The sequence below is a fragment of the Agathobaculum faecis genome (genome assembly GCF_014287995.1).
Lineage (GTDB): Bacteria > Bacillota > Clostridia > Oscillospirales > Butyricicoccaceae > Agathobaculum > Agathobaculum ammoniilyticum.
On record NZ_JACOPL010000013.1, the window covers coordinates 1 to 56489 of the forward strand.

Below are 56489 nucleotides of genomic sequence, written 5' to 3' on the forward strand. Positions count from 1 at the left end.
GTTTCCATCGACGCTCGGTTCAGCGTCCCGTCCGGATTCACCGCTACCTTGCCGGAGGTATCCGGAACCTGCTTTACACATACGATTGCTTTCATAGTTCTGTTCTCCTCCTTTTCTTAGCGCAGTACCTGACCAGCGATGACCATTCTCTGAACCTGAGAAGTACCCTCGTAGATCTCGGTGATCTTGGCGTCGCGCATCATGCGCTCCATCGGGTACTCACGGATGTAGCCGTAACCGCCGTAAATCTGCACGCACTTGGTGGTAACGTCCATAGCGACCTCGGAAGCGTACAGCTTGGCCATAGCGGCTTCCTTGGTGAACGGCAGGCCAACATCGTGGTTGAACGCCGCGCGGCGGACGAGCAGGCGGGCAGCGTCGATCTGGGTGTACATGTCGGCTACCATCCACTGCAGGCCCTGGAACTTATCCAGCGTCTTGCCGAACTGTACGCGCTCTTTCATGTACTGGATCGCCTTGTCCAGCGCGCCCTGCGCGATGCCGAGCGCCTGAGAAGCGATACCGATACGGCCGCCGTCCAGCGTCATCATCGCGATCTTGAAGCCGCCGTTTTCCTTGCCCAGCAGACGGTCCGCCGGCAGGTGTACGTCTTCAAAGATCAGCTCTGCGGTCTGCGAGCCGCGAATGCCCATCTTGTGCTCGATCTTGCCGATCGAGAAGCCCGGGTCATCTTTATCTACGATAAAGGCGGAAATGCCCTTGTTGCCCTTTGCTTTGTCGGTCATGGCGAAAACGACATAAGTATCCGCGCGGCCGCCGCCGGTGATGAACACCTTGGTACCATTGAGGATGTAGGAACCGTCTTCCTGCTTCTCAGCGATGGTCTGCTGTGCTGCGGAATCGGTACCGGCATTAGGCTCGGTCAAACCGAACGCGCCAACCTTCGCGCCTTCCTTGGGCTCGATCAGCGGGCGGAGCCATTTCTCCTTCTGCTCCGGCGTGCCGAACGCGTAAATCGGCCAGGCGCCCAGCGTGCCGTGCGCAGAAATGATCGCGCCGGTCGTACCGCAGACGCGGCTGATCTCTTCGATCGCGATCGAATAGCAAACGTAGTTGCCGCCGGAACCGCCGACTTCCTTGGGGAACTGAATGCCCATCAGGCCGTACTTCATCAGCTTCTGGACAGTCTCTTCCGGATAGCGCTCCTGCTCGTCGATCTCCGCGGCGATCGGCTCAACTTCGTTAATCGCGAACTCGCGGCACATCTTCTGGAACAGTGCTTCTTCTTTTGTAAGCCTAAAATCCATGCCATATACCTCCCAAAAAAAATTCGCAGGTGAACAGAAAAACACAGCGCCGGACACCATAGGTATCAAGCGCCGCATCCACCGACACCCAACTTTGGAGCATGTCTACTTCTATTATACTGTTTGGCCGCAATATGTCAAGGATTTAACAGACTTTTGCCTGAGAATTTCGCCCCGCATTTTTGTGCAGATTGGATTTTTTACCCCTCGTTAATTTGCCGTTTCAGTCTCCGTTTTGTAATCATCTATCGTGCGTCTGGGCGCATATCCGGACGCATACCGGCATAAAAAGGATGGAAGACCAAAATTTTAAGGAGGAAAAGCCTATGTGTGGAATCGGAGGCTTTGTCGATTACGAACATGATACACGCGGCTATGGGCCGGTCGCGGAGCGCATGAAACGCACGCTCGCGCCGCGCGGGCCGGACGCGGAGGGGCAGTTCTGCGATCTGGACGCGATGCTCGTCCACCGCCGCCTGATCGTTATCGATCCGGACGGTGGCCAGCAGCCCATGACATCGTCCGACGGGAATACTGTCCTGATTTATAACGGAGAGTTATATAATACCGAGGATATCCGGCACGAGCTTATCCTGCGCGGCCATCGGTTTGCCGGGCATTCGGATACCGAGGTTGTGCTGCACGCCTTTCTGGAATGGGGTACGGATGCATTCCCGCGGCTCAACGGGATTTTTGCTTTCGCCATCTGGCAGAAAGCCGAGCGCCGCCTGACCCTTTGCCGCGACCGGCTGGGCGTCAAGCCCCTGTTTCTCGCGCATACGGGCGGCGGGCTGGTGTTCGGCTCGACCATCGGTACGGTGCTGTGCCATCCGGAGGTCGAACCTGTGATCGACGAGGACGGCCTGCGCTCCCTGCTGCTGCTCGGTCCGGCGCGGCCGCCCGCTTCCGGCGTGTTCCGGCAGATCGACTCCCTACTGCCCGGCCACTATGCCATCCTTACCCCCGAGCATTATACGGACGCCGCATACTGGAAGCTGGAGGCGCATGAGCATCCGGACGACTTGGAGGCCACAATCGAGCGCACGCGGGAGCTGATCTGCGACGCGGCGCAGCGCCAGCTCGTGTCCGACGTGCCGCTGGCCTGCTTCCTGTCCGGCGGGCTAGATTCCTCCATCCTGTCCATGCTGGCCGCCAGGGACTACGCCGCGCGCGGCGAAACCCTGCACACCTGGTCGGTCGATTACCGCGACAACGACAAGTATTTTACAAAAAGCAGCTTCCAACCAAACAGCGACAACGCGTATATTAAAATGATGGCGGATACGCTTCATACTGCGCACCATAACGTTGTCATTGAACCGGAGGCGCTGTGCGCCGCGCTTCTGCCCGCGACCGACGCCCGCGATCTGCCCGGCATGGCGGACGTGGATTCCTCGCTGCTGCTATTCTGTGCGGAGGTGAAAAAAGGCGGCACGACCGTATGCCTTTCCGGAGAGTGCGCCGACGAGCTGTTCGGCGGCTATCCCTGGTACCACCGCGAGGAGATCCTGTTCGAGGACACGTTCCCGTGGTCCCGATCGGTCGGGCTGCGGCTCGGCCTGCTCGCACCGGACGTGGTGCGGGACGGGTCGGCGTTCGTCCGCGAGCACTATCTTTCCACCTGCCGCCGCGCAGAAAAGCTGCCCTCGGACAGCAAAAAGGACGCGCGCATGCGCGAAATGTTCGTTCTCAATCTGGACTGGTTTATGGCGACCCTGCTGGAAGGCAGCGTTGCGGGAGGATACGGCCGGCGGTATCCGCGTTGCAGCCGCGCGAAAAGGAAAAGGGGGGCGTCCGCCCCTCTTTTTTGTATTCCCGTCAAGGCCTCACCGCAGTCCCGCCGTGATGATCGCCATATAATAGACTTCCTCCGCGTTGCAGCCGCGGGACAGGTCGTTGATCGGCGCGTTTAAGCCCAGCAGGATCGGCCCATAGGCCTCAAAGCCGCCCAGGCGCTGCGCGATCTTGTAGCCGATATTGCCGGCGTTGATATCCGGAAAGATAAAGGTGTTGGCATGTCCCGCCACCGGCAGGCCCTTGCACTTGGTCTGCGCGACCTCGGGCGATACCGCCGCATCAAACTGCAGCTCTCCCTCGATCATCAGGTCGGGACGCGCCTGCTTCGCCGTTTGGGCCGCGCGGCGCATCTTGTCTACATCCTCGCCTTTTCCCGACCCCTTGGTCGAATAGGACAGGAACGCCACCTGTGGGTCAATGCCGAACAGCTTCGCGCATTCGGCGGTTTCGACTGCGATCTCGGCCAGTTCATCCTCATCCGGCTTGATATTGATTGCACAGTCCCCCATCGCCAGCAGTTCCGCGCTGCTTCCGCTCCCGCGGGTCAGGATAAAGCACGAGCCGACGATCCGGTGTCCCGGCTTGGTACGGATCAGCTGCAGCGCCGGACGCACCGTATCCGCCGTGGAATAGGTCGCACCGCCGAGCAGGCAGTCTGCCACGCCGAGCTTTACCAGCATGGTGCCGAAATAATTTCCCTTTTGCAGCAGCCCGCGGCATTCCTCAGGCGACAGCTTGCCCTTCCGCAGCTCTACCATTTTATCCACCAGCTCGTCCATACGGCGGTAGTGCAGCGGATCGACGATGCGGATATCCGCAATGTCGAAGCCGCCTGCCCGCGCGGCCTGCCGCACCTCCTGTACGTCCCCGATCAGCAAGGGCTGCAGAATGTCCTCCCGCTTGAGGCGGGAGGCAGCCTCCAGGATACGCGGGTCCGCCCCCTCGGTGAACACCAGCGTGGTATAATTCTTTTTCAGTTTTTCGATCAGCTTAGTAAACATAACAGCGCCCCTGTCTCACCAATCCGCCGGAAATACTGTATAGGCAAATTTCGCATACTGCGGCGTTGTAAAGTGGATATGGCTACCGCGCGGGATATACAGCACATCCCCTGCGTCGCCGCCTACGGTGCGGCCGTCTATGCGGATCTCCAGCCGCCCCTCCAGTACAACGTCCCATTCGTCGTAAGTGAGCGTCCATTCAAAATCCGCGCCGTCGCGCAGCTCCATGATGCCGCAGCCGATGCGCGGCGCCTCCTCGAGCGTCGCCACGTCTTTCAGGCGCACGTCATCGCGCCCCTCAAACGGCTCAAGGCGCACGGTCGGCACGCGCACGCTGAGCACGCCGCTGGGATCTACCGTTTTCTCAAAGCCGCACCCGCCGCTTTCGCTCTGCGCCGGCTTTTGCCAGCTTGTCTCGGCCAGCACCTTTTCCACAAGGCTGCGAATCAGCTCCTCGTTTACTTTCATCGTCATCCTCCCCTTTCCGCTGCCAGGTCACATCAGAGCCTCAAACACCTTGGGCGATGGGCGCGGGATAATGCTTGTGCCGACCAGCAGCTCGGCCTGCTCCCTGGCGGCGGCCACTGCGGCGCGCACCGCGCCGACATCGCCGGTCAGCGTCACATAGCCCTTGCCGCCGATCGCATAGCCGATGCGCACCTCGATCAGCTGCACATCCGCCGCCTTGGCCGCGATATCCGCGCCAATGATGGCGGACGCTACCGAATAATACTCCAAAACGCCGACCGCGCCCGGCCTTTCAATCTGCGTGGTCATGCTGATGGCCTGAATCACATCCGCGTGGATGTTGGGGATGGTCAGCGTGTCCACCACGCACTCGCCGCCCCGCTTGATTCCCTCCGTCATGGAGGCTTTCACGTCCCCTGTTTCGCCCGCGATCAGGATCAGGTATTTGCCCGGACACACCGTGGAGGAGCGGAGCAGCTCCACGGTCGCCGCCTTTACCATATAGTCACAGGTTTCGATGCCCCGCGCAATGCTGTTCAGTTCCACCATGCCGATGGCCATCCTGCTGGAAATTCCCATAGTGCTCACTCCTTCCGTCCGCGGATGCGGGCGCCTCTTTCTGTAATTTCCGTCACCACGCCCGAAATACTGGCGTGAATCTGTGCGGACAGGCCTTCCGCCGCCTGCGCCAGCACTTCGCCCCGCTCGACTGTGTCGCCGGCCTGCTTGACCGGATGCGCCGGCTTGCCGATATGCTGGGAGAACGGCAGGAATACCTCATCCGGCGTAAGAGTCCGGCAGTCGTGCGCGTGCAGACCGTAATACGCCGACAGCCCCAGCCGGCTGACCAGGCGGTCGGTCGGCGTATGGCGCTGATCGACCTCGGCTCGCGCCTGCGGCGCGCTGTCCCGCGGCACCTGAAGTCCCTTTTCCCGCAGCCAGCGCTTGACGTATTGGTTGACCTTGCGCGGCGAAAGCTGCATCGGGCAGGCGAACATTTCGCATACGCCGCAGTCGCAGCAGTTGGCTGCCTCGCCGAAAATACGGACGTATGCCGCGTCGTCCGTTACCCCCTGCTCACGCCACAGGTTGCGCATAATCAGGTGCGGCCGAATGGCGTGGCCGATCAGGTATCGCGGACACAGGTCGGTACACATCCGGCACTGGATGCAGGCGCTGCGCGCCTGGTGACGGATTGTTTCCAGCGGCGTCGCGGCCCGCCGGAACAGATAGTGGTCACGCGGCAGCACAATGATGTTGCCCGTGGTCTTGGTTACGACCGCGCCGCGTATTTCGTCCGCGCCGGTCAACTGCCTGCCCATCATCGGCCCGCCGAGGATCAGCGCATAGTCCGCGAGCTGCGGCTCGGCCGCGCGCACGCAGTCGATGACCGGCGTCCCGATCGGTACATGCAGCATAACCGGCTCTTTCACCTCGCCCACGACCGACAGGTATTTATCCACCACCGGCCGTCCCTGCAGCGCGTCGTAAATATTGAGCATGGTGCCGACGTTGTCCACCACGCAGCCGACATCAAGCGGCAGGCCGCGCTCGGGGACCGAGCGTCCGGTCACCTGCTGCACCATGGTCTGTTCGTCGCCCGCCGGATAGAACGTACCCATCCGGAAGATCTCGACCGGCGCGGCCGTCGCGCGGATCGCCTCGGACAGCGCGCCGATCTCCTGTTCGTATTTGCCTTTCAGGGCGATGACCGCGCGGCCTGCGCCCAAATGCTCTTTGACCGCCAGCACCGCCTGGATGATCTGCGGCGCACAGGTGCGGCAAAGGTATTTATCCGTCTCGATCAGCGGCTCGCACTCGGCCGCGTTGACGATCAGGCACTCCGCCTTGGCGTCCAGCTTGACATGCGTCGGGAATCCGGCGCCGCCCGCGCCGACGATGCCGGCCGCCTTGATGGTTTCGGTCAGATTCATGGTTTCACCGCTTCCTTTTCCTCCAGAATACCGGGGTCGAACTCCTGATCGTCCACAATGCCGACCACGGTCGCGTCCACCGGCACCGACATATCGCCCGCCGCGCTGCGCGCCGAGCTTCCGCCGACGATGATGACCGTCTCCCCCATGCCCGCGCCGATCATATCGGCGGCCACGATGGGCGCGCGATCCGGCGAGCCGTCCAGGATGTTGACCGGCTGCACGATCAGCAGCTTATAGCCCGCCAGCCGTTCCTCCTTGCGGGTGGCCCAGATATTCCCGATCACTTTGGCAATTTTCATATGGTTCCCCTCCTGTCGGGCATACGTTGGCGCGCCGGCGGCTCAGCCCGCGCCACGGGTTTCAGTCCTGCCCCTTGATAATCGTGATGCCTCTGCCCGCCGCCAGGTCTTTGGCCAGCGCCGTGATGATACAGCCCGCGCCCACGCGGATGCAGGCAACGCCCTGCTTTTCCGCGTCGATCAGGTCGCGCTCGGTCAGCACCCGCTTGGCCAGCGTCTTTTCCTTTGCGTTGGACGCCTCCGCAGGCGGCACCTGTAATTTCGCCGCGGGCTGCTTTTCGGTCAGCAACTGCCCGACATCGGTCTGCGTGCAGAGAACCGCGCCGCTTGCCTGCAAAAAGTCCAGCTTTTGCTGCAGCATCTTATAGTACACCGCTGGTGCCGACTCCCGATACCGGTACAGCTCCACCCCCTCCGCGAGGATATAGACCTTTTTCCCCGCGAGGATGGCCTGCACCGCCAAACGGGTAAAGGCGCAGTCTCCCACGCCGGAAGCGATCCGGTCCAGCGCGCCGCAGCTCAGGTCGCCGAGCAGCACCGCATCGTAATCCGCCAGCTCCACGTCATACTCGCGCTGCAGGGCGCAGTCCACCCGCCATTTCCGGCGGACCGCCTCGCTCTCCAGCACGCTGTGACAGGCCGTGCCGTGCGCCTGTGTCAGGATCAGCAGGCCCTGCTTGCTCTCAGACGGGTCTGCCTGCTCCGCTCCCTCCAGCTCATGCAGTCTTGCCGTGACCCGCCGCACGATTTCCTCGACCAGCTCTGTTCGCTCCATGGCTCCCCTCCTTTCCGCTTATCACTTACAGTTCATGGCAATCCCTGCGGGCGTCACCAGAAACGGGTCGGCAGGCTTTACCGTCCGGATGCCCGTTTCCCGCGCAAAGACCTCTTCGATTCCGGTCAGGCAACAGGTGCCGCCGCACAGGTAGAGTGTTTCCGTTTCTGTTTTATCGACATAGCGTTTTACGATCGCCGCCATTTTTTCCACAACGGGTCTGACCACGGGAAAGATCTCCTTATGACGCGCGTAGTCCTGCTTGATGGACTCAGCCTCCGCGAAAGGGATATGATAGTTGCCCGCCAGCACCAGGGTCAGATGCGTGCCGCCGGTCGGCTCATCCTCGATGCGGACCACCTTTCCCTCCCGCAGGACGGCCAGGCCGGTCGTGCCGCCGCCGATATCCACCACCACGCCGTTGTCGATCTGGTAGACCGCGTTCGCAGCGGTCGGCTCATCCAGCACGGCGGTCACTTCAAACCCCGCGCCCTCGGCCACATACTGATGTGTCCGCGCGCTCGACTCCGTCCCCGCCGGCATGGCGATGGCGCACCGTTCCAGCTCCCTGCCAAGCCGCTGCTCCAGTCTGCGCTTCAGCTCGCACACGATCTGCAGCGCGCCGAGGTAATCGACCACCACGCCGTCCCGCAGCACCGAGGCCGCCTGCTTTTCGCACGCCACAGGATTATCCGCCCCGTCCAGCACGACCAGCACGATATAGGCCGTACCCAGGTCCAGCCCCACCTTCATTTCTCCGTCAGCCGGCGGAAAGGTGGTATGCTCCGACGCGCTCACGCGGGCCATATAGTCGTTAACGCGCTCCATATCCATCATTTGTTCCAGCGCTCCTTCCGTTTTCCGCTATGCCCCATATTGTCCGGCCAGATAACGGCACATCATAATGTGCAGCGCGCTGGACATACGGTTTAGTTCTTCGATCAGATCCTCTCTGGTGCATTTCGCGCCCTCGCGAAACGCCAGCGCCGCCGCGACCTCGGTCTCCCGCACCGCGGCGCGCAGGCTGTTGAGCAGGGCGAAATCGCGCCCCATGGTATACTCGGGCAGCGTCATCGCCTTGACGCCGAAAAAGCGCTGCGGGTCGTGCGACTGCTCCCGCAGGCCGGCGTGTGTCAGTCCGATCAGCGTTTCCATGGTGAACGGCTCATCGAGCACGTCGCAACGCATCACCTCGCGCAGCGCGTGCAGCAGGTCGTTCAGGTCCTCCAGCAGCTTTTCGCTGCCTCCGCGTCCGCTGATCTCGGTCTGCGCCAGCACGACAGACGCCTGCAGCGCGTCCAGCCTGCCCCGAAACAGGATGCGCGGATGGCTTTTCTGTACCAGCAGGTTGCCCGCGAGGTGCGTCATATGCTCGGGCTTTTCCGCGTAAAACGCGCCGGTCTCATAGTCAACGAACCTCGCCGCTGCCGTCGGCACAGCCGCGGGCGCCGCCAGCGCGTTTACCACCCCTGCCGAGCAGGGGCTGGCTTTCCCCTGCCGCTCCTCCGGCACAATCTTGATTTTGCGCGTCTGAAGATACTCGCGCGCTGCCGGCGTCAGCTTCTGTCCCCTGGGTACCACATAGCTCTCCGGCTCGATCGCGTGCAGCTCATGCCGCAGCGCTGTCTCCGTGATATATTTCAAACGCTTCACCTCCTCAAGGCGGATGGGCTTCTGCCGTACCGCCGCGCCTTATTTGTCCAGAGTCGGCAGGATGTACTCCACTTCCTCATGCGGCCGCGGGATCACATGTACCGAGATCAGATCGCCCACTCGCTCCGCTGCCGCCGCGCCCGCGTCGGTCGCAGCCTTGACCGCGCCCACATCCCCGCGCACCATCACGGTCACCAGGCCGCCGCCAACGTGTACCTTGCCGATCAGCGTTACGTTTGCCGCCTTTACCATTGCATCGGCCGCCTCCACGGATGCGACCAGTCCCTTTGTCTCGATCATGCCGAGTGCCTGCATATTTGCCATGTTACCTTACTCCTTTTCTGTCGTTTTCCGCTTTTTACTGCTTATCCAGCGAGGGCAGGATATACTCCACCTCTTCGTGCGGCCGCGGGATCACATGTACCGAGATCAGATCGCCCACTCGCTCCGCTGCCGCCGCGCCCGCGTCGGTCGCGGCCTTGACCGCGCCCACGTCCCCGCGCACCATCACGGTCACCAGGCCGCCGCCGACATGTACCTTGCCGATCAGCGTTACGTTTGCCGCCTTTACCATTGCGTCGGCCGCTTCCACGGATGCGACCAGTCCCTTTGTTTCGATCATGCCGAGTGCCTGTGTCGTCGTTGCCATAATCAATTCCTCCTAAGCTTTATTGAATGGTTGATGAACCTGTTTACGCCTTTTTCATCCGGCTGACGACCATGCGGACGATCGCCTCCAGATCGGTCTCACTGATCCCGCCGACCGTGCTCTGGCAGATGCCGTCGCTGCAGTCGGGCGCGCCCTGCCGGATATCGTCCAGCTCCCGAAGACCGTAGGCCACCTTGCGGGTATTGAGCAGCTGCATGGGGCCGACGTTTTCGCTCGTCGCCGAGCCGCCCACCGCGCCGCAGCCCAGCGTCAGCGCGGGCATGAGCGCCGTGGAGGCGCCGATACCGCCCAGCGCGGACGCGGTATTGACGATCACGCGGGAAACCGGCACGCGCTTTGCAAAATAATCGACCATCTGCTCGTCCTTGGTATGCATGGAGAACGTATGGCCCGCGCCCTCGTAGCGCAGGATCGTGCAAACCTTTTCACACACGTCCCGATAGTCCTTTCCGGTATAGAACGCAAGGATCGGCCCGAGCTTTTCATTGGAGTACGGATGGCCGCGGCCCACGCCGTCCTCACGGGCGACCAGCACGCGCGCCGACACCGGCACCCGATCCAGGCCGGCCAGCTTGGCAATGGTTTCCACGCTGCGGCCGACGATCTCCGGATTCATCGTGCCGTTGGCGCGGAGAATGAATTTGCCGAGCTTGGCGCGCTCCGCGTCGTCGAGGAAGTAGGCGCCCTGCTTTTCCATTTCGGCCTGCACCGCAGCCGCCATATCCTCGTCGCAGATAATGGACTGCTCGGAGGCGCAGATCGTACCCCAGTCAAAGGTCTTGGAATCCAGGATGCGCTTGACCGCGAGCGGCAGGTCGCAGGTCTTTTCCAGATAGGCCGGACCGTTGCCCGGCCCCACGCCGATCGCCGGCGTGCCGGAGGAATAGGCCGCGCGCACCATGGCCGAACCGCCGGTCGCCAAAATCAAAGCAACGTCGCGGTGGCGCATAAGGTTATCGGTGGCCTCCATGGTGGGAATCGTGATACAGGAGACCAGGTTCTCGTTCCCGCCCGCCTCGGAAATCGCCTGGCGGATGACCTTGACCGTCTCCATGATGCAGCGCAGTGCGGTCGGATGCGGGGAAAACACGATCGCGTTGCCCGCCTTGATCGCGATTTCGGACTTGTACAGCGCGGTGGACGTGGGATTGGTTGAGGGGATCAGACCCGCGATCACGCCCACCGGCACGGCGATGGTGCGCGTTTTATTGACCTCGTCGCGTTCAAGCTCGCCCACGGTTTTCATATCCTTGATGTATTCGTACACGCCGCGGCTGCCGAACACGTTTTTGATGACCTTGTCCTCGACCTTGCCGAAGCCGGTGTCCTCATTGGCCATTTCCGCCAGGCGCCGCGCGTTGCGCACGCCCGCGTCCGCAATGGCGCGGACAATGCGGTCCACCTGCTCCTGGGTCATGCCGGCCAGCTCCTGCTGGGCTTTTTTGGCCGCGCCGACCAGTTCACGGACCTCCTGCATGGACAGTAAATCCTTGTCATATAGCTGCATGATTCAACTCTCCTTTATCCGCGGATGCTTCCGCTTGAATTTCATTTGCCCTGATCGCGGAACGCCCGAATCGCCGCGATCAGCTGCTCCTTTTTGGCAAATCGGATATCGCGCCGCGTCATGCTGGTCAGCCCCAGCTCCCGCGCGGCGGTGCGCAGGCTGGCGACCGACATGCCCGCCAGCGTCTCGTCATCCGGCGCCCCTTCGCATACCCGTGTCGGGACGGGCTCCTGCACGCGCCGAGGCGAGGCGCGGACCGGCGCCGCGGGCGGCGGGGACAGGATCGTTTCCACTTCCTCATGCGGCCGCGGGATCACATGCACGGCGACCAGCTCCCCGACCCGCTCGGCCGCCGCCGCACCCGCATCCACCGCAGCCTTGACCGCGGCCACCTCGCCGCGCACCATGACCGTCACCAGACCGCCGCCGACATGCTCCTTGCAGGCCAGCGTGACCTCGGCGGCCTTTACCATTGCGTCAGCAGCCTCTACCGAAGCTACCAGGCCGCGCGTCTCGATCATTCCCAACGCTCTCACCGGCCGTCACCTCCGTTGCGCGCCGCGCCGTTCACAGGCTGTCCCCCGCAATGCATTCGGTGGGATGCTCCGCCACAAACTCGACCGCGTCGGCAAATGCTTCGCACGCTGCCTTGCAGGCGGCCTGGCTGCCTGTCAGCAGGCCGCCGCCGAAGTTCGTCTCGCTCGGCGGAGCGTACAGCACGCACATGTGTACGTCAGCCGCTTTGAGCGCGGCGTCCAGACCGTACACCGCCTCCAACGGCGGCGCGATCAGGTACGCCAGTGCCTCGCCCTCCGCAATGCCCGCGCCCTCGGACAAATACGAACCGGTGCGCGAAATACAATGCGCATAGTAGACGATATCGCCCTCGTCGTTTGCGGAAACAAAATGGCATACGTTCTCAATCATATCAACACAGGCGTCCAGACCGGCCTTGGCCTCCGCCGGATTGGGCGCGGCCAGGATGCCGATAATCTCGCCTGCCAGGCGCGTGCTCGCGTGGTCCGCGCCCGCATAGCAGCTTTTGGCGTATACCACGCGGCAGACCGCTTTTTTGGTCGCTTCATCCAGCGCGGTATAGGTCACGTCGTCGTTGTCCGCCGTGATCAGCGCGAGCGACCGCTCCTCCGGCCGCAGCGACAACTGTTCGGCGAGGTCGGGCGCAACGTTTGGGATCAGCTTTGTCGCCAGCACCCTCGCCTGAATGGGATCTCTTTTCATAGGTAAGCTCCTCCCTGCCTGTTACAGCTTCAAATCCGTACCGCTGGCCTTTTTCTCCAGCATCAGCTTGATAATATCGGCAATGTGCGCGCCTGCCTCGGCAGGGTTGGTGCCGCTTCTGTGGATATTGGAAAGTACGGTGCGCCGCGCCTCCGGCATGCCCACCGTCGCCCGATAGGCAATATAGGCGGACATGGATTCCGCGGTGATCAGGCCGGGCCGCTCGCCGATCAGCACGCAGGTGACCTCGGCGCCGAGCAATTCGGACACCTCATCCATCACGCCGACACGGCCGTATCGCACGAAAAACGGCGTACCCACGTCTATTTTATAGTTCTGCAGGCCTTGCAGCAGCGCGGGCAGCAGATCCGGAATATTGGCCGACACCGCCGCGGAGGAAAGCCCGTCGGAAACATATATCTGAACCGTGGGATGGGCCCTGCACCGCTCGCGGATGGTATCCGCTGCCGCCTTGCTGAGCCTGCGCCCCAGGTCGGGCCTCGTCAAATAGGTATCCTTGCTGTCGCACTGGCTCTGCACAAGGAACAATCCCTGCGAGGCAATAAACGCCTCGTCCACATCGCTAAAAACCGCGTCCTGCGCCGCTGAATGCGCCGCGCGGAATTCCAACTGCGGCAGCGTTTTATAGCGCGCGCCCGCTTTGCCGATGCCGAGACGGCAGGGCGCGTTCCGCTTGAGGTCCGCATACGCCTCGCCATGCTCCGGCTGTTCTACCAGATACTGCTCCCTTATGTCGATCTCCGTGATGTCGGGCAGGCAGCCCGCCTCCCCCGCCGTCTCCGGCATCCGGATATCGGGAGCCGCCGGCTCTGTCCGGGCGGCGGGCGTCGGAGCCGGCTTTTCCGGCGGCCGTTCGTCCTGCGCAAGCTCCGCGACCACCTGCTCGATGATGCGTGTCAATGTAGCTTCGTCCAACACTCTCACTTCCTCTCCTACTTCGCCAAAAAGACCGAGGCGTCGCCCGCCTTGGGCGTCAACTTTCCGTTCTCCGAAAAGCCCATTTTTTCCAGCCAGCGGTCAAATTCCGGAATGGGCCGCAGGCCGAAGACCTCGCGCAGCGCGGGGATCTCATGATAGCCCGTACACTGGTACATCAGCATGCAGTCGTCGCCCTCCGGAATAGACATCAGGTAAGTACAGCCGGCGGCCACCAGCAGCGTGGCCAGGTTCTCGATATCGTTCTGGTCGGTCTTCATGTGGTTGGTGTAGCAGGCGTCGCAGCCCATGGGTACGCCGGTCAGCTTGCCCATGAAGTGATCCTCCAGCCCCGCGCGCGTGACCTGCCTGGCATCATACAGGTATTCCGGCCCGATAAAGCCGACCACCGTATTGACCAGGAACGGCTGGTACCGCCTGGCAAAGCCGTAGCAGCGCGCCTCCATCGTCACCTGATCCCAGCCGTTGTGCGCCTCGGAGGATAGTTCCGAGCCCTGTCCGGTTTCGAAATACATAACGTTGGGGCCGGTGCAGGTGCCGCGGCTGAGCATGGTCGCGCGCCCCTCCTCCAGCATTGCCGCAGTCAGGCCGAACGCCTCGTTCCCCTTCTGGCTGCCCGCGATCGACTGGAACATCAGATCGAGCGGCGCGCCCAGTTTATCTGCCGCGGCGACCTGGGTGGTAACATGCGCCAGCACACAGATCTGCGTCGGTATCTCCCATTTATTCTTGAACTCGTCGAACATCTTGAGGATGCGGGCGACCGATTCCACCGAATCGTCCACCGGATTCAGCCCCAGCACCGCATCGCCGCAGCCGTAAGAGAAGCCCTCCATCGCGGAGGCCAGGATGCCTTTTGGGTCGTCGGTCGTATGGTTGGGCTGCAGGCGGGAGGAAAACGTCCCCGGCAGGCCGATCGTAGTGTTGCAATGCGCGGTCACTTGGATCTTTTTGGCCGCGTAAATCAGGTCCAGATTGCTCATCAGCTTGCATACGCCCGCGACGATCTCGGACGTGATGCCGCGCGACGCGCGGCGGACCATTTCGCTTGTGGTATTGCCGTCGAGCAGCCACTCGCGGAACTCCGCGACCGTCATATTCCGGAACTCGCGGAAAATTGTTTCGTTCACATCGTCCTGTATGATGCGGGTGACCTCGTCCTCCTCATAGGGGACGGCCGGCGCGTTGCGCAGATCGTTCAGCGTCAGGTTTGCCAGGACTACCTTGGCCGCCACCCGTTCCTCGGCCGTCTCGGCCGCGATGCCGGCCAGCCTGTCGCCCGATTTTTCCTCGTTGGCCCTGGCCATCACCTCGCAGATGCTCTTGAATTCATAGACATGCCCGAACAGCTTTGTTTTCAGGATCACATCGTTTCACCTCTCCCTGCTTGTTATGAATTGAAGATCAGCGTCTTGACCACGACAGGCACCACATGCCCGTCCGCGACCGGCGCGCCGATATCCACATAATCGCCGTCCTGCGTCCGTATCCCGTCGATGCAGATGACGTCCTTGCGGAAGTCCAGCCGCACGTTGAGCGCATTTCCCAACACCTTGCCAATATCGGCCTCCACCACCAGGATCAGCGGGTACCCGCCCGCGATGCTCTCCGCCGCCCCGTCCGTTACCGCTGCGGCCAGCTTTTGGATGGCGGCGAAGCTGGTATAGGACCTACCGCTGAACGCGATCGCGACCTGTTCGATCCGTCCCTCCGGCTGGTACATCGGCATTTGACGCCGGATGGCGTCGCGCAGCGTTTCCGGCGCGGCCTCGTCCTCCTCGGATACACGGAGCACAGGTACATTTTTGACCGGCAGGCGTCCCCGCGCATAATGGATGGTGCTGCCGCTGACCTCGGTCGTATGCGTCCCCGCGCCGACCACGGTGGCGCGGATGGTTTCCGCCGGCCGGAACAGCCGCAGCCCGCCGAGATCCGCGTTTCCCCGAATCGCCTGTCCGAGCAGCACGCCCACATCGCCGTACCGGAACACATCCCCCTCCGGCGGCGTATAAATGCAGTCCGCCACGCCGCCCGAGTAGGTGACCGCCCGCGCACGCGCTGCTTCGGGCAGCGGCTTCCCGCCGTTAGTATACAGTCCGGCGTGCTGCCCATCCGGCGGCCGGCGGGACAACGCCTGCGCGAGCTGGTCGGCCATCAGGCCGCATACCCGCCGCAGCATCTCCACATCTGCCGCATCTCCAGCCCGCAGCGCGATGCCGTGCGCACGGGCCAGCGCCTCAATCTTATGATAGACATAGGCGATCCGGCCATGCTCCACGCGGATCAGCCGCCCGCCGATATCCAGACAACAGACGCCGGCCAGCTTCCCTTTATCGAATACCGCAATGTTGGTCGTTCCGCCGCCGACATCCAGGTTGGCCACAGCCGTGCGCGCCTCCTCAGAAAGCCGGTCGGCGCCCGCTCCCCGCGCGGACAGCACGGATTCCAGATCCGGTCCGGCCGTGGCGACCACAAAATCGCCCGCAAGGCTTGCCAGCGCCTCCAGAACCTCGTTCGCGTTCTGCTTGCGCGCCGTCTCGCCGGTAATGATGACCGCGCCGGTCCTGACATCAGCCGGACGGATACCCGCTGCGGCGTATTCCTTCCGCACGATTTCCTTGACCGCCTCCGCGTCGATCTCCGTCCCCGACCGCAGCGGCGTAAAGTATATCCCGCTGCGGTGGACGACCTCTTTTTTCACGATCTGGATGCGCGGCGCGGTATAACTGCTCGCCCGGTTCTCGATCGTCAATCTGCTAAATATCAGTTGTGTGGTGGATGTCCCGATATCCACGCCCACGCTGCATATCTCCTCGTGCATGGCGCGCCTCCGATCTTGCAAAATATACTTTCATCAAAAAAGTCCGGATACACAGACTGATAGCCTGTATATCCGGACTGCGCCGCCCGTTTGCTTCGCCGCGGCATTCCATCATGCCGCAGCCTTATTCTTTTACTGGTTTCTGAAATCAAACATCACATGCGTGCCACCACTGCCCGATTCGGTCTTCAGGCTGCCGTGCAACCGATCCTCCACCATTGTACGCACGATGGAAAGGCCCAGGCTGTCCGGCCGGACAGCCACCGTATCATAGCCGCACCCGTCGTCAATGACCTCAATGCAGGAATACAGCTCCCCGCGGCTCACAACGATCCGGATGCCGCCCTGCTCTCGCCCCCGAAAGGCATATTGCAGGGAATTCTGAAGCAGCTCATTGATTACCAGCGCGGCCGATGTGGCAGTATCGGAATTGACCGGAAAGTCATCCCCTTCCTGCCGGATCTGCACATGGAAATCCGGCCGGCTGAACGCGCGGATGATATTGTTCCGGATATTGCGGATGACCTCCCCGATCATCACCTCGTCCACACCGGACCGCGAGAGCAGCTCATGCGTGGTAGCGATTGAGAGGATGCGGTTCATACTCTCCTCCAGCACGTCCTGCAGCGCCGCGTCATCCAGCCGCCGCATCTGCAGCCGCAGCAGGCTTGCCACGGTCTGCAGGCTGTTTTTCACCCGATGGTGCATCTCCTTGACCACCGCCGACTTCAGCACAAGCTGCTTCTCCTGTTCGCGCTTCCACGTCAGATCCTGCACGATCACGGCAAACGCCATATCCTCCCGCGCCAGCCGGATCTGCTTGACCAGCAGGCTGTGGCGACCCAACGTAACCTCCGCCGCCGCGTAACCAGCCTGCTCGCCCTCCTCCCGTACCTCGGCCAGCCGCACGTTTTCATACCGCTGCCCCATGGGGTCGTCGAGATATCCCAGCGTCTGATAAAGGCTGCGCGCCAGGCTGTTGCAGAACGCCACCCGCCCCGTCCGGTCGACGATCAGCAGGGCCTCGTCGATACACTCGGTCAGCCAATCGTTTCCCGCCATATGCGCGAGCGCGTTGGCGATCTTTGCAGGGTCACGGTCGGAAAAATGCAGCCGGCCACTTGCCTGCCGCCGTTCGTCCATCCGCTGTTCCCGCACCAGCGCGCCGATCACCTTGCCTGCGCTGTTTTTGATCGGTTCGACCGACTGGACCGTGCGCCGGTTTTCCTGGGTCAGCGCTTTCATCTGCTTGGTTCCCACGCCCAGGCGGAGCGTCCGCGCCACGGCCGGCTCATTCTCCCTGCGCGCCAGCAGCCCCACCACGCTTTTCCGGTAGGAGGACGGCGCGCCGTCCGGCTTTGCCTCCGCCACAACGATGGCGTCGCCGTCCCGACAGGGGCAGTCCACAAAAATGTCCGCCTCCTCCCAACTGGCCAAAGCCCTCAGAACGGTGCTCATTCCCTGTATCACGGCAATATCCGCCGGCGCCAGGCTGGTATATTTCCGGCAGAGTGCCTCGATCGTATCCATCATACTCAGCGTCCCCCGCTTCTCATCAGGATGATCTCCGCGACCCGCCGCATGGACAGCTTTTTGCTCTGGCTCAGCTTGCGTATGTAATCATATGCACTCTGTTCGGTCATTCCCTCCTGCGACATCAACAGGCCCTTTGCCTTTTCGATCACGGTACGGCTTTCCAGCCGGTCAGTAACCTGCCGGATGTCCTTTTTGAGCTGGCGCATCTCCTTGCTGCGCGCCACGGACAGCTCTATGCTTGGCACCAGCGAGCTTTCGCCCAGCGGCTTGACCAGATATCCCGCCACGCCCTGATCCCGCGCGGTTTTGACAAATTCCCATTCGCTGTACGCGGTGAGCATGATAATCGTTTCCGCGATATCCTCTTCGTAAATGATCCTGGCGGCCGAAAGGCCGTCCAGCAGCGGCATCTTCACGTCCAGCAGCACGAGGTCGGGCTGTGTCTGCCGGCACATCTCGATCGCGTCGAAACCGTCCGCCGCCTCGCCAACCACCTGGTAACCCTGCGCCGACAGCAGCTCCTTTAAATCCATGCGGGTGATCGGCTCGTCGTCCGCAATCACCACTCTGATTCGGCTCATATCCATTCTCCTTACCCTCAGGCGGCATCACTCCTCCGCCTGTTCATAGCCCAGATAGGCCATCAGTGCGTCCACCCCTTCGCCGGTGACGCTGCTGGTGACGAACACCGTTTTGGCGCCCGCCATATGCAGGTATTTTTTTGCCTTTTCTATCTGCTCCTGCGCAGCGATATCGCTTTTTGTCACTACGCCCAGTACCGGCTTGGCAAACTGGCTGTTATAGGAGGGCGGGAACATGGTACCCTCCTCTGTGGCGGACTGCACGAATACCACATAGTCCGCTTCCACCGAGGTGACCATCAGCGCCCCCCGAAAGCTGCGCCGCTCCAGGTATTCGCCGGGCGTATCGATCATCGTCTGGTTGATAACCTGCACGGTCTGTGTTTTGTGATACGCCAGATCGCGTCGGCTGATACGCTGGCACAGCGTTGTCTTGCCCGCCGTGGATCGCCCGACCAGCATGATCCGCTTCTTTTCCCTGTTTTCCATGTCCAATTCCCCTATGTCCTGGTCATCGGCGCCGGGCTGAAGCCCATCATGTCGCACAGCACCTGCATCACACCGGCAAGCGCTTCCTCCACCGCCGCCACCTCGCCGGTGATGACCAGCGAGCCGTTGAAACGGTCCACAAAGCCGATCTCGACCGAGGCCGCCTTGGCCGCCACGTCCGCGCCGATCATCGCGGCCTCGCTCGGCGTGATGGTCATAATGCCGATCGCCCCGTGCGCGTCGATCAGTCCCAGCTTGGCGTAAAGCGTATCCTCGGGACTGGCGATCACATGGCACAGGGTGACCTGCTTTCCTGGCACAAACTCCTGGATAATCCTTTTTTTCTCATCCAGCTCGATCAACTCCGCCGCCCCCTTTTCTAAAAATAAAAGCCCCCAAAGGACCCCGCCTGTCGGCCGGATTCTCGGGAGCTACGTCGCTCTTTTATTGGAAAATCGCTTTTTGCATTGGACACTAACGGCGCGTCCTCTGCCTGAAATAAACAAAACAGCTAATTTCAGCTTATTGCTTTATGGTTAGTTTAGCAGTATTTTGGCTGTCTGTCAATGACTTTTCCGGCGTATATAGCTCCTGAATTTAAGCGCGCGCCCCTGCCGGCCCGCCGGCCTGCGGGCGCCTGTCGCAAGGAGGGATTTCCCATTTCTTTCAATATATTTCCACATCCCAATTTCTTCCTATTTGGTATGTTTGACCATTACAGGAAGACCGTGCTATAATGTAAAAAACACGTTAAAAATATCGTGCGGTTTTCGCACTGCGAAAGCGAAACGACCCACCGCCCGCATCCAAAAAGAAAGGGAGATTTTTGTGTCTAACTCGGATCTACTGGACAAAAAGCTATGCGAAAAATTGGCGCAGTCGGCAAGTCTGACCATTGGACACGACGTGCTTATTACCGACTCCTTTGGCTATGTCGTCGCCTCCAACGATCCCGACCGCGTCGACTCGCTGCACGAGGCTTCGCTTGAAGTCATCCAGAGTGCGCGCAAAATCTACCATGACGCCGCAGCAGCCCGTAAATTCGCCGGCACCAAGCCCGGCATCACCATCCCCATCATCATCGATTCCATCGTCATCGGCACGATCGGCATTACCGGCGCCCCGCACGAGATTTCGCAATATGCCCTGCTGATCCAGCAGCTTGCGCAGATATTTCTCGATTTTGAAAAGCGCCAGCGCTCCACGACCCGCACCGATTACCGGAAGAAAAACCTCCTGCGCGAAATCATTACATATGATTCCCGCTCACACGATGAAGCCGCCATCTGCGAAAGCGCTTACGAATTCGGCATTGACCTGAACGCGGCGCGCATCGCCGTCAAACTGGAGGAAATCGAAGGCCGGCACGACGACGCTTCCGAGGAAACGCGCGTGCATCAGGCGAAAATCATGGAATGCCTGCTGCGCCATTTCGATCATCCGCAGGATTTTGTCTGCCCGCAGAACAATACCGGCTATGTCGTGTTTGCCTTTGGGCTGCGCAGCATCCAGCCGCAGCAATACCTGGAAATGCTGCAGCAAAAGTGCCTTTGCGTGAACAGCGAGTGCCTGACCGTCGGCATCCGCCTCCGCATCGGCATCGGCTTCTTCTCCCACTCGGTCGAGACGCTGCGCCAGTCCTATGAGAATGCCTGCTTCGCCTTAAAAAGCATCCATGCCGGCATACGGAACAGCACCTGCCTCTATATCGGCGATGTGGTTCTGGAGAAAATCGCTGCCAGCCTGCCGGACGGCATCTGTAGCGAGATCTCCGCGCAGATGTTCGGGCGGGTCATGCAGGCGAAAAACCGCAAGGAGGTCCTGTTAACGATTGAACACTGGTTCCAGCAGCGCTTTAACTTTGTGCAGACCGCGCAGGCGCTGCATATCCACAAAAGCACCCTGGTTTACCGCTTCCGCCGCATCCGCGAAACCTGCGGGCTGGATATGTACGATCTGGACAAGGTGCTTGCCATCTATCTTCTGGATATCCGGCACAAGTTGTGCGGCCAGTCCGACTCCCGCACCAGTTCCATCGTCATGTGAAAGAATTTCGATACGCTTTTTGCCGGAAGGGGCCGCGCTGTCAGGTTACAGCGCGGCCCCTTTCAGCGAAGAAACAGATAATCCTTTTCTATCGGCGGGTCAAACCGAACCCATAATCAAGCGCGGTAGCCAGAGCGAAAGCTCCGGTATGTAGGTGGTGAGGATCAGCGTAGGCACATAGCAGAAGGCGATGATCGTCAGCATCGGCTTCATCATGCTCTTGGTGTCCACCTTGCAGATACGCCCGCCCAGGTAGAGGAACGGCGCGGTCGGCGGGGTTACGTTGCCCATGCCGAGGTTTACGCCCAGAATAGCCGCCATTTGATAGGGGTTCACGCCAAGCTCCATGCCAATCGGCAACAGGATCGGCGCCACCAGCAGGGTGCCGCTGACGTCATCCATCAGCATGCCGATGATGACCATAAAAATGTTAATCATCAGCAGAACCAAGTACTTGTTGTTGCCGGTCACGGTGAGCAGTGCGTCCAGAATCATGGATGGAACGTTGTTCATGACCAGAATGCGGCTGACGACCATGATGGTGCCCAGCATAACCATGATAACGCCGGTGGTGACCGCGGATTCCTTGAAGGTGCGGCCCAGTTCCCTCATCTTGGTCCCTCGGTAAATCAGAATGCTGACAGGGATCGAGTAAACGATCGCCACGCCGGCCGCCTCAGACGGGGTCATAAAGCCACCGTAGATGCCGCCCAGCACGATGATCGGCATAAACAGCGCCGGAATGGCGTGTACGGTGGAGCGGTAGGTATTGGACATCCAATCTTTCCGCGACATCTTTTCCGTGACCATGACATCCGGATACTTTTTACACATGACAATGCCGCAGATACCGATAAGTATCGTCAGGATAATGCCTGGGATGACCGTTGCCATAAAGCAGGTCAAAACCGAGAGGTTGCCCGACCATGCAAACAGTATCTGAATCGAGCTTGGCGGGATAAGCATGCCGATCGGCGCGGCGCAGGCCAGGACGGCCGCCGCAACCCCCATCGGATAGTTGCGCTCGCGCATTTTCGGCGCCATGATCGAGCCGATGCAGGACAGAGTCGCCGCGCCGCTGCCGCAGATCGCGCCGAATACCGCGCAGGCTACCGAAGACACCGCGCACAGCGCGCCCTTGACACGACCGGTAAAGGCCTCTACAAAATTGACCAGCGCGCTGCCGACGCCGCCCTTTTCCATAATCGCACCCAGAATGATAAACAGCGGGATCGCGATCAGCACCGAGCTGTTCATCTTACTGTAAACTGTGGTGAACACGAAGGAGGCGTCGAAGCCGAGCGTCAGCACGAGCCAGATCGTCGCCGCACCGAACGAATACACGACCGGTACGCCCACGACAATACAGACCAGCAGGATTGCAAATGCAACACCCAATTCCATTACTCGCTTCCCCCTTCCTCCGCAGGCTCTTTCGCCTTGCCGAAATCCTTATCCAGTAACACACGGAAGAAGTTAAACACCGTGTACAGTTCCATCAGCAGAAAGCCGACCAGCAGCGGCATCTGCGAAAGGGACATGGGGATTTTCAGGCCGGTCGTCACGGCATTGAACCTGAGGTTGAACGCCATATACTCAAAGCCCCAAATGCAGAACACCAAAATCACCACAAAGCTGACCGCCTGGATGACCAGTTCCACAATCTTCTTGGAGCGCGGCGACTTGAACACCGACGACAGCATATCGCCCTTGATATGCGAGCCTTCGTAGCTTCCGTAGATGCCGCCAAACCAATAAAGCCACATTGCCACAACGCACAGGACCTCTTCCTGTCCGAAAAAGTTCATCTGCAGGATATACCGCATCACCACGCCGACAAACACAATGCCGGCCGCCAGGATGCTGGTGATAATCATTACGGCAGATTCCACTTTCAGCAACGCGCGGAATATGATATTATTTTGGATTTTATCCATGATCGCCACTGCACGATTCCTCCTTCCGGATATGCTATGCAGCCTCCCGCAGGCCGTTTGCTATCAGTGAATTGAATATTTCCGTATCCAGCGTGTTTTCGTACTTCGGCCATACGTTGGTGCGGAAATGCTCGCGCATCGTTTCATATTCTTCCTCTGTCGGCCGGTAAATCTCGATACCCATGGCTTCCATATCCTGCATCGCCTGCTCGTCCAGCCCCTCCATCTGGTCTGCAAAGCTCATTGTGGATTCTGCAAACGTATCGCTGATAATGGTTTGGTACTCAGCAGGCATACCGTCGTACAAATCCTTGGTCATAATACAGATGATACTTTCAAAACTGCAGCGCGCATCTCCGAAATATTTTAAAACATCGCGGAAGCTAAGATAATTGACATAAGCACCGCCGCCGAGCCAGCCGTCACATACGCCGGTCTGGAGGGAGGAATAAAGCTCGCTGTAGTTAATTGTTACGCTGTTAAAACCAAATCCTTCTGCGGTCCACAGATAACCGTCCGTCGAGGGGCAGCGAATCAAATACGGCTTTGCTGCATTTGGATCCATCAGATTATCGATGACCTTGGCAGCACCGACTCCCTGCGCGCCGGCAAGATAGATACCCAGGGTTTCAATATTCAAATTCCTCTGGTGTTCCAGGACCGTCTGGAAGAAATACGAATCGGGATTAACGATATACTCCTTTGCTTCCTCATATGAACTGGCCAGATATGGTATGTTCATAATTTCCAGATTGGAATCATATGTCGTAAGCACGCCGCTGACCATCAGGTCGATCGTGCCTTTCATGATCTCCTCATAAACCGAGGTATAATCGCCCAGCTGGTCGGAGGGGTAAATCTGGATCTTGACGTTCCCGCCGGTTTCCTCTTCGATTTTGTCGCACGCGGCCTGCACGGCAATGGTCATTTCATGGTCTGCCGGATACAGCGTGGCTAAACGCAGTTCATATGTCTGCTCGCCGTCCGCGTTGGTTGCGCCGCTGGAGTTGCCGCATCCGCCCAGCGCCAGCGTGGATGCGCCCATAGCGCCCAGCAGGGCCAGGCTGATAATTCTCTTTCCCAGATGTTTCATTGATGATCGCTCCCTTTCTCTCCAATTTCTTTGTTTCGGACTGTATACCCATCTCCCCGTGAAATCCTAAGCATCTGTGCCGCGCGCATTGCGGCGGCACAGATGCCTGCGTTCGGTCCGGCTTTCAAAGGAAGCCGTAATAAGGGGTCTGCGTTACCGTGGACTTAACGTATTTGATCAGCGTGATCGCATCGTATACCGGCAGGTTCAGCTCTGCCTGCAGGCGGTGCGCGTAAGGCGGCATATCCGTGCATTCCAGCAGGATCGCGCCGATATCCGGATTCTCCTCGATCATGCGGTGCGCGATGCCGGAAAGCTCATCCCCCACCTTGTCGTAATCCAGGCCGCCCTTTCCAGTTAGGATATTGGGGAACTCCTCCTCGTCCTGCGCGCCGTATACCACGCAGCGCTTCTGCAGCTCTTCGCTGATGCTGCACGCCTCGAACAGCGATTTGGTCAGCGTGTTTTTGTTTGCAGTCATAATGCCGACCTTCTGATCGGATTTCAGGCCGACCAGCACCCACGGCACCTGCACCATGGAGGACAGGTAGCAGGGTACGTCCAGCTGGTCTGCGACCAGCTTCTGATAATGGCCGAAGAAGCCGCAGTTCGCGCAGATCGCGCGGCACCCATCCATTTCCAGCTGCTTGGCGGCAGCCACGATATTATCCACCAACGACATATCGCCCGCCAGGATATTATCGATGCCCGAGCCTTTCACCTCGATGAATTTTACTGGAAAGTCGTAGGTATAGGCATTGGATACGTTGCCGGGAAAGAACGGAAGATGCGCCCACAACTGAAGAATACCGATCGGGAAGCCGTTCATCAGCTGACCTTCCGTTGTATCGTATCTTCTGTTGGGTGTATTGGGACCCATATAGCCCCAATTTCGAATGATCTTGCTCATGGCGTTTCCCTCTCTTCGCTGTCAGATGTTTTTTATTTACTTCTTGCCTGTGCGCACATAGGCGAGCAGTGTATCCTTGTCCATGCCCTCGATGCCCAACTCGTCCAGGCCGCAGCCTTCGGCGCGCCAGTCGCGCTCATGTACGATATTGATGATGTCGATGAAGCCGTTGGTCAGCGGCATCGGAACGCCCACCACCTCGGCGATCGCCGCCCACGGAACCAGTCCGAACGGGATATCCTCGGTCAGATAGCGGCTGCTGAGGTCGTTCGGGCCGCAGATCGGCGTCAGGCCGATCGAGCCATGTCCCTCCTTATACAGATCCTGCCAGGTCCATTCATAGTCGTCCGGACGGCCGGCGAAATCCTCCATCGGGCGGAGGTTGTAGCCCAGCACATTGCCCAGCGCCTTGCGCTCCTTATCCATCGCGATGTTCAGGCGGCACGCGGAGGGCGTCCAGCCGTGCTCGTACAAGAAGAAATTGACCTGCGGGCTTTCAATGCGGGAGATGTTGAACAGCACCGGTCCGGCGTGCCAATCGGGGTTGACGATCGCAAGGCCGCACTCCAGGCAGTCATGGTAGATTTTCTCAAACGGGAACAGATCCTCGCGCATCTCGTCGATCAGCTCCGGCCCCTTATCCGCCGGCAGGAACGCAATATTGATCGGGTTGCGGCCGAATACGTTGACCTCGCCCGAGCCAGGGGCGGTCAGACGGGAGTCATACGGCAGGTTGTTCGCATCCGCGAAGATCGGGCAGTCCGGATCGTCGCCGAATATGTTTTTCATGACCAGCGCGGAGAACGCGCCCGGATAGGTGACGACAATCTGATCCTTATGCAGATGGCCCTTGAGCAGCTTGGCGTAGCCCAGGTGGGTGAACGCCGGCGCTACCAGGCAGATATACCGGCAGCCTTCCACTGCCTCGGCGATATCGTCAGTGACCATATTCAGCTCGACCGGCCCCTGCAGCTCCTTGATATTGCCTTTCAGTCGGATGGTCTTGGTTTCGAAAACCTTTTTCATGTTGCCCTTGAACTGGGGCATTTCGTACAGATTGACCGTGTGTCCCTTAAGCGCAAACTCTGCCGCCATCGTGTGCGCGCCGTTGCCGCCGCCCAAAACTGCAATTTTTTTCGGTGTCATAACCCATTCATCCTTTCAGCATTTTGATAGAATCAACAAATATCGCCTGTGGTTTGTATTTCGATATTAGCATAGTCCACAAAATACTACATCCTACGATATGGATTAAATTTTTTTATCAAGCGGGCCGTTTCTGCATCATACCATACGACAACATGGACGAAACGAACAAATTTCTTCCCCCGCGCCTTATGCACTTTTATGCTGCTTTTCTATTTTTCCGGCGCCGCCGCAAACACCGCCGCGTCCGGTTCTCTCCACCCCCATTCAGGCATACGATAAAAGCAGGGCGCACACCCTGCCCGTGTCCTTGTCTTTCTCCCGTGGTTCCCCGCCATTTCGCGAAAGGAGGCCTCCCCCATGACAACGACGGTCAGCATCGAGCCCTGCGACCCGCCGGTGACGCAGGGCGAATTCAAGGCGCAGCTCTGCCGGATCCGGCAAGGCTTCGCACGCCCGCTTCCGGCAAAACCGGCATAGCGGTCATCCCCGCCTCGTAAAACGCACAGAAAGGAGAACGCTGTACGGTCGCCATCTATACCCGACAGTCCGTGGAACGCGCGGACAGTATATCGGTCGAGCAGCAGGCGCAGCTCTGCCGCGGCGCGCTCACTACACGCGAGCTGCAGTCCTGCCGGGTGTACACGGACAAGGGCTTTTCCGGCAAAACCATCAACCGGCCCGCGCTCCAGCGGCTGCTTCACGACGCGGAAAACGGCCTGGTTGACAAGATCCTGGTCTACCGTCTGGACCGCATCAGCCGTTCGGTCCATGACTTTACCGGCCTGTGCGCCCAGCTGTCGGCGCGCGGCGTCCACTTCCAATCGGTCGCCGAGGGCCTTACGCTCGACGACTCCCCCTCCGGCACGGTCATGGCGCAGATCATGATGGTATTCGCGCAGTTCGAACGCGAAACCATCCAGCGCCGCGTCACTGACAATTATTTTGCCCGTGCGAAAGCCGGCATGTATCTGGGCGGCCGGCCACCGTTCGGCTTCAGCAAGGGGGAAACCACGATAGGCGGCAAACGAACCGCCTGCTATGTGGCCGATCCCGTGCAGTCCGCGCTGATGGCCTCGCTCTATGCGCGTTACCTGCAGGATGGGGAAACGCTGGGCTCGCTGGTGCGCTGGCTGAACGCGGGCGGGTACCACACCGCGCGCGGCGGGAGCTGGTCGACGCTGCCGCTGGGGCGCCTGCTGCGCAGCCCCGCTTTCGTGCGGGCGGACGCCGCGGTTTACTGCTATCTGCAGGGCAAGGGCGCCACGATGAACGATCCAATTGACGCCTATGACCAGCGGCACGGCTGCTACTGCTATGCGCCGCACCAGTCCGGCCACCGCCTGTCCGACCTGTCCGGCAGCTTTATCACCCTCGCGCCGCACGAGGGGATCGTGGACGCTGCGTGCTGGCTGGAAGCGCAGCGCAAGCTCGACCGCAACCGGACGCTGTGCAGTAGCGGCGCAGGGACGCACAGTTGGCTGTCCGGCTTGATGAAATGCCAAAAATGCGGCTACGCGATCACTGTGGTCAACAAGCCCGCCGGCATGCGCGGCCACTATATCAACTGCGGCGGGCATAAGCGCGGGAACGCGGTCTGCCCGGGCCGCGGCACGGTCGTGACGCTGGAGCAGATCGAGGAAGCAGTCCAGACGCGCCTGCTCGATTTCCTGCGCAGCTACCGTGCGGTGGCCCCCCAAACGCAGCGCCGTCCCGACGCCCGCCTCAACCGGCTTGCGGCCGCCATCGCCCAGCAGGAAGACGAGATCGGCCAGCTCACGCGAAACCTTGCGCACGTTCGCGAGACCGATGTCATACATATCGTTTCCGCGCAGATCCACGAGGCCAACCACGCCCTGTCCGAGCTGAAGCGCCAGCGCGACGCCCTGCTCTACACCCATCCGCAGGACGATCTGGAGCCGTTTTTCCAGGCCATTCTGACCGAGTGGCCGGATTACACCATTCCCGAAAAGAAGAAGATTGCGCAGGCGGCTATCCGGCGGGTCGTCGTCGGCGACGATACCGTCGAGGTCGTGTTCCGTTTGCCCTATGGCGCCTGAATAAAAAAACGGACGAAGGCCGTTAGGCCTCCGTCCGTTCTGGCGGATCGATCCGGTATTCCCCGTAGCAGCGGCCGGCCGCTTTTCCGCAGCGCTTTCATGCCTTGGTTTGCTTTTCCAGGAAAGGGAGCTGGCTTTTTGTATCAACATCATACAATTCGCGCGCGCTGTCCGCAGGGACGAGCACGCAGTCCGGCCGCCGGAGCAACGCGCGGCCGCCCTCGTCGCCTGTGAGCGCGTACAGGCCGGACACAAGCGCTGCGGCGAACAGCGCGGGGTTGCCCAGCCGTCCGCCGCAGCACACGCGCGCGCAGGGTACGCCCGGTCGGGCCGCATCCAGCAGGCGTGCCATGGTGGAAGCGGTCAGGTACGGCTGATCGGCTACGACAAAGGCGACGAAATCGCCCGCCTGCAGCGCAAGCGCGTCCAGTCCCGCGCGGATGGTGCAGGACAGGCCATTTTCACTATCCGGACTGTACACAGCGCGCACGCCCAGTGCCCGCGCGCCGTCCAGCACCGCGCCGTACCGCGAGACCACGGCCAGCGTACAGTCGTCCCGCGTTTTGGCAAGCGAAGCGAGCATGTCCAGCCCGTGACGGTAGAGCGGCCTGCCCTCTAATGGATACAGCAGCTTGTTTTCCCCAAAGCGGCGGCCGCTCCCGCCCGCAAGAAACAGGATATGCGTCATGCCTGCCCGCGCCGGATGCCCCGCAGCACCTTTTCCGGCGTGATAGGCAGCTCGCGGTGCCACACGCCGGTGGCGTTGTAGATCGCGTGCGCGATCGCGGGCGAGGGCGTGTTGATGACGATCTCGCCGATCGACTTGGCGCCGAACGGGCCGGTCGGCTCGTAGCTGGATTCAAACTCCACATGCAGTCTGCCCATGTCCAGACGGGTGGGGAGCTTGTACTGCATCAGCGAATTTTCCATGATGCGTCCAGTCGGCTCGTAGGTCACGTCCTCGAAAAGCGCCATGCCGATGCCCTGCACGATGCCGCCCTCGGTCTGCACCCGCGCGAGGCTGGGGTTGACCGGCGTGCCGCAGTCCACGACCGCGGTGTAATCTAAAACGTCTACCTGGCCGGTTTCGGTGTCCAGCTCGATCTCAACCATGCCCACCATAAACGGCGGGGGCGAAACCGGCGAGGAGTGCGAGGCCGTGGCTTCGACCGCTGTGCCGTTGCCGCACATGGACTTGGTCGCAATGTCGAACAGCGTGACCTCGCCCGTGCCGTCCAGCTTGCGCACCGTGCGGCCCGCGAATTCCAGCCCGTCTGCCGCGCAGCCCAGCAGGTCCGCCGCGACCGCGCAGATGTTCTCCTTGAGCTGGCTGCACGCCTTTTCGACCGCCTTGCCAGTGACGTAGGTGGTCGAGGACGCATACGAGCCCGAGTCGTAGGGCGATGCGTCCGAGTCCGCGCCGAACACCGCGATATCGTCCACCGAGCAGTCCAGGCACTCGGCCGCCATCTGGGCGAGGATGGTGTCGCAGCCCGTACCCATGTCCGCCGCGCCGATCATCAGGTTATAGAAGCCCTCGTCGCTCAGCTTGAGGGTCGCGGAGCCCACGTCCACGCCCGAGATACCCGAGCCTTGCATGGCCATGGCCACGCCCGCGGCGCGCACCTTACCATTCCCCATGTCGCGCACGGGGTATTTTCCGTCCCAGCCGAACAGCTCCTTGCAGCGCGCCATGCAGCGGTCGAGCGCGCAAGCGCTCGCCGGCTCGTTGTAGTACGCGGCCATGACCTGGCCCTCGCGCACCATGTTCTTTTCGCGGATCGCAACCGGGTCGATACCCAGCCGCGCCGCCAGCTCGCTGACCGCGCTCTCGACCGCGAAGATGCCCTGCGTCGCGCCGTAGCCGCGGTACGCACCCGCGGCCTGCACGTTGGTATACACTACGTCGTAGGCGAAGCGGAACGCCTCGAGATTGCCTGTGTACAGCGGGATGGATTTATGGCCGGACAGGCCGACCGTGGTCGGGCCGTGCTCGCCGAACGCGCCCGTGTTGGACAGGGTGTATACGTCAATCGCGCGGATCACGCCGTCCTTATTTGCGCCCACGCGCACATGCACCTCCATCTCGTGACGCGGCGAGCCGGCGATCTGGCACTCCTCGCGGGAGTAGATCATCTTGGCAGGCTTGCCGGTTTTCCACGTGACGAGCGCAGGGTACACCTCGGCCACGACCGTCTGCTTCGCGCCGAAGCCGCCGCCGATGCGCGGCTTCTCGACGTGGATTTTGCTCTTGGGGATGTCCAAGGCGTTGGCGATGATGCGCCGCACATGGAACACGATCTGCGTGGAGGACACGATGTGCAGGCGGCCGTAGTGGTCGATCTCAGTGTAAGTGCGGAAAGTCTCCATCATGGCCTGCTGGCAGGCCTTGGTGTGGTAGACGCGATCCACGACCTCGTCGCAGCTGGCCAGCACCGCGTCCACGTTCCCGTCGCCGCAGATGTCGCTCGCGCACAGGTTGCGCCGGTTGTCCGCCCCGACCGGACAGAGCGAGCGCCAGTTCTCCTCCGGATGCACGAGAATTGCGTTATCCTTGGCCGCGCGGAAGTCAAGCAGCGGCTCAAGCACCTGATACTTCACTTTGATAAGCTCCAGCGCCTTATCCACCACTTTTTCGGTTTCGCCCGCGACGACCGCCACCGCGTCGCCCACGAAGCGCACGCGCCGGTCGAGGATCAGCCGGTCGTAGGGCGACGGCTCGGGGAAGGTCTGCCCCGCCATAGTAAAGCGTTTTTGCGGCACATCCTTGTAGGTGAAAATGCACTCGATGCCCGGCACCTTGCGCGCAATGTCCGTATTGATCTCCTCGATCAGCGCGTGGGCGTGCGGCGAGCGCAGCACCTTGACCACCAAGCAGTCATGCGGGGTCACGTCGTCCACATAGGCGGGCCTGCCAAGCAGGAGCTGCATGGCGTCCTTTTTGCGCACGGGCTGATTCACCACGCGGAAGCGGTTCTCACTCATGCCCGCGCCTCCTTCCGGCTGTCCAGATACGCTCGGATGCCGCGCAGTTGCCCCTCATACCCCGAGCAGCGGCACAGGTTGCCCGCAAGATAGGCGCGGATCTCGTCGTCGGTCGGGTCGTGGTTCTCTCGCAGCAGCGCGATGGTGTTCATCACAAAGCCCGGGTTGCAGAAGCCGCACTGCTCCGCGCCCTGGTCGGCGATAAAGCCGACAAAGTCCGCAGCTTCCTCCTGCAGACCCTCAAGGGTCTGCACATGGCGCCCCGCCACGCGCGCGGCGAGCACGCTGCACGACAGTACAGGCGTACCGTCCAGCAGTACGGTGCAAAGGCCGCAGTTGGCGGTCTCGCACCCGCGCTTGACCGAATAGCAGCCATGGTCGCGCACCAGGTCGATCAGCAGGGTATCCGCGCCGATGGACGCGGTCAGCGACCTGCCGTTGAGCGTCAGTTTGATCTCCATGCCTTATCCCTCCTTACTGAGCGCGAGTGCCGCGCGGCGCACCAGTACCTCGCAGACCGCACAGCGGTAATCCGCTCCCGCGCGCAGGTTGCCGCCCAGCACCGCTCGGGCAGCGATATCGGCCGCAAACGCGCGCGCGCTGTCCTCTGTGATACCCTGTGCAAGCGCGCCTTTCTCGTCCGCAAACGCCGCGGCGGGCATGGGGCGCGCGCCAACGGCGCATGTATACCGGCCGTCCCGCTCGCTGAGCGCCACGGCCAGCACAGGGAAGTCGGTCGAGATGTTGCGCTGGGACAGATAAACCGCCCGCTGCGACGCTTTGGGGAGGGTGACGTGCGTCAAAATATCCCGCGTGACGCGCGGCAGCGCAGCAAAGTCCGCAAGCGGCATTTCGCCCGCATGATGCAGCGTGACCGCCGCGTCCAGCGCGAGAAACAGCGTCAGTACGTCCGAAAAACCGAACCGTCCCCACAGGCTGCCGCCCACGGTGGCGCAGTTGCGGAACTGCACGCCCACAATATGGCGCAGCGCCTCGGCCATCGCACCCTGCGTCAGCACGGCCAGGCCCGCGTGCGTCTCGAGCGCGCGCAGAGGGACCATCGCGCCGATGCGGTATCCCGTTTCTGTCTCTTCGATCCGGTCCAGCCCAAGCCCGCACAGGTCGATTGCCGTCCCAACACTCCTGTGTTGCATCTTGAGCCAGAGCATACCGCCCAGCACTACGCTGCTTTTTTTCTGACAAAGCGCGTACGCTTCGTCCAGGCTCTCCGGCCTGACATATTGCCCGATCGTCAACAAAGCTGTTCCCTCCGTATGGTCTGATGTGCTTATCATAGCATGTGCGCGCGCAAAAAACAATTTGCCGCGCGCTTTTTCGTTATCCTTTGTCAATAACAACGTCTCCCTGACGCACAACCGGCTTCCGGCGCGCCTGTGCGCCGGAAGCCGGTATCCTCTGTGCCTACGGGAAAAAGCCTATGCGTTTTCCTCTTTTTTCTCCTGGGGCAGCAGCACGTTTAGCAAAATCGCCACGAACGCCGCGGGTACGATGCCCGAGCCGCCGAAAATGAGCTGCACCGCCTGCGGCAGCCCCGCCAGGACCGCGGTATTCGCGCCCAGGCCGTAGCCTAGGCCGAGCGCGACCGAAACAATGGTCATATTGCGCGCGGTCAGCGGCTCGCGGGTGATGAGCTGGATGCCACTCATCACGATGGACGAAAACATCATGACCGCCGCACCGCCCAGCACGCTCTGCGGCATGATCGACACCAGCGCCGCCAGCTTGGGCAGCAGGCCGCACAGGATGAGGAACACCGCGCCGCACGCGAGCGCGAAACGGTTGACGATCTTGGTCATCGTGACCAAGCCCACGTTCTGGCTGAACGAGGTATTCGGCAGCACGCCGAATACCGCCGCGAACGAGGAGCCAAGCCCGTCGCACACGATGCCGCCGGAAAGCTCCTTATCGGTCGCCTCGCGGCCCATGCCGCCCTCCATCACGCCGGAAATGTCGCCCACAGTCTCCACCGCGGTAACGATGAACATAATCATCACCGGCGCGATCGCACGCACGTCGAACACGACCGGCACCGGCATGAGCTCAGGCACCGCGAACCAGCTTGCCTGGGCAACCTTGTCCCAGTTGAGCACCCACGCCTTAGTGTACTCCACGCCCTCGGCCGTTACCCCTGTCGTGGGCAGGAACAACGGCAGCACCGCGCAGATCACATAGCCAACGATAATGCCGATCAGGATGCAGGAGTAGCTCAGCATGCCCTTCGAACAGTGCTTGAGCACCAGGATGACCACCAGCACGGCCAGCGCCACCAGCAGGTTTTCCACCGAGCCGTAGTCCTGCGCCGAGCTGCCGCCGCCGAACGAGGCCACGCCCACGCTGATCAACGACAGGCCGATGGACAGCACGACCGTACCCGTGACGACCGCGGGGAAAAACCGGCGCAACGGCTTGAGGAAAAAGCCCAGCACGCCTTCAAACAATCCGCCGATGATGGACGCGCCCATCATCGCACCATAGGCGAGGATGCCGCCGCCCATCACCTGCGCCACGCTCTGAAACACGCCAATAAAGCCCGAGCTGGTACCCATGATGATCGGCACCTTGCCGCCCACCGGCCCGATCGAGAAAAGCTGTACCAGCGTGACGATACCCGCCACCAGCATTGCATTCTGCAGCAGCGACACCTGGACCGCCGCGAACTGCTCCGCGTCGCTCATCGCGGCGCACGCGCTGGTGATGATCAGGATGGGGGTCAGGTTGCCGACGAACATCGCCAGCACATGCTGCAGCCCCAGCGGAATCGCCTGCCCCAGCGGGATTTTGGCCGTGAAGTTATACGGCCCGAAAAAGGATTGCTCCTTCTTTTCGTTTTCCATATTGTCCTCCCTGTTTTGATTTAGTGAAATGATACCCCCATTATAACAAATATCCCTGTTTTGTCCCACTCAGTTTGACAATTTTTTGTCCAAATCCCGCATTTTCTACATTTGGTTCAAGTCCGGCCGCCCAAAATCCGGCCGCGTTGGCCTTTTTTGCCATATCCCGTCTGCATTTCGGTGCGTCTTACCGGACCGTATGAAAAAAACCGGCTGAATCCAGCCGGTTTTTTTCATACGGTCCCTGCAGCGCGCTCAGTCGCGGAACTGCACGGTCTGGGTTGCCGCATCCATCCCGTCCACGATGGCGAGAGATTCCACGCGCAGCCCCTTTTCCCGCAGCAGCTTTCCACCGCACTGGAAGCCCTTTTCGATCACGATGCCAATACCGGCCACGCGCGCGTGCGCGGCCTCGACAATCTGGCACAGGCCCATGGCCGCGCAGCCATTGGCCAGGAAATCGTCGATAATCAGGATGTTTTCCCCGGGCCGCAGGAAGCGGCTGGCAACAATGACCTCATACCGGCGCTTGTGGGTAAACGATTCGACCGGCGCGGACAACATGGTCCCGTCCAGGTTGATCGACTGCGCTTTTTTGGCGAATACAACGGGTACGCCGAAATACTGCGCCGCGATCGCCGCAATGCCGATGCCGGAGGCCTCGATCGTCAGGATCTTATCGATCCGCTCGTCCGCAAACCGGCGCTTGAACTCCCTGCCGATCTCGTTAAACAGACCGATATCCATTTGATGATTGAGGAAATTGTCAACCTTGAGCACATTACCCTCTTTGATCACACCGTCTTTTCTGATCCGTTCTTTCAAAAGTTCCATGGTCGCGTTCTTCCTTGTCCGTACTGAAGTATCTTTGTTATAAAGCATACCATTTTTCCGTCCGGCTGTATAGCTTTTTTTCGACCTTTTTTCCAGAGGCTCCCGTATCCTCCCGCAACGCTGCGCGACCGCAAGGACCGCATGAGCATGTATTCCGGCCTGGAGGTGCGCGTGCCGTTCTGCGACCACCGCATCGTGGAATATGCTTATAATATGCCGTGGGCGTTCAAGGCGCTGGACGGGCGGGAAAAGGGCGTTGTGCGCAAGGCCTTTGAAGCCATGCTGCCGGAGGAGATCGTCTGGCGCAAGAAAAGCCCGTATCCCAAGACCTTTCATCCGGTCTATACCCGCCTGTGCGCCGACTATGTGCGCCGCATTTTCGCGGACAGCGAATCCATCGCCTCCGCCCTGTTCGACCATGCCGCGGTGGAGGCGCTGATGGAGCGGCCGGAAAGCCTTGCCGAGCCGTGGTACGGCCAGCTTATGCGCACGCCGCAGATCTTCGCCTATATCGTGCAGCTCGACCGGTGGTTCAAGCAGTATAAGGTCCGTCTGGCCTGACCACCGGCACATCCATCCAATCATACAGGAGGTCGCTATCCATGCCCGATCCCGCTACCAGCTCGGCCGTGCTGCGTGTTGTCGTAACGACCGCGCTAGGCGCGCTCCCCCTCGCGGGCGCTTCCGTGACTGTATCCACCGCAGCCGACCAACCCGGTGAACGGACGCTGCTTTACAGCGTCCGCACCGATCAGAACGGCATGACGCCGCCCATGGAGCTACCCACCCCGCCGCTGTCCAACTCCATGACACCGGACAGTGGCACGCCGTTTTCCCTCTATACCGTAGAAGTTGCCAAGGAGGGCTATACGCCGCTTACCGCTCTGCATATCCCCATGTTTCCCGGCATTCCAGCCGTGCTGCCGGTCGCGCTGACCCCGCTGGAGGAAAACCAGCCGTCCAGCCAGACCGATCTGACCGCCACCGGCGACCCACAGGTGCTATACCATTCCGAACCGGACGGAGAGGAGTGAACGAAATTGCCTGAACAATCCCCCGTCGTTATTCCGGAAACGATCACCGTGCATCTTGGCGCGCCCTCATCCAACGCGCAGAACATCACCGTTCCCTTTGCCGACTATATCAAAAATGTAGCCTCGTCTGAGATCTACCCCACCTGGCCGGAGGAGGCGATCCGCGCCAACATCTACGCGCAGATATCCTATGCCCTCAACCGCGTGTTTACCGAATGGTACCGCGCGCAGGGCTATGATTTCGACATCACAAATTCCACGCGCTACGATCAGTCCTTCGTCCCCGGGCGCGATATCTTCGAGAACATCTCCACCATTGTGGACGATATGTTCAACAACTACCTGACGCGCGGCGAGGCGATCGAGCCGCTGTTCGCCCAGTACTGCAACGGCACGACCACGACCTGCCCGGGCGGGCTGAGCCAGTGGGGTACAGTCCCGCTCGCCGAGCAGGGCATGAGCGCGGAGGAAATCGTGCGCTCCTTTTACGGGGACGACATCAACTTTGTGCGCAACGCGCCCATCGCCCCCAACCTCGGCGGCTCCTGGCCGGGCGTCACGTTCCGGCTGGGCGACGTGTCCGAGGAGGTCCGCATCATCCAGAACCGGCTCAACCGCATCTCGACCAACTATCCCAACATCCCTAAGATCTATCCCGTGGATGGAATTTTTGACGCGGACACCGAGCGCGCCGTGCGCGCATTCCAGCGGCAGTTCAACCTCGCGGTGGACGGAATCGTCGGCAAGTCCACCTGGTACCGCATCGCCTTCGTATATAACAATGTCAAGCGGCTGAGCGAGCTGGACAGCGAGGGCCTGCGGCTGGAGGACGTCTCGCGTCAGTTCCCGACCGAGCTGCGCGAGGGCGCGACCGGCCCGGGTGTGCAGCTTCTGCAATATTTTCTGGCTGTAGTGGGCGAATATTACGACCAGCTCCCCCGCTGGCAGCCCAATCAGCTCGACGGGGTTTTCGGCCCCCAGACGCGCGAGGCCGTTACCGCCTATCAGCGCATGATGGGCCTGCCGGAGACCGGCGCCGTGGACCGCACGACCTGGAACGAGCTGCTCTCCACCTACCAGTCCATTCTGGCGGCCCGCCCCGAGCAGGAATGGCTGCAGGAGCTTGCCGGCCTGCCCGAGATCTTCCTGGTGGAAGGCATGCGCGGGGAGGAGGTGCGTCGGGCGCAGCAGGTGATTAATATTATCGCGCGCGCCTATCCGGAGGTGCCAGCCGTCGGCGTTGACGGTATTTTCGGCCCCGCGACGCGCGACGCGGTCTCAGTCGTGCAGGCGCTGGTCGGCCTGCCCGCCACCGGCGCCATCGGCCCGCTGACCTGGGAGTATATGGCGCAGCTCGCCGGCGATGTGCTCGCGGGCAGCCAAACCAGCGAGGGGCAGTACCCCGGCTATCCGGTGGGAGAGGAGGCGAGCGCCTGATGTACAGCGAAGCACAGCGCCGCGCGCATATTTTTGACCTGCAGACCTTCCTGCGCCGCATCCAGCGCGATCAGGAGTACGTTCAGCCGTTGGCGCCGGACGGCATCTTCGGTCCGGAAACCGCGGCGGCGGTGCGTGATTTCCAGCGCCGCCACAGCCTGCCTGTTACCGGCACGGCCGACTATGAAACATGGACCGCGATCTACCAGGCCTATCTGCTCCTGCTGCTGGGCGACACGCTGCCCGCCGCGGTTTCTTTCTTCCCCGCCGGTTCCGGCGCGCAGCTTGCCATCGGGGATAAAGGCCCGTCCGTGCTTGTGCTGCAGCTCCTGCTTTCCTCGGCGGTGCCGCATTTTTCCTCCGTGGTCCCCGTTCCGCTCACCGGTGAGTACGACCGCGCGACAGCGGACGCCGTCCGCCTGGCCCAGGGGGTGTTCCTGCTGCCGCAGAACGGCGTGACCGACCGCGCCACCTGGGAGGCGCTCGCCCTGTTCCACAACAGCTTTTTCGGCCGCACGCCGCTTCCCTGGCTGCTTGCGGAGCCCTGACGCCCGTTTTCCGCAGCAAAAAAGGACGCTCCCGCCGGAGCGTCCTTTTTGATTTTTCCGCTTATTCCGCGGCCGCGTCATCGGAAGCCGCGTCGTCCGCCGCCGCTTCATCCGAAGCTGCGCTGTCGTCCGAGTCCGAGCCGTTCAGGATCTCCGCGACCCCTGCCGGCGCGTAATCGTATACGTTCTTATAGTTGATCTCGTCGTACACGTCGGTGGTTTCGACCTCTGCTTCGGTCATCCACTGGCTGAGGAGCGTGTCCATCGTCCGGCCCATCTGCGTGGCCAGGTCAGCCTGGTAATTGATGAACTGGTTTTCGTAATCGAGCGCCGTGCGCTGGATGATATGATAGCCGTAGTCGCTCTTGACAAGGTCGGAAACCTCGCCCTCTGCCAGCGCCTTGGCGCCCTCGTAGAACGGTGTGACCATATCGCCCTCGGTAAAGATATACCCGTCCGGATTGCCTTCCAAGCCGCCGTCCTCGCTGTATTCGTTCATCAGGGCGTCAAAGTCCTCGCCCGCGTTGATGCGGTCCAGGATGGACTGCGCCAGCGCCCTGGCCTCCTCGTCCGTGCGGAGCGTCTCGCCTGTCGAGGGGTCGACGGTCAGGATCAGGATATGCTTGGCCGAGATGTAGTTGTCGCGGAAGTGCTCCATCAACTCCTCGTCCGTCGGCTTGTCGATCCCGTCCGAGCCGTAATAATACTCGTTGAGCGCGGAGTAGCACTGCGTGATATACAGGAAATTCATATAGGTCTGGTCGTTGAAGCCGAGCTGCGCGATCTTCTGCAGATAGCCGTCGTAGCCGCCTGCCTGGTCAATGGTGTCCTTACGCAGGGTAGACAGCTCTTTCTGGTTGCTGTAGGACAGCTCCAGACCGGCCTTTTCAAACTGCTCCAGCACAACGCGCGAGTAGACCGCCTGGTCCTTGGCAAAGCCCGGCATCATCACGCCCAGCATCTCGGCCGAGCTGTCGTCGCTCCACAGGCCCATCATGCCGTACTGTGAATACATGTTTTCGTAGTACTTCATGTTATAGATCATGTAGGTTGCGAATTCCTCCGCCCTGACCTCATCGCCGTTGACCGTCATCACGACAGGCGAATCCTCCCCCATCGGCTGATAGGAAACCGATACCTTGGAGCCCTGCCAGTAGGTGATGCCCAGTACGATTGCCAGCAAAACGACCAGCGCGGCAATACGCTGTACCCATTTGTTCATATTCCGACTCTCCTTGTATTGCAAAAAACTAAACAGACTTTTGTTATTATAGCACTGTTTTCCGTTCTATACAAGGAAAAACACAAAAACGTCACAAAGCGCCGTCGTTCTTCTCCCACTCGCGGTATTCCCGTGTCGCGTAATTGGTATAGCTGTTCTGCAGATTTTTTCCGCTCCACCCCTGCGTCAGCTCTTCCGGCGCGCGGTACGGGAGGCTGACCGGCTGCCGGCGGTGGCAGTAAATCAGGTTCGCGCCGCCGAACACGTTGCTGCCTTCCAGCTCGATGATATACAGCGTGTAGCCGCGTTGCGCCTGCGCGCCGAACGGGTAACTGACCGTGCCGGTGATGCGCGGCGCGGTCTGTACGCCGAAAACCCAATCGGTCGTGGTCACCATTTCGTTTTTGAGGTTGGGCATCGCGGCCGTATAGCTCTGCCCGTCCTTTTCATAGAGCAGGACGCCGCCAATCAGCTCCGCCGGCTCATCCTGCCACAGCAGCGCCAGCGCATCGCCCCACCAGGCCGCGCCCCGCCGCCATGCAAAGTGGTTGAGCACCGCCATGCGGTTGCCCGGCAGCTCGATATACACGGCGCTGACATCCATCCATTCCGCGCTCTCGGAATAACCCTCCGGATAATTCTCCGGCATGTTGCTGACGCGGCCCTCGCCCGGGTCAAAAAGCATCTGTTCCTGAACGCTTTCCACATAGAGCGCGCCCTCCAGCACGGCCACATGCTCGTCGGACAAGTCGGCCGCCACGTTCTCCGGCATGCCGAGCGCCGCCAACGCCTGCCGCTCCGCCGCCATCTCAGGCGTGGGCCGCGGCTGCGCGTCCAGCCGGGGATGGTTGACCCACAGGCTGCCGCCCACCACCAACGCCGCGCACAGTGCAACATAGCACCAGCCGAAGCGCTTGCCGCTCACCTGCACCGGCGCAGCGGTCAGGCAGTAGCCCGCGTCGCCCAGCCCGTCGCTGATGCGGAACATGGCTTTGACAATCACAACAAACGCAACGAGCATCGGAATCCCCGCCAGCCAGCTGTGCGACAGCGGCGACAGCGCCAGCGCAACGCACATGAGCTGCCAGACAACCGCCGAGCGGAGCGGGTCGCCCTCGGGTGCGACGCCTGCCTGCTCGTACACGCGCCGGAGGCCCGCCCGCAGCGCGCAAAGCTGTACGATCCCCGCCGCCGTATGCACAAGGCCAAGGGCGACGGCGCACGATCCCTCCGGCAGGTGCGGCGTGACCAAAAGGCCGAGATACACTGCCTGCCAGACCAGTTCTGCAAGGGCCAGCGCCCATGCCGCGCGGAACCCCGCGCCGCACCGCCGCAGCGACCGGAAGCCCAGGTAGGACAGCAGCACGCCGATCATAGGCATCAGGTATTGCAGGTACAGGAATTCCAGCCCAATATGCGTGAGGATCACGCCCCAGACGATATAGCGGATGGGCGTGTCCCAAGGATTGACCTCCCCGACCGCGCTCTCGCGCGGCAGGGCTTCCCCAAGCTCCTGTTCCAGATAACGGTCGAATTCCTCCTGTTCCCGTCCGGTCATAGCGCATCACCTCCCATCAGCCTGCGCAGCCGGCCGCGCAGGCGGTACAGTCGCCCTTCGACCGCCCGCTCGGTCAAGCCCAGCTCGGCGGCGATCTGCGCGGTGGACTGCAGATAATAATACTTGCGGTAAAACAGCAGCCTTTCGTTGTTGCTCAGCGCATCCACCGCGCGCCGGAGCTGTGCGGCGCGTTCCCGACGCAGCACTTCCTCCTCCGGCGAGGGGGACGCGCCCGTCCGCTCCTCCAGTGTCTCCTCTGGCGTATGCCGCCGCCGGAGGCAATCCACCGCCGTGTTGCGGGCCACCGCGGTCACCCAGGCCGCAAGGCTGCCCCGATCGCTCCGGAATGTGCCGAACCGGTCCCAAACGCGCAGGTAGACGTCGCTGACGCATTCCTCCACATCCTGCTCGTCCCGCAGGATACCACGCACGATGTACCGCACCATATTGCCGTACTGCTTCTGCAGCAGGGCGATACCCTCCTGGTCGCCCGCGGACAGCAGCTCGGTGATTCTGTCATCCATACCGCCGCCCCCTTTCCCCATCTGTCTTTACTCTATCTTACGGAAATTTCCCACCGAACCCACGCCCTGTTTTCAATTTGTAAACCACATACAGGGCCGTCCGCGGGATGAAAAAACGGCACAGCGTTCCGCTGTGCCGTTTTCCGTTGTTTGTTTATTCCATCAAGCCGACACAGTCGTAATACGGCTTTTCAGCAATCAACTTTTTGTTATCTTTAAACAAAGTATGTCCCAATGTAATCACCAAATAGTCCGCTTTCTGCAAAACCTCCGCAAAGGGTACATTCGGGATGCCCTGCACCTCGCCGTCTTTTGCGAACGGCTCGCAGGCGATCACATTCACGCCTTTTTCCTGTAGAATATGGCACAGCTCGATCGAGGGGGACTCGCGCAGGTCGTCCACATCCGGCTTATAGCTCAGGCCGAGCACGCCGACCGTATCCGTCACCCTGGCGAGCGAGGATACCACCTTGCCCGCGACAAAGTGCGGCTTGTTCTCGTTGCGCTCGCGCGCGGCGAGGATAACCTTGGCCTCGGCCGGAAACTGCTCATAGATGAACCACGGATCTACCGCGATGCAGTGGCCGCCCACGCCCACGCCCGGCGTCAGGATATTGACGCGCGGATGGCAGTTGGCCAGCTTGATCAGTTCGAACACGTCGATCCCCATTTTGTCGCAAATGACCGACAGCTCGTTGGCATAAGCAATATTGACATCGCGGAAGGTATTTTCGGTCAGCTTGCACATTTCGGCGGTCAGGTCGTCAGTCTTGTGGACGACCCCCTTTTCCAGCACCTTCTCATAGATGGACGCCGCCATCTCGGCGGCTTCCGGTGTGCGCGCGCCAACGATGCGATCGTTGTTCTTCAGCTCGTACATCATATTGCCGGGGATGACGCGCTCCGGACAATGCGCGACGTGCAGCCGGTTCATATCGATGCCGGACTCCTCGCCCAGCACGCGCGCGAGCATCTCGGTCGTATGCGGCGGCACGGTGGATTCCAGAATGACCAGATTGGACGGTTCGATCACCTTGCCCGCCATGCGGCCCGCGGACTCCACGAATTTCAGGTCAGCCTTGTGGCTGCCGGTTTCGTCCTGGTAGAACGGTGTCGGCACGGCGATATAGAACACATCCGATCGGGTCAGCTTGGAGGAAAAATGCAGATGCCCGTGGGCGACCGCCTTCTCGAACGCTTCCTGCAGGCCCGGCTCCACGATATGAATATGGCCGCCCTTGAGCGTCTCAATCGTTTTTTCGTTCACGTCAAAGCCGCAGACCTCAAACCCTGCCTCGGCCAGCGTGATCGCGGTCGGCAGGCCGATGTAGCCCAGCCCCATGACAGTAATTTTCATAATTTTCGTACCTCATTCAGCAAAATCTTCTTACATTATACCACTTTTTTCGCAAAATTCAACGTAGTGTTTGAATTTTTGCCCAAATACCGCTATAATGGATACTGTAGCGATTTCATACCCAAACGATAGGATGTATGCTTTATGATTTTTCAGGGCCTGCTGGACGATGCGCGCTCAATCCGCGACCGCGATCCCGCCGCACGCACAACACTGGAGGTCTTTTTGCTGTACCAGGGCTTCCACGCGCTGATCTACCATCGCCAGGCACACTGGCTGTATCAGCACAAGCTCTTTTTCCTTGCGCGGGCGCTTTCCCAGTTTGCCCGCCATATGACCGGCATCGAGATCCATCCGGGCGCGACCATCGGCCGCCGCCTGTTCATCGACCACGGCATGGGCATCGTCATTGGCGAAACCGCTGAGATTGGAGACGACTGCACGATCTACCACGGGGTCACGCTCGGCGGCACCGGCCATGACACCGGCAAGCGCCACCCGACCATCGGCAACAACGTGCTGATCGCGACCGGCGCCAAGGTGCTCGGCCCGTTCACCGTGGGCGATAACAGCCGCATCGGCGCGAACGCGGTGGTGCTGCAGGAAGTGCCACCCAATTCCACGGTCGTGGGCGTCAAGGCGCGCGTGGTCAAGATTGACGGGCAGCGCGTTTCCTCCCCGTCCTACGATCTCGACCAGGTCAACCTGCCCGATCCGCTCGCGCAGGAGCTTTGCCGCCTGCAAAGCCGCGTATACGCCAACGAGCAGCGGCTCAAGCGCGAGGAACAGCGGGAACGCGAAGCAGACGAATAACACCGAAAAAACAGGCAGGGAGCCGCGGCCCCCTGCCTGTTTTATTCTCCGGACGGTTTCTTTTTGTCCAACGCATGCAGGTATTTTCGTAAGATCACGTTGATGTACTGGGAAAACGGGCGGGCATCTTCATCAGCCAATTCACGCAGGCGGGCAACAATATCGCTGTCCAGTGTAATCGTTACTCGTTCCTTCAACGGCCTCACTTCGCTCACCTCTTGTTATCCAGCATACCATTAAATTATACTTAATATTGATTTATCATACAAAATATTATATAGTATAACCACAGGAGATGGGTATCATGATAACTTGGATCAAAAAACACTTGCTTACATTGTTATTGTTTTTTTTTGGTTTTTTTGCTTGGCATTTTCGTCGGTTGGTTCATTGGTGCTTTTGATACCTTTCACTATCTTGGGTATTCTGTCACCCTATCCTTTTGATACTTCTTCACGATATAAAAGCGCCCCGTACAAAAGTACGGGGCGCTTTTTCACTGAAACCCCTCCGCGATCACGCCGAACAGCTCGTTGATGCGGCCATACCTCTGTTTAAGGTACAGCCAGCCGAACAGCGCTTCGAGCGCGGTCGCCTGCGCATATTCCGCAACAGACGAGGAGCGCGGCACGCTCTTGGGCTTTGCGTTGCGGCCGTGACGGTACACGTCCTGTTCCTCCCCGTCAAGCAGGGGAAGGATGCGCTGCGCCGCCTCCGCCTGCGCGGAGGCGCGCACCAGCGCGACCGTATGTCTGTGCAGGTTGCGCGCGGTCTGCATGCCGCCGCACGCCAGCCAGGTGCGCACCATGACCTCATAAACGGCATCGCCCACATGGGCGAGCGCGAGGCTCGACATGCGGGCGATAGCAGCGTCATCCAGCTTGGGATGCAGATAATCCATTACTGTTCCTCAGTCGCCTTTTCAGCGGCAGCGGCCTTTGCAGCCTCGGCCTTCGCCTTGGCGGCGGCAGCCTGCTTGGCCTGCATCTCCTTGAACTTTGCCTTCTCCTCTTCGGTCGGGACAGGCTCGATGCAGCCCTTTGGACAGGCCTTGGCGCACATCTTACAGTTCTTGCACTTGTCGTAATCGATCTTGGCAACGCCGTCGATCACATGGATTGCGTCAAACTTGCAGGTCTTTTCACACATCTTGCAGCCGATGCAGCCGCTCGCGCAGACCTTCATGACCTCCGGCCCCTTATCCTTGTTCACGCAGTTGACGTGGACCTTCTTGGATTCCGGAACCAGGTCGATCAGCTTCTTCGGGCAGGCCGCGACGCACTTGCCGCAGGCCACGCACTTTTCGGTATCAACCTTGGCAACGCCGTCCACCACATGAATGGCGTCGAACGCGCACGCCTTGACGCACGAGCCGAGGCCCATGCAGCCGTACGCACAAGCCTTGGGGCCGCCCGCGACGCGCATCGCAGCGGTGCAGTCCTGCAAGCCCTCATACTTGGTCTTATCGACCGCGTTGCAGCCGCCGTTGCAGTAAACATGCGCCACCTTGCGCTCGCCCGCTTCAACCGCTACGCCCATAACCTCGGCGATTTTGGCGGCAGCCGCCGCGCCGCCGACCGGACAGCCGTTGACCGGCGCGGTGCCTTCCACGATCGCGGCCGCCAGGCCGTCACAGCCTGGGTAGCCGCAGCCGCCGCAGTTTGCGCCCGGCAGGCACTCGCGAACCAGCGGTACGCGCTCATCCACCTCGACGGCGAACACCTTGGCCGCCACGCCGAGCAGGATCGCGAACACGATGCCCATGATAAACAGGACAGCGACCGCGTAAACAATATTCATGGTATCCATTTCTTATCCTCCTCCTTGCTTACCAGATCGACAGGCCGGAGAAGCCCATGAAAGACATAGCGAGCAGCGCGGCGGAAACCAGCGCGATCGGGAAGCCTTCAAAGCACTTGGGGCATTGGGCCGTTGCGTCCAGACGCTCGCGGATCGAAGCGAACAGCACGATCGCCAGCGTGTAGCCGAGGCCGGCGCCTACGCCGTAAACCATCGAACCAATAAAGGAATAACCGTTGTCAATATTCGAGATCGCCGCGCCGAGTACCGCGCAGTTGGTGGTGATCAGCGGCAGGAAAATGCCGAGCGCGGAATACAGCGCGGGCATCGCCTTTTTCATGAACATTTCAACAAACTGCACGAGTGTCGCGATAACCAGAATGAATGCGATGGTCTGCATGTACTCCAAGCCGAGCGGGTCGAGGATGAAGTACCATACCGCCCAGGAAACCGCGCTCGCCAGCGCCATAACAAACACGACCGCCATGCCCATGCCGATGGCCGTATCGGTCTTTTTGGAAACGCCGAAGAACGAGCAGCAGCCCAGGAACTGGACAAGGATGTAGTTGTTGACCAGCACGGCCGCCACCGCGAGCGACAGCACCTCGGTCAAGCCCATTGCATCAGGGAAGTTAAACATTTACTTGTCCTCCTTTCCGGCCATGACCTTCTGGATCACCGCGAAGATGAAACCCATCATCAGGAAGCCGCCCGCCGGCAGGATCATCATGACCGCCGGGTTGGCGCTCAGGCCGGGGATGGCGAAGCCTTCCGCCGGAATGAAGCTCAGGAAAGGCAGCAGGGTGGACAGGCCGGACAGCACCGTACCCGCGCCCAGCAGCTCGCGGAAGAAGCCCATCAGGACCAGCGCGAAGCCAAAGCCCAAACCCATGCACACGCCGTCCAGCGCGGAGGGGAGGACCTTATTCTTGGAAGCGTACGCCTCGGCACGGCCGAGGATAATGCAGTTAACCACGATCAGCGGCAGGAACAGTCCCAGCGAAGCCGCAAGGCTGGGTACGAACGCCTGCAGCGCCAGATCAATCATGGTAACAAAGGTTGCGATAATGGTGATAAAGCACGCAATACGGATCTTATCCGGAATAAACTTGCGCAGCGCGGAGATAACCACGTTGGAGCAGATCAGTACAACGGTCGCCGCAACGCCCATGCCGATAGCGTTGGACAGCGAGGTCGTGGTGGCCAGTGCGGGACACAGGCCGATGGTCTGCATGAAGATCGGGTTGTCGAGGATGACGCCCGCTTTCAGCTGTTCAGAAAATTTCATTTGGCTGTTCCTCCTTTAACCCAAGCTTGCAACGCAGTTGGCCGCGGTGTTGACGCCGAGGGTCACTGCGCGGGACGTGATGGTGGAACCGGTGATGGCGTTGATCGTGCCGCCGTCCTTGGAGACTGCGAGGCTGCCATCCGCCGGCTGGCCCGCGAACTGGGTGATCCAGTTCTTATCGCTCTGCGCCTTGGCGCCCAGGCCCGGGGTCTCGCCATGCGCCGTTACCTGCGCGCCCGCGATGGTGCCGTCCGTGTTGACGCCGACGATCAGCGTCAGCTCGCCGCCGAAGCCCTTGGGCTTTACTTCTACACAGTAGGCGATCGTCTCGCCGCCCGCCTCTGCCGCGTATACGCCGCTGATTGCCGGCTGATTCTTATCCGCCGGCGCGGTCCATTCCTCGCCGACCTCTACGTCGGTAAAGCTTTCCGCGTCCGCAATGATGGCGCTCATAGCCTCGTTGCGGGTCTCAATACCGTTCTGCTCGATCTTATCCTTGGTCACGCCGTTGGTAAAGCCCAGAAGCAGGGCGCATACAAAGGTGATCAGGCCCAGTACGACGACCAGCATCAGAATGCCGCCGCCCTTTTTGCTGCTATCCATAATTTACTGTGCCTCCTTCTTCTTATCCAGCGCATAACCGAACTTGCGGGGATGGGTGGCCTTGTCGATCGCCCAAACCAGCGTGTTCATGATCAGGATGGAGTACGACACGCCTTCCGGCAGGCCGCCGAAATAGCGGATGAACACCGTCAGCAGGCCGCAGCCGATGCCGAAGATGATCTGACCGCGCGGCGTGACCGGGCTGGTGACGTAATCGGTCGCCATGAAAATCGCGCCGAGCATCAGGCCGCCGGACAGCACCTGGTACAGCATCCACTGCACACGGGATACGTCTCCCATCGGGAACAGGAATGTAACGACCGCAACGGTCAGGATGTACGCTGCGGGGATATTGATGGTGATGACCTTGCGCCACAGCAGATACAGACCGCCTGCGATCAGCGCAAGCGCAGACGTTTCACCGATCACACCGCCGGTCTGGCCAAGGAACATATCCATCAGCGTCGCGTCCGGCAGGACGCCGTTCTTGAGCGAGGCCAGCGGGGTCGCCGTGGAAATCGCGTCGGTCAGGCTGACCGTGCCGAGCAGCGGGAGATTCGCGTGCGGCGCGGTCCAGGTGGTCATCAGGCCGGCCCAGGAAGCCATCATGAACGCGCGCGCGCCGAGCGCCGGGTTCATGAAGTTCTTACCGATGCCGCCGAACAGCATCTTGACGATGATGATGCCGAACAGCGCGCCGAACACAACCATCCACCACGGGGCGGATACCGGCACGTTGAACGCGATCAGAACGCCTGTGACGAAGCACGACAGGTCGCCGACCGTGTTGGGGTGGCCGACAATTTTATTATAGATCGTCTCGAATACTGCACAGGCAACCATGGAGATGACTGTCAGGACGAGCGCGCGCCATCCAAAGGTATAAACCGCCACGCAAAGCGCGGGCAGCAGCGCGATCAGCACGTCGAGCATCAGGCTGCGGGTATCGTCCCCTGCCTTGATATGGGGCGAGGAGGTGACGACGACTTTACTCAGATCATACATTTTCGTTTCCCCTCCTTACTTCTTTTCCGCCTCTGCCTTTGCCTTTTCGGCATCGGCCTTGGCCTTTTCCGCCATGCGCTTGGCCTGGATCTTGCCCTTGGTCAGGCGGAACTGCGCGACCAGCGGAATGCGGGCCGGACACACATAGGCGCACGAGCCGCACTCGATGCAGTCCAGCATGCCGCACTCAACCGCGTTATCCAAGTCCTCCTGCTTGCCGTATACGTTCATATAGACCGGCAGCAGGTGCATCGGGCAGGCGTTGATGCACTTGCCGCAGCGGATGCACTGCGGGTCGGCCACGCGCTTATCCTCGTCCCCTGCGAATGCAAGGAACGCATTCGTACCCTTGAAAATCGGGATTTCGAGCGAGTATTGGGCAACGCCCATCATCGGGCCACCCATCAGAAGCTTATTAGGGGCCTCCTTGAAACCGCCGCATGCGTCGATCAGCTTTTCGACCTGCGTGCCAATGCGTACTTCAAGGTTCTTCGGCTCCGCAATCGCGGAACCCGAAACCGTTACGATACGGCGGATGACCGGCATACCGGTCGTAAAGCGGCGGTAAACCGCTCCCGCGGTGTCGACGTTGAATACCGCGCAGCCCGCGTCGGCCGGCAGCTTGCCGGACGGCACCTCGCGGCCCGTGCAGGCATTGATCAACTGCTTTTCTGCGCCCTGCGGGTATTTGCACTTGAGCGGGTACAGCTTGAGGCGCGGGTCGTCCGCGATCAGCTTTTCAATGCCCGGGAATGCGTCCGTCTTATTTTCCTCGACCGCGATGATCGCGTTCTGAACCCCCATAATGTCGGCCAGCATCTTCAGCCCGCCGACGACCTCCTCCGGACGCTCGAGCAGCAGGCGGTGGTCTGAAGTTATGTACGGCTCGCACTCGGCCGCGTTGATGATGACCGTATCGCACTTGCCGATGCCGGACTGGATTTTGACGTGCGTGGGGAATGTTGCGCCGCCGTGGCCGACGATACCGGCCGAACGGATGCACTCGATACGCTCTTCGTTGGACATGGATGCGAAATCATACGGATGTACGGACTCATGCGGACGGTCCTCCCCGTCGTTTTCGATCACGATGGACAGGACCTTGCTGCCGTTCGGATGCAGGCGGGGTTCGACCGCCTTTACCTTACCGGACACGGTTGCATGGACAGGAGCGCTGACAAAGCCGCCGGCTTCCGCGATGGGCTGTCCCAGATCCACGGTATCGCCGACGGAAACGATCGGCTTTGCCGGGGCGCCGATGTGCATGGAAACGGGCAGGATGACCTGGTCGGGCAGCGCCAGTTTCTCGATCGGCTTGGTGTTTGTCGCGGATTTATACCCCGGGTCTGCGTGGGTGCCGGGGTGAATGCCGCCACGGAACGAATACACCATGTTTTTCACCTCTCTAGTTTTTTGCGCAAGAAGAACCGAACCGCGGGTTCGGTTCCATCTACTAATGAAATCGGCAGACCATGTTGAACGCATAGTCTTGCAAATTAGATTATACTGTTTTTGGCCCCCAATAAGCAAGCCTAAAACGCAAAAAATTTGTCCAAAAATCAAAAAAATTTGTTTTAGACCCTGCTTATCCCGTCATTTTGTATACCCACTTTGTGAACAAATCGTCATTCTTTTCCTCCAAAGGAAACAGAAAACGGAAAAACAGGCTGTAAAAACAGCCTGTTTCCGCCCATATTACCTTTTTTCCCTGGGTTTGCAATACCGTTCGGTATATTCGGTCGCCGCCGGATCGCCCCGCTGCACCATGCTCTGCGGATATGGCGGGAGCGGCGCGACCGCCGCGGAATCCACATGCCCCGCCTCATCATATTGCGGGAACGCTTTTGGCTGGCGTTCTTCTCCGTTCTTTCTGCCCATCCGGCGCGCCCCCTTACAGCCCAAGACGCTTGGACAGGAACTGGGCCGCCGTTTGGCACAGCTTGACCGCCACCTCGTCCGCAGAGGCGTTTTCCTCCTCGCCGACAAAGGCGACGCAGCCCGTTACGTCCCCATCCGTGATGATCGGCACGGCGACGATCACATTATACACGTCATTTGCGGTGATCGCGATATCCTGCGTCTCTCCTACGCCGCGCTCATAGGTGGCGCGCTGCTCCATCACAAGCTCCAGGTCGGGCGAGATGCTCTTTTCCAGGATGTCCTTTTTCGCTCCGCCTGCCGCGGCGATGACCGCGTCGCGGTCACAGATCGCGCAGCTCATGCCCGCGGTGCGCGCCAGCGCCTCCGCCAGTTCGGCGACGACCGTACCAAGCTCCCCCATGGGGGAATATTTTTTGAAGATGACCTCGCCGTCGCGATCGGTGAAGATTTCCAACGGGTCGCCCTCCCTGATGCGCAGGGTGCGGCGGATCTCTTTCGGAATAACGACGCGTCCAAGATCATCGATGCGGCGTACAATGCCGGTTGCTTTCATTTACGCGTTCCCTCCCATACGAATTTCTGGTTGTACAGGTAGTATGACAGCAACGCGGACAAATATGCGGGATTTTCCACCGGCGCGGCTCTGGCAATTTTTTCTCGGCCTGTTATTTTTGATTAAATGGAAAAGCGAGGGCGGCACTGTCGTTTGGCGGGCTAACGGGTCTGAGTGCCGTTAGCCGCGGCGCTTCGTTCGAGCCAACGGTGCAGGAAATCCATCTGCTCCTGCGTGTGGAACCAATGCTCGCCGTTTTCCATCACCGTCAAGCCACAGCGAAACCGCTGGGCGAACTGCTCTACGGTATCACGATCTATCAGGGCATCGCTGCCGCCGTATAATATTTCCGTGGGGCTTTCCCATGCCGTGATCGGATGGGACGCCGCATATTCCCAATACTCCCACGACAAGGTCTGCCCAAAATCGGTTGGGATCACGCGCTCCTGCCTGAGCCGTTCCTCTGAAACGTCCGCCCAGCCCATCATTTTTTGCAGCAGCCGCTTCATATCGAGGACAGGCGAGACAAACAGACAGCGGTCCAGGCGCTTGCCGCGCAGGCCCAGCATGCCAAACCACGCCCCGATGCTGTTTGCGAACAGGGAAATCCCTTTCCAGCGCGCCTCAGCAAACCGCATCACCGCGGCCAGCTCCGGTGCGACGTGCCACGGGTCAAAGAAAGGCATCTCGTCCGCCCGTTCCCCATGCCCCGGCAGGTCTAGGCTCAAGGTCTGGCACCCATACCGCTGCAGGCTTTCGGCAACGCCGCACGCCTCCTCTTTATTCCCGTTTTGGCCGTGTACATATAAATACACTTGATTGGACGGCTCGCCCAGCACGAGCGCGGGAATACCGCCGATCCGCAATTCTTCTCTCGCAATAGACATGTTGCTGCTTCCTATCTTGTGTCGTTGTCCTGCGGCCGGATTTTCCGGCGCAGCCGTTTTGTCACCGCGCCGTGACCTTTGCGCCAGTCACGATCGCGCGCGGCGCGCCGGTCAGCGGCATGCCGGTGTACGGCGTGTTGGCCGCTTTCGAGCGGTAGCTCCGGTACACGGTCTCCCGCTTCCAGTCCAGCAGCACCAGGCGGGCGAAGTTCCCCTCGCGTACCGCGCGGCCGGACAGTCCGTACAGCTCCGCGGGCGTCCGGCTCATCCGCTCCACCAACTGCATGGGCGACAGGCGTCCGGTCTGCACCAGAAACGTATTGCATACGGAAAACGCGGTTTCCAGCCCCGTGATGCCCGACGGGGCCTTGGCGAATTCGCGCGCCTTTTCCTCCGCCGTATGCGGCGCGTGGTCGGTGGCGACCATGTCGATCGTACCGTCCGCAAGCGCGCCGATCAGCGCCTCGCGGTCAGCCTCCGTGCGGAGCGGCGGATTCATCCGCGCATAGGCTCCGTGCGTGCAAACATCCGCCTCGGTCAGGGAAAGGTGGTGCGGCGTGACCTCCGCATAGATCCGCGCGCCCAGCGCCTTGCCCGCGCGGATCAGCGCGACCGACTGTGCCGAGCTGACATGCTGGAACAGGACCCGTGCGCCCGTGTCCAGCGCGAGCGCAATATCGCGTGCGATCATCGCGCTTTCCGCGCTTGCCATCGCGCCCGGCACCCCAAACTCCTTCGCCGCCTTGGAGCCGTAATTCACGCCGGGCGAGGGTACGAGGGACGGCTCCTCCTCATGGAACGACAAAAGGATATCCTGTGCCGCCGCGCGCGCCATCGCCTCCCGACACAGGCCTGCGTCCGTCAGGTTAAGGCCGTCGTCGGTCAGACAGGGCGCGCCCGCGGCCTTGAGCGCCCCGAAGTCGGTCAGCTCCCGCCCCTTCAGACCCTTTGTCACCGCGCCCGCCTGCAGAACCTGCACCGCGCAGCCCCGCGCCTTTTCAGTCACATACCGGATTGTTTCAGGCGTATCGCATGCGGGCAGGGTATTCGCCATGCAGATCACGGTCGCGTAGCCGCCTGCGGCAGCAGCAGCAGCGCCGGTGAGCACGTCCTCCTTTTCCGTCTGCCCCGGATCGCGGAAATGCACATGCCCATCCACAAATCCGGGGGAAACCGTCAGTCCGGCCGCGTCCCAGCACTCGCAGCCCGGCGGCGGCTGGAGCCGCTTGGACACCGCCGCGATCACACCGTCGTCCCCGATCAGCACGTCGCGCGGCGCGTCCGTGCCTGTGTAGGGGTCAAGCACCCGTCCGTTTTGCAGTAAAAGCATGGAAAACCTCCGTCCTTTTCTCTATTCGTTTTTATATTGTATCATGGATGCCCTAGCCATGCAAAATAAAACGGCCGCTGGGCGGCCGTTTTTCCGACGGGCATTACATCTGATGGTCGAACGTAACCACCGGATTATACCGCCAGTCGATTTTTTTCAGCTGGTCCCGAATCCGCATCATCAGCTCCCGCTTTGCATCGTTGTCGTAGCTGAACGGGACGACCACGTCAAAAATCAGGTTGATCTGCCGTTCCCCGTCCACAACGCGGAAATCGTGCATGGAGAGCCTTTCGTCGATCGACCGCAGCACGGCGTCCGCCTGCTCGCGCAGCGCGGCGACATGCGCGTTGTTGACGTCGATCGGGTCCATGTGGATAACCACATATACCCCTGTCTGCTGCCAAACCCGTTTCTCCGCCTCGTCGATCACCTCATGCACGGCGACAAAGTCGGAATCGCTCGGCACTTCCGCATGGAGTGACGCCAGCGAGCGCCCCGCGCCGTAATTATGGACGATCAGGTCGTGTACGCCCACGATGTAGTCCGAATCCATCACAATGCGCTCGATGCTTTTCGCAACCTCGGGGTCCGCGGCCTCACCGAGCAGCGGCGCGACCGTATCGCGCGCGATACCGGCGCCCGCCCAGATGATGAACAGCGCCACCAGCACCCCTATATAGCCGTCCACCGGCAGGGTGGTGAAACGGCCCGCAATCATGCCGACCACGACCACGCCGGTCGTGATGACATCGTTCCGGCTGTCCTGCCCCGCGGCCATCAGCACGGGCGAATCGATCCGGCGGCCGATCCCCACGTTGAACGCACCCATCCACAGCTTGACTGCCATGGAAACCGCGAGAATGGCGATCAGGATGGGCGATGCCTCGACCGGCTCTGGATGGAGGATACGGCTGGCCGAGGTTTTCAGAAACTCAAAGCCGACCAGGACGATGATAAACGATACGATCAGCCCCGCGATATATTCCGTGCGCCCATAACCGAACGGATGCTTTGCGTCCGGCTCCTTGCCGGAAACCTTGAAGCCCACAATCGAAATCAGGCAGGAAAGGCCGTCCGACAGGTTATTGAACGCATCCGCGGCAATGGAAATCGCGCCGCTGAGCAGGCCGATCGCCATTTTGAGCGCAAACAGGAACAGGTTGCACGCGATACCCACCGCGCCGGACAGCACACCATAGCGCTCCCGCACGCGGGCGTCCCGCGTATTTTCCGCATCCTTCACAAACAGGCGGATCAACAGGCTGGTCATAGCATCCCCCTCGTATACAGAATATTATATATGCCCATACAAATTACTAATTGTAATATCATAATTGCTGGGATGCCTAACATAAAGCTGCGGTGCAGCGTTTTGTGGCGGATCAGCAGCATGCTCGCATACACGCCCGGCCCGCCGCCGACCAGGGCCCAGAAAAACAGCGTGCGCTCCGGCACACGCCCCCATCCATTCCTCGCGGCTATTTTATCATATATGCTGACCAGCGCGCCGATCGCACTGACCACAAGCAGATAGTACCAAACGCCTTTCACGGCTGACAGCCCCTCCCCCGCCGGAATTTCCTTATATTTTAGCATAGGTGCCTGCGGGATGCAACCAGACGCGCAAAAAGTAGCCGCGACTAACGTTTTCGCGCGTGAGCAGCGGAAAGGGGACGCGCGTCTGCGCGTCCCCCGTACTGCTATTCTGTCTGCGCGGCGAGCCGCTTGGGGTTGCCGTTGTCGAACGGCGCGTCGAAATGGTACCGCAGCAGCCAGCCCGCGTCAAACTGGGCGGCATACTGTCCCGCGAGCGACGCGGCGCGGATGCGCGCTAGGCCGAACAGCTCGGGTACGGAATCCGTGCGCACCTCCCCCGGCGTCCACAGGCTGCCCCACGGCTCATGCTCCAGATTGAGCGCGTCCCATGCGGGTAGCTCGGTCTTCATATGGCCGGTCAGCAGCGCGCCGCGTCCGGCAAGGCGCTCCAGCCGCTGTGCGGCGCGGTATATGCCGCGGCTCTCCGAATAGAAAAACGTTTCCCACGCCAGCATCTCGTCAAACGCCCGCCGGAGGCTGTACGGCGGCGCGTCCGCCCCATATACCGCTTTCAGCACCGCGTGGAGCAGCGCGGCAAGCACGGCCTTCTCCTCAGCCTCCAGCGTGTAGGAATCCGCCGGTGAAAAGGTTGTGACCGGCGCGCGGCGCACGCGCTCATATACCAGGGAATCGATATCGCTTTCGATCTGACAATGGACCGCGGAGCCGGACAGGCGCGTGTCCACGGAACGGATCTGCTCCTGCCGGCAGTATACATACGGGTGTATCTCGCTGTCGAGCGCATAGTGGCACAGGAAGCCGTAAAAATACGCGCTGGCGATCTCATGGGCCGCGCCGGTCAGGTCGTGTACGCCGTGCGCGAGTGCCGCGAACAGCCGGTCCGTCCGCTCGGAATGCATCCGGTTGCCCAGCTTATGCAGCGGACTGCCGAACAGGACTTTCCGGTAAAACAGCGGGTCCGGCCCTTGGCAGCCCCAGTAAAAGCAGGCCGGACGGCTTTCGGCAAGCGCCTGCACCGGAGCCGGAAAAACCGCGAGCGCCTGCTCTCCGAACAAATGATGGGATACGAAATCCGCCATAACAGCTCTTCCTTTCTTTGTTGGCGTCAGCAGTCTGCGCCCTCATTATACACGCTTTTCCGACAAAGGGAAAGCGTGCAGGAGAAAAAACTGCGGCGTTTTTTTGCTGCCGGCGGCTCGCTTTACCTTTTCCCCTTGGCATGCTATAATATAAGCAGGCCATCTTCGCCGCGTTCAGGCCCGCGGGCGCAGCAGCAGCACGGATACGTCGTTGACGTTGGTTCCCGTGGGTCCGGTCTTAATCAGCCCGTCCACCCGTGCAAGCGCATGATAGGCGTCGTTATCCGACAGCACGCGGTCGATGGATATGCCCTGCGCGGCAAGACGGCCGCAGGTCGTCCCGTCCACCAAGCCGCCCGCCGCGTCGGTAGGACCGTCCGTCCCGTCCGAGCCGACCGAAAACACGGCCGCGCCCACCAGTCCCGCAATCCCGCGCGCGGCGGAAAGCGCAACCTCCTGATTGCGGCCGCCCAGCCCCGTGCCTGTGATATGCACGACGGTTTCGCCGCCCGCGATAAACGCAAGCGGCTTTACTGTATCCGCATGGTACTGCGCGACCGACGCGAGGAAGCTGCCCGCCTCCCGCGCTTCGCAACACAGGCTCGCGGTCAGCACGGTCGTTTCATAGCCCAGCGCGCGGCACGCGCCTGCCGCCGCCGCGCACAATTCGCGCACCGAGCCGGTGACCCGCGTTTCCACATGATCCAGACGGCGCGGCAGCGGCCGGTCGAGCAGCGGCAGCACCTCCGGCGGGAGCCGCAGCCCGTATTTTTCCACGACCGCGTGTGCCTGCTCCGCGGTCGAGCGGTCCGGATAGGCCGGTCCGGAAGCGATCATGTCCAGCGGGTCGCCCACGATGTCCGACAGCACGATGGCGAACACCCGCGCGGGCGCGCAGAGCTGCGCGAACCGTCCACCCTTGACCGCACTGACCCGCTTGCGCAGCGTGTTCATCTCAACGATATCCGCGCCGCAGCGCAGAAGCTGGCCAGTCAGGTCCGCGAGCGCCTCCGGCCCGCAAAGCGGCTTTTCAAACAGCGCCGAGCCGCCGCCCGATATGAGCAGAAGGACCAGGTCGTTTTCCCCCAGCGGCTCCACCAGCCGTATCGCCTCGTCGGTGGCGTCGAACGAATTCCAGTCAGGCACTGG

General features: G+C 60.8%; 59 protein-coding genes and 2 pseudogenes (1 of these 61 running past the window's edge). 8 read left to right on the forward strand and 53 right to left on the reverse strand.

Annotated elements, in window-relative coordinates; all coding sequences use genetic code 11:
• Positions 1-95: pseudogene (locus H8S45_RS16380) on the reverse strand (electron transfer flavoprotein subunit beta); the annotation flags it as partial.
• Between the two features lie 21 nt (positions 96-116).
• Positions 117-1268 carry an acyl-CoA dehydrogenase gene (locus tag H8S45_RS12375; protein ID WP_147574465.1) on the reverse strand — a complete coding sequence of 384 codons (1152 nt, stop codon included), beginning with the start codon at positions 1266-1268 and terminating at the stop codon, positions 117-119.
• Positions 1269-1594: 326 nt separating this feature from the next.
• On the opposite strand from H8S45_RS12375, the gene asnB reads away from it, so the two are divergent.
• A complete protein-coding gene (gene asnB, locus H8S45_RS12380) occupies positions 1595-3181 on the forward strand; it encodes an asparagine synthase (glutamine-hydrolyzing) (RefSeq protein WP_147574464.1) in 1587 nt (528 codons plus the stop codon).
• On the opposite strand, the gene pta is transcribed toward asnB, so the two are convergent.
• The 20 genes and pseudogenes from pta to eutS all read right to left on the reverse strand — a co-directional run bounded on the left by pta (position 3095) and on the right by eutS (position 19360).
• Positions 3095-4066: a phosphate acetyltransferase gene (pta, locus tag H8S45_RS12385; RefSeq protein WP_054327927.1), complete on the reverse strand. Its 972-nt coding sequence runs from the start codon at positions 4064-4066 to the stop codon at positions 3095-3097. The two genes, asnB and pta, sit on opposite strands and share 87 nt — an antisense overlap.
• Before the next feature lie 15 nt (positions 4067-4081).
• Positions 4082-4534 carry a cupin domain-containing protein gene (locus tag H8S45_RS12390; protein ID WP_054327928.1) on the reverse strand — a complete coding sequence of 151 codons (453 nt, stop codon included), beginning with the start codon at positions 4532-4534 and terminating at the stop codon, positions 4082-4084.
• Positions 4535-4561: 27 nt separating this feature from the next.
• Complete coding sequence (locus H8S45_RS12395) at positions 4562-5113, reverse strand: BMC domain-containing protein (protein ID WP_054327929.1); 552 nt, start codon at positions 5111-5113, stop codon at positions 4562-4564.
• A 5-nt stretch (positions 5114-5118) separates the two neighbouring features.
• On the reverse strand, positions 5119-6468 hold the full coding sequence (locus H8S45_RS12400; protein ID WP_054327930.1) for a 4Fe-4S dicluster domain-containing protein: 1350 nt from the start codon (positions 6466-6468) through the stop codon (positions 5119-5121).
• Positions 6465-6770, reverse strand: a complete 306-nt coding sequence (locus H8S45_RS12405; RefSeq protein ID WP_054327931.1) for a EutN/CcmL family microcompartment protein — start codon at positions 6768-6770, stop codon at positions 6465-6467. Before H8S45_RS12405 ends, H8S45_RS12400 begins: the two co-directional genes overlap by 4 nt.
• Before the next feature lie 61 nt (positions 6771-6831).
• Complete coding sequence (locus H8S45_RS12410; protein ID WP_054327932.1) at positions 6832-7545, reverse strand: hypothetical protein; 714 nt, start codon at positions 7543-7545, stop codon at positions 6832-6834.
• A gap of 21 nt (positions 7546-7566) precedes the next feature.
• On the reverse strand, positions 7567-8382 hold the full coding sequence (gene eutJ, locus H8S45_RS12415; protein WP_147574463.1) for an ethanolamine utilization protein EutJ: 816 nt from the start codon (positions 8380-8382) through the stop codon (positions 7567-7569).
• A gap of 27 nt (positions 8383-8409) precedes the next feature.
• Complete coding sequence (locus H8S45_RS12420; protein WP_242977853.1) at positions 8410-9198, reverse strand: ATP-binding protein; 789 nt, start codon at positions 9196-9198, stop codon at positions 8410-8412.
• A 39-nt stretch (positions 9199-9237) separates the two neighbouring features.
• On the reverse strand, positions 9238-9522 hold the full coding sequence (locus tag H8S45_RS12425) for a BMC domain-containing protein (protein WP_054327934.1): 285 nt from the start codon (positions 9520-9522) through the stop codon (positions 9238-9240).
• Between the two features lie 34 nt (positions 9523-9556).
• Positions 9557-9847, reverse strand: a complete 291-nt coding sequence (locus H8S45_RS12430) for a BMC domain-containing protein (protein ID WP_054327935.1) — start codon at positions 9845-9847, stop codon at positions 9557-9559.
• 43 nt (positions 9848-9890) lie between these two features.
• Positions 9891-11375, reverse strand: a complete 1485-nt coding sequence (locus tag H8S45_RS12435; RefSeq protein ID WP_082397306.1) for an acetaldehyde dehydrogenase (acetylating) — start codon at positions 11373-11375, stop codon at positions 9891-9893.
• 278 nt (positions 11376-11653) lie between these two features.
• Positions 11654-11896 (reverse strand): annotated as a pseudogene (locus tag H8S45_RS16900) (BMC domain-containing protein); the annotation flags it as partial.
• A gap of 46 nt (positions 11897-11942) precedes the next feature.
• Positions 11943-12614, reverse strand: coding sequence for an ethanolamine utilization microcompartment protein EutL (eutL, locus tag H8S45_RS12445; RefSeq protein WP_054327937.1), 672 nt, complete (start codon positions 12612-12614; stop codon positions 11943-11945).
• Between the two features lie 21 nt (positions 12615-12635).
• Complete coding sequence (gene eutC, locus H8S45_RS12450) at positions 12636-13550, reverse strand: ethanolamine ammonia-lyase subunit EutC (protein ID WP_082397308.1); 915 nt, start codon at positions 13548-13550, stop codon at positions 12636-12638.
• A gap of 17 nt (positions 13551-13567) precedes the next feature.
• On the reverse strand, positions 13568-14938 hold the full coding sequence (locus H8S45_RS12455; RefSeq protein WP_186950140.1) for an ethanolamine ammonia-lyase subunit EutB: 1371 nt from the start codon (positions 14936-14938) through the stop codon (positions 13568-13570).
• 23 nt (positions 14939-14961) lie between these two features.
• Entirely contained in the window at positions 14962-16392 is a 1431-nt protein-coding gene (gene eutA, locus H8S45_RS12460; RefSeq protein WP_147574462.1) for an ethanolamine ammonia-lyase reactivating factor EutA, read from the reverse strand.
• Positions 16393-16524: 132 nt separating this feature from the next.
• Positions 16525-17925 carry a sensor histidine kinase gene (locus H8S45_RS12465; protein WP_243182460.1) on the reverse strand — a complete coding sequence of 467 codons (1401 nt, stop codon included), beginning with the start codon at positions 17923-17925 and terminating at the stop codon, positions 16525-16527.
• A 2-nt stretch (positions 17926-17927) separates the two neighbouring features.
• Positions 17928-18509 carry an ANTAR domain-containing response regulator gene (locus tag H8S45_RS12470; RefSeq protein ID WP_307718889.1) on the reverse strand — a complete coding sequence of 194 codons (582 nt, stop codon included), beginning with the start codon at positions 18507-18509 and terminating at the stop codon, positions 17928-17930.
• Positions 18510-18536: 27 nt separating this feature from the next.
• On the reverse strand, positions 18537-18998 hold the full coding sequence (locus tag H8S45_RS12475) for a EutP/PduV family microcompartment system protein (protein ID WP_147574461.1): 462 nt from the start codon (positions 18996-18998) through the stop codon (positions 18537-18539).
• An 11-nt stretch (positions 18999-19009) separates the two neighbouring features.
• Positions 19010-19360: an ethanolamine utilization microcompartment protein EutS gene (gene eutS / locus H8S45_RS12480; protein ID WP_147574460.1), complete on the reverse strand. Its 351-nt coding sequence runs from the start codon at positions 19358-19360 to the stop codon at positions 19010-19012.
• Positions 19361-19826: 466 nt separating this feature from the next.
• On the opposite strand from eutS, the gene H8S45_RS12485 reads away from it, so the two are divergent.
• Positions 19827-21044: a sugar diacid recognition domain-containing protein gene (locus H8S45_RS12485; RefSeq protein ID WP_147574459.1), complete on the forward strand. Its 1218-nt coding sequence runs from the start codon at positions 19827-19829 to the stop codon at positions 21042-21044.
• Between the two features lie 99 nt (positions 21045-21143).
• Here H8S45_RS12485 and H8S45_RS12490 read toward each other — a convergent pair whose 3' ends face one another.
• From H8S45_RS12490 to H8S45_RS12510, 5 genes are all read right to left on the reverse strand, one after another.
• The gene (locus tag H8S45_RS12490) at positions 21144-22448 is read right to left on the reverse strand and encodes a TRAP transporter large permease (RefSeq protein ID WP_054327945.1); all 1305 of its coding nucleotides are present in this window, start codon (positions 22446-22448) and stop codon (positions 21144-21146) included.
• Positions 22448-22981: a TRAP transporter small permease gene (locus H8S45_RS12495; RefSeq protein WP_242977969.1), complete on the reverse strand. Its 534-nt coding sequence runs from the start codon at positions 22979-22981 to the stop codon at positions 22448-22450. Before H8S45_RS12495 ends, H8S45_RS12490 begins: the two co-directional genes overlap by 1 nt.
• 34 nt (positions 22982-23015) lie before the next feature.
• Entirely contained in the window at positions 23016-24074 is a 1059-nt protein-coding gene (gene dctP, locus H8S45_RS12500) for a TRAP transporter substrate-binding protein DctP (protein ID WP_054327947.1), read from the reverse strand.
• A 124-nt stretch (positions 24075-24198) separates the two neighbouring features.
• Positions 24199-24984, reverse strand: a complete 786-nt coding sequence (locus tag H8S45_RS12505; RefSeq protein WP_082397312.1) for an aspartate/glutamate racemase family protein — start codon at positions 24982-24984, stop codon at positions 24199-24201.
• A gap of 36 nt (positions 24985-25020) precedes the next feature.
• Positions 25021-26130 carry an NAD/NADP-dependent octopine/nopaline dehydrogenase family protein gene (locus H8S45_RS12510; RefSeq protein ID WP_054327949.1) on the reverse strand — a complete coding sequence of 370 codons (1110 nt, stop codon included), beginning with the start codon at positions 26128-26130 and terminating at the stop codon, positions 25021-25023.
• A 533-nt stretch (positions 26131-26663) separates the two neighbouring features.
• Between H8S45_RS12510 and H8S45_RS16620 the strand changes: the two genes are divergently transcribed.
• The gene (locus H8S45_RS16620; RefSeq protein ID WP_262564626.1) at positions 26664-28190 is read left to right on the forward strand and encodes a recombinase family protein; all 1527 of its coding nucleotides are present in this window, start codon (positions 26664-26666) and stop codon (positions 28188-28190) included.
• A gap of 97 nt (positions 28191-28287) precedes the next feature.
• Here H8S45_RS16620 and H8S45_RS12520 read toward each other — a convergent pair whose 3' ends face one another.
• The 6 genes from H8S45_RS12520 to H8S45_RS12545 form a co-directional block, all read right to left on the reverse strand.
• Positions 28288-28878 carry a nucleotidyltransferase family protein gene (locus H8S45_RS12520; RefSeq protein WP_054327951.1) on the reverse strand — a complete coding sequence of 197 codons (591 nt, stop codon included), beginning with the start codon at positions 28876-28878 and terminating at the stop codon, positions 28288-28290.
• A complete protein-coding gene (locus H8S45_RS12525; RefSeq protein WP_054327952.1) occupies positions 28875-31175 on the reverse strand; it encodes a xanthine dehydrogenase family protein molybdopterin-binding subunit in 2301 nt (766 codons plus the stop codon). The genes H8S45_RS12520 and H8S45_RS12525 overlap by 4 nt, the downstream gene beginning before the upstream one ends.
• Positions 31172-31636: a (2Fe-2S)-binding protein gene (locus tag H8S45_RS12530; RefSeq protein ID WP_054327953.1), complete on the reverse strand. Its 465-nt coding sequence runs from the start codon at positions 31634-31636 to the stop codon at positions 31172-31174. The genes H8S45_RS12525 and H8S45_RS12530 overlap by 4 nt, the downstream gene beginning before the upstream one ends.
• Before the next feature lie 3 nt (positions 31637-31639).
• Positions 31640-32434 (reverse strand): FAD binding domain-containing protein, encoded by a 795-nt coding sequence (locus tag H8S45_RS12535; protein ID WP_186950142.1) that lies wholly within the window; start codon positions 32432-32434, stop codon positions 31640-31642.
• Between the two features lie 177 nt (positions 32435-32611).
• Positions 32612-34030 carry a uracil-xanthine permease family protein gene (locus tag H8S45_RS12540; RefSeq protein WP_054327954.1) on the reverse strand — a complete coding sequence of 473 codons (1419 nt, stop codon included), beginning with the start codon at positions 34028-34030 and terminating at the stop codon, positions 32612-32614.
• Positions 34031-34285: 255 nt separating this feature from the next.
• Positions 34286-34864 (reverse strand): xanthine phosphoribosyltransferase, encoded by a 579-nt coding sequence (locus tag H8S45_RS12545; RefSeq protein ID WP_054327955.1) that lies wholly within the window; start codon positions 34862-34864, stop codon positions 34286-34288.
• A gap of 141 nt (positions 34865-35005) precedes the next feature.
• On the opposite strand from H8S45_RS12545, the gene H8S45_RS12550 reads away from it, so the two are divergent.
• The 4 genes from H8S45_RS12550 to H8S45_RS12565 are packed head-to-tail and all read left to right on the forward strand — an operon-like array spanning position 35006 to position 37883.
• Positions 35006-35425 (forward strand): asparagine synthase-related protein, encoded by a 420-nt coding sequence (locus tag H8S45_RS12550; protein WP_082397314.1) that lies wholly within the window; start codon positions 35006-35008, stop codon positions 35423-35425.
• Between the two features lie 41 nt (positions 35426-35466).
• A complete protein-coding gene (locus H8S45_RS12555) occupies positions 35467-35898 on the forward strand; it encodes a hypothetical protein (protein ID WP_186950144.1) in 432 nt (143 codons plus the stop codon).
• Positions 35899-35904: 6 nt separating this feature from the next.
• The gene (locus H8S45_RS12560) at positions 35905-37335 is read left to right on the forward strand and encodes a peptidoglycan-binding protein (RefSeq protein WP_186950146.1); all 1431 of its coding nucleotides are present in this window, start codon (positions 35905-35907) and stop codon (positions 37333-37335) included.
• The gene (locus H8S45_RS12565; protein ID WP_186950148.1) at positions 37335-37883 is read left to right on the forward strand and encodes a peptidoglycan-binding domain-containing protein; all 549 of its coding nucleotides are present in this window, start codon (positions 37335-37337) and stop codon (positions 37881-37883) included. Before H8S45_RS12560 ends, H8S45_RS12565 begins: the two co-directional genes overlap by 1 nt.
• Positions 37884-37944: 61 nt before the next feature.
• Here H8S45_RS12565 and H8S45_RS12570 read toward each other — a convergent pair whose 3' ends face one another.
• From H8S45_RS12570 to H8S45_RS12585, 4 genes are all read right to left on the reverse strand, one after another.
• The gene (locus H8S45_RS12570; protein WP_186950150.1) at positions 37945-39105 is read right to left on the reverse strand and encodes a peptidylprolyl isomerase; all 1161 of its coding nucleotides are present in this window, start codon (positions 39103-39105) and stop codon (positions 37945-37947) included.
• 91 nt (positions 39106-39196) lie between these two features.
• On the reverse strand, positions 39197-40663 hold the full coding sequence (locus tag H8S45_RS12575; protein ID WP_147574454.1) for a hypothetical protein: 1467 nt from the start codon (positions 40661-40663) through the stop codon (positions 39197-39199).
• Complete coding sequence (locus H8S45_RS12580; protein ID WP_159068093.1) at positions 40660-41187, reverse strand: RNA polymerase sigma factor; 528 nt, start codon at positions 41185-41187, stop codon at positions 40660-40662. The genes H8S45_RS12575 and H8S45_RS12580 overlap by 4 nt, the downstream gene beginning before the upstream one ends.
• A gap of 154 nt (positions 41188-41341) precedes the next feature.
• Complete coding sequence (locus tag H8S45_RS12585) at positions 41342-42544, reverse strand: nucleotide sugar dehydrogenase (RefSeq protein ID WP_107631126.1); 1203 nt, start codon at positions 42542-42544, stop codon at positions 41342-41344.
• 144 nt (positions 42545-42688) lie between these two features.
• Here H8S45_RS12585 and epsC point away from each other — a divergent pair, with 144 nt between their 5' ends.
• Entirely contained in the window at positions 42689-43357 is a 669-nt protein-coding gene (gene epsC, locus H8S45_RS12590) for a serine O-acetyltransferase EpsC (RefSeq protein ID WP_054327965.1), read from the forward strand.
• A gap of 41 nt (positions 43358-43398) precedes the next feature.
• Here epsC and H8S45_RS12595 read toward each other — a convergent pair whose 3' ends face one another.
• The 16 genes from H8S45_RS12595 to H8S45_RS12670 form a co-directional block, all read right to left on the reverse strand.
• A complete protein-coding gene (locus tag H8S45_RS12595; protein ID WP_054327966.1) occupies positions 43399-43563 on the reverse strand; it encodes a ribbon-helix-helix domain-containing protein in 165 nt (54 codons plus the stop codon).
• A gap of 290 nt (positions 43564-43853) precedes the next feature.
• On the reverse strand, positions 43854-44258 hold the full coding sequence (locus tag H8S45_RS12600) for a Mini-ribonuclease 3 (RefSeq protein WP_054327967.1): 405 nt from the start codon (positions 44256-44258) through the stop codon (positions 43854-43856).
• Positions 44258-45166: an RnfABCDGE type electron transport complex subunit B gene (locus H8S45_RS12605; RefSeq protein ID WP_054327968.1), complete on the reverse strand. Its 909-nt coding sequence runs from the start codon at positions 45164-45166 to the stop codon at positions 44258-44260. The genes H8S45_RS12600 and H8S45_RS12605 overlap by 1 nt, the downstream gene beginning before the upstream one ends.
• 19 nt (positions 45167-45185) lie before the next feature.
• Positions 45186-45797: an electron transport complex subunit RsxA gene (rsxA, locus tag H8S45_RS12610; protein WP_242977857.1), complete on the reverse strand. Its 612-nt coding sequence runs from the start codon at positions 45795-45797 to the stop codon at positions 45186-45188.
• Positions 45798-46445, reverse strand: a complete 648-nt coding sequence (gene rsxE, locus H8S45_RS12615) for an electron transport complex subunit RsxE (RefSeq protein ID WP_054327969.1) — start codon at positions 46443-46445, stop codon at positions 45798-45800.
• 15 nt (positions 46446-46460) lie between these two features.
• A complete protein-coding gene (locus tag H8S45_RS12620; protein WP_054327970.1) occupies positions 46461-47048 on the reverse strand; it encodes an RnfABCDGE type electron transport complex subunit G in 588 nt (195 codons plus the stop codon).
• Between the two features lie 3 nt (positions 47049-47051).
• Positions 47052-48053 carry an RnfABCDGE type electron transport complex subunit D gene (locus H8S45_RS12625; protein WP_054327971.1) on the reverse strand — a complete coding sequence of 334 codons (1002 nt, stop codon included), beginning with the start codon at positions 48051-48053 and terminating at the stop codon, positions 47052-47054.
• Between the two features lie 15 nt (positions 48054-48068).
• The gene (gene rsxC, locus H8S45_RS12630; protein ID WP_107631129.1) at positions 48069-49445 is read right to left on the reverse strand and encodes an electron transport complex subunit RsxC; all 1377 of its coding nucleotides are present in this window, start codon (positions 49443-49445) and stop codon (positions 48069-48071) included.
• 303 nt (positions 49446-49748) lie between these two features.
• A complete protein-coding gene (locus H8S45_RS12635; RefSeq protein WP_054327973.1) occupies positions 49749-49931 on the reverse strand; it encodes a hypothetical protein in 183 nt (60 codons plus the stop codon).
• A 13-nt stretch (positions 49932-49944) separates the two neighbouring features.
• A complete protein-coding gene (locus H8S45_RS12640; RefSeq protein WP_107631130.1) occupies positions 49945-50487 on the reverse strand; it encodes a stage V sporulation T C-terminal domain-containing protein in 543 nt (180 codons plus the stop codon).
• Positions 50488-50648: 161 nt separating this feature from the next.
• Positions 50649-51374 (reverse strand): alpha/beta hydrolase, encoded by a 726-nt coding sequence (locus tag H8S45_RS12645; RefSeq protein ID WP_107631131.1) that lies wholly within the window; start codon positions 51372-51374, stop codon positions 50649-50651.
• A gap of 61 nt (positions 51375-51435) precedes the next feature.
• A complete protein-coding gene (locus H8S45_RS12650; protein WP_054327974.1) occupies positions 51436-52704 on the reverse strand; it encodes a dihydroorotase in 1269 nt (422 codons plus the stop codon).
• A gap of 103 nt (positions 52705-52807) precedes the next feature.
• A complete protein-coding gene (locus H8S45_RS12655; protein WP_054327975.1) occupies positions 52808-53974 on the reverse strand; it encodes a cation diffusion facilitator family transporter in 1167 nt (388 codons plus the stop codon).
• Positions 53971-54255, reverse strand: coding sequence for a DUF1294 domain-containing protein (locus H8S45_RS12660; protein WP_159068094.1), 285 nt, complete (start codon positions 54253-54255; stop codon positions 53971-53973). The genes H8S45_RS12655 and H8S45_RS12660 overlap by 4 nt, the downstream gene beginning before the upstream one ends.
• Before the next feature lie 149 nt (positions 54256-54404).
• Positions 54405-55340 (reverse strand): zinc dependent phospholipase C family protein, encoded by a 936-nt coding sequence (locus H8S45_RS12665; RefSeq protein WP_054327977.1) that lies wholly within the window; start codon positions 55338-55340, stop codon positions 54405-54407.
• Between the two features lie 174 nt (positions 55341-55514).
• Positions 55515-56489, reverse strand: the 3' portion of a protein-coding gene (locus H8S45_RS12670) for a glycerate kinase type-2 family protein (RefSeq protein WP_107631134.1). 264 nt of this gene lie beyond the right edge of the window; only the last 975 of its 1239 coding nucleotides appear in the window; the start codon falls outside the window, past its right edge; it ends in the stop codon at positions 55515-55517.

Excerpts from the sequence above, each read along its gene's own strand:
- H8S45_RS12650 (WP_054327974.1), bottom strand. The coding sequence starts at position 52,704 with ATGCTTTTACTGCAAAACGGACGGGTGCTTGACCCCTACACAGGCACG.
- H8S45_RS12605 (WP_054327968.1), bottom strand. The coding sequence starts at position 45,166 with ATGGATACCATGAATATTGTTTACGCGGTCGCTGTCCTGTTTATCATG.
- H8S45_RS12410 (WP_054327932.1), bottom strand. The coding sequence starts at position 7,545 with ATGGAGCGAACAGAGCTGGTCGAGGAAATCGTGCGGCGGGTCACGGCA.
- H8S45_RS12475 (WP_147574461.1), bottom strand. The coding sequence starts at position 18,998 with ATGGAAAACAGGGAAAAGAAGCGGATCATGCTGGTCGGGCGATCCACG.
- eutL (WP_054327937.1), bottom strand. The coding sequence starts at position 12,614 with ATGAAAAGAGATCCCATTCAGGCGAGGGTGCTGGCGACAAAGCTGATC.
- H8S45_RS12555 (WP_186950144.1), top strand. The coding sequence starts at position 35,467 with ATGCCCGATCCCGCTACCAGCTCGGCCGTGCTGCGTGTTGTCGTAACG.
- H8S45_RS12655 (WP_054327975.1), bottom strand. The coding sequence starts at position 53,974 with ATGACCAGCCTGTTGATCCGCCTGTTTGTGAAGGATGCGGAAAATACG.
- H8S45_RS12525 (WP_054327952.1), bottom strand. The coding sequence starts at position 31,175 with ATGAGTGAGAACCGCTTCCGCGTGGTGAATCAGCCCGTGCGCAAAAAG.
- H8S45_RS12510 (WP_054327949.1), bottom strand. The coding sequence starts at position 26,130 with ATGACACCGAAAAAAATTGCAGTTTTGGGCGGCGGCAACGGCGCGCAC.
- H8S45_RS12550 (WP_082397314.1), top strand. The coding sequence starts at position 35,006 with ATGAGCATGTATTCCGGCCTGGAGGTGCGCGTGCCGTTCTGCGACCAC.
- H8S45_RS12640 (WP_107631130.1), bottom strand. The coding sequence starts at position 50,487 with ATGAAAGCAACCGGCATTGTACGCCGCATCGATGATCTTGGACGCGTC.
- rsxC (WP_107631129.1), bottom strand. The coding sequence starts at position 49,445 with ATGGTGTATTCGTTCCGTGGCGGCATTCACCCCGGCACCCACGCAGAC.
- H8S45_RS12435 (WP_082397306.1), bottom strand. The coding sequence starts at position 11,375 with ATGCAGCTATATGACAAGGATTTACTGTCCATGCAGGAGGTCCGTGAA.
- H8S45_RS12465 (WP_243182460.1), bottom strand. The coding sequence starts at position 17,925 with ATGATGGATACGATCGAGGCACTCTGCCGGAAATATACCAGCCTGGCG.
- H8S45_RS12530 (WP_054327953.1), bottom strand. The coding sequence starts at position 31,636 with ATGGAGATCAAACTGACGCTCAACGGCAGGTCGCTGACCGCGTCCATC.
- H8S45_RS12585 (WP_107631126.1), bottom strand. The coding sequence starts at position 42,544 with ATGAAAATTACTGTCATGGGGCTGGGCTACATCGGCCTGCCGACCGCG.
- H8S45_RS12495 (WP_242977969.1), bottom strand. The coding sequence starts at position 22,981 with ATGGATAAAATCCAAAATAATATCATATTCCGCGCGTTGCTGAAAGTG.
- H8S45_RS12430 (WP_054327935.1), bottom strand. The coding sequence starts at position 9,847 with ATGGCAACGACGACACAGGCACTCGGCATGATCGAAACAAAGGGACTG.
- pta (WP_054327927.1), bottom strand. The coding sequence starts at position 4,066 with ATGTTTACTAAGCTGATCGAAAAACTGAAAAAGAATTATACCACGCTG.
- H8S45_RS12645 (WP_107631131.1), bottom strand. The coding sequence starts at position 51,374 with ATGTCTATTGCGAGAGAAGAATTGCGGATCGGCGGTATTCCCGCGCTC.
- epsC (WP_054327965.1), top strand. The coding sequence starts at position 42,689 with ATGATTTTTCAGGGCCTGCTGGACGATGCGCGCTCAATCCGCGACCGC.
- H8S45_RS12505 (WP_082397312.1), bottom strand. The coding sequence starts at position 24,984 with ATGAGCAAGATCATTCGAAATTGGGGCTATATGGGTCCCAATACACCC.
- H8S45_RS12400 (WP_054327930.1), bottom strand. The coding sequence starts at position 6,468 with ATGAATCTGACCGAAACCATCAAGGCGGCCGGCATCGTCGGCGCGGGC.
- H8S45_RS12490 (WP_054327945.1), bottom strand. The coding sequence starts at position 22,448 with ATGGAATTGGGTGTTGCATTTGCAATCCTGCTGGTCTGTATTGTCGTG.
- H8S45_RS12405 (WP_054327931.1), bottom strand. The coding sequence starts at position 6,770 with ATGAAAATTGCCAAAGTGATCGGGAATATCTGGGCCACCCGCAAGGAG.
- H8S45_RS12625 (WP_054327971.1), bottom strand. The coding sequence starts at position 48,053 with ATGTATGATCTGAGTAAAGTCGTCGTCACCTCCTCGCCCCATATCAAG.
- H8S45_RS12390 (WP_054327928.1), bottom strand. The coding sequence starts at position 4,534 with ATGAAAGTAAACGAGGAGCTGATTCGCAGCCTTGTGGAAAAGGTGCTG.
- H8S45_RS12600 (WP_054327967.1), bottom strand. The coding sequence starts at position 44,258 with ATGGATTATCTGCATCCCAAGCTGGATGACGCTGCTATCGCCCGCATG.
- H8S45_RS12665 (WP_054327977.1), bottom strand. The coding sequence starts at position 55,340 with ATGGCGGATTTCGTATCCCATCATTTGTTCGGAGAGCAGGCGCTCGCG.
- H8S45_RS12470 (WP_307718889.1), bottom strand. The coding sequence starts at position 18,509 with ATGAGCCGAATCAGAGTGGTGATTGCGGACGACGAGCCGATCACCCGC.
- H8S45_RS12395 (WP_054327929.1), bottom strand. The coding sequence starts at position 5,113 with ATGGGAATTTCCAGCAGGATGGCCATCGGCATGGTGGAACTGAACAGC.
- H8S45_RS12540 (WP_054327954.1), bottom strand. The coding sequence starts at position 34,030 with ATGGAAAACGAAAAGAAGGAGCAATCCTTTTTCGGGCCGTATAACTTC.
- H8S45_RS12620 (WP_054327970.1), bottom strand. The coding sequence starts at position 47,048 with ATGGATAGCAGCAAAAAGGGCGGCGGCATTCTGATGCTGGTCGTCGTA.
- H8S45_RS12375 (WP_147574465.1), bottom strand. The coding sequence starts at position 1,268 with ATGGATTTTAGGCTTACAAAAGAAGAAGCACTGTTCCAGAAGATGTGC.
- H8S45_RS12635 (WP_054327973.1), bottom strand. The coding sequence starts at position 49,931 with ATGGGCAGAAAGAACGGAGAAGAACGCCAGCCAAAAGCGTTCCCGCAA.
- eutJ (WP_147574463.1), bottom strand. The coding sequence starts at position 8,382 with ATGATGGATATGGAGCGCGTTAACGACTATATGGCCCGCGTGAGCGCG.
- asnB (WP_147574464.1), top strand. The coding sequence starts at position 1,595 with ATGTGTGGAATCGGAGGCTTTGTCGATTACGAACATGATACACGCGGC.
- H8S45_RS12575 (WP_147574454.1), bottom strand. The coding sequence starts at position 40,663 with ATGACCGGACGGGAACAGGAGGAATTCGACCGTTATCTGGAACAGGAG.
- H8S45_RS12580 (WP_159068093.1), bottom strand. The coding sequence starts at position 41,187 with ATGGATGACAGAATCACCGAGCTGCTGTCCGCGGGCGACCAGGAGGGT.
- rsxA (WP_242977857.1), bottom strand. The coding sequence starts at position 45,797 with ATGTTTAACTTCCCTGATGCAATGGGCTTGACCGAGGTGCTGTCGCTC.
- H8S45_RS12520 (WP_054327951.1), bottom strand. The coding sequence starts at position 28,878 with ATGACGCATATCCTGTTTCTTGCGGGCGGGAGCGGCCGCCGCTTTGGG.
- rsxE (WP_054327969.1), bottom strand. The coding sequence starts at position 46,445 with ATGAAATTTTCTGAACAGCTGAAAGCGGGCGTCATCCTCGACAACCCG.
- H8S45_RS12425 (WP_054327934.1), bottom strand. The coding sequence starts at position 9,522 with ATGGCAAATATGCAGGCACTCGGCATGATCGAGACAAAGGGACTGGTC.
- H8S45_RS12545 (WP_054327955.1), bottom strand. The coding sequence starts at position 34,864 with ATGGAACTTTTGAAAGAACGGATCAGAAAAGACGGTGTGATCAAAGAG.
- eutA (WP_147574462.1), bottom strand. The coding sequence starts at position 16,392 with ATGCACGAGGAGATATGCAGCGTGGGCGTGGATATCGGGACATCCACC.
- H8S45_RS12565 (WP_186950148.1), top strand. The coding sequence starts at position 37,335 with ATGTACAGCGAAGCACAGCGCCGCGCGCATATTTTTGACCTGCAGACC.
- dctP (WP_054327947.1), bottom strand. The coding sequence starts at position 24,074 with ATGAAACATCTGGGAAAGAGAATTATCAGCCTGGCCCTGCTGGGCGCT.
- H8S45_RS12570 (WP_186950150.1), bottom strand. The coding sequence starts at position 39,105 with ATGAACAAATGGGTACAGCGTATTGCCGCGCTGGTCGTTTTGCTGGCA.